Below are 57,671 nucleotides of genomic sequence, written 5' to 3'. Positions count from 1 at the left end.
TATTTTGGATAACAACATCATTACTCATTAGAATCTTGCTCCTTTAACATTGGAATATCGACACCTTTTTCATTTGCTGTATCAATCGCAATATCATAGCCAGCATCAGCATGTCTTACTACACCCATACCCGGATCTGTTGTTAATACTCGTTTCAAGCGTGCTTCTGCACGATCTGAACCGTCTGCAACAACAACCATACCGGCATGTAATGAATAACCCATACCTACACCGCCGCCGTGGTGGACTGAAATCCAAGAACCACCTGCTGCAGTATTGACTAATGCGTTTAAGATTGCCCAGTCACCTACAGCATCTGAACCGTCTTTCATTGATTCAGTTTCACGGTTTGGTGATGCTACTGAACCTGAGTCTAAGTGGTCACGTCCAATCACAACTGGTGCTGAGATTTCACCATTACGTACTAGTTCGTTTAATTTCAAGCCCATTTTGGCACGTTCGCCATAACCTAACCATGCAATTCTTGAAGGTAAACCTTGGAATGCAATTTTTTCTGTTGCCATATCTAACCAGCGCATTAACTTCTCATCTTCAGGGAAAAGTTCACGCATTGCTTGGTCCGCACGTTCGATGTCTTTTGGATCACCACTTAATGCCGCAAAACGGAAAGGTCCTTTACCTTCACAGAATAACGGTCTGATATATGCTGGTACGAATCCAGGGAAATCAAAAGCGTTTTCTAAACCTTGGTCATACGCTACTTGACGGATATTATTCCCATAGTCAAATGCTACTGCACCACGTTTTTGGAATTCTAACATTGCTGCTACATGATTTTTCATTGATTGTGAAGATAATTTTACATATTCTTCAGGATTTGCATCGCGTAACGCTGACGCTTCTTCTAAAGAATAACCTTCAGGTACATAGCCGTTTAACGGATCATGTGCAGACGTTTGGTCTGTAATGATATCAATCTTGAAGTCACGTTTTAAAATCTCATTATAAACTTCAGGTGCATTGCCGACTAAACCAACAGATAATGGTTTGCCTGCTTCTTTCGCTTCTTGTGCTTTTTCTAACGCTTCATCTAAAGAATCTGTGATAATATCACAATAACGTGTCTCAATACGTTTTTCGATACGAGATGGATCCACATCTACACCGATAACTACCCCTTCATTCATCGTTACAGCTAATGGCTGCGCACCACCCATGCCGCCTAAACCAGCTGTTAATGTGATTGTACCTTTTAATGAACCGTTATAATGTTGGTTTGCGAGTTCAGCAAACGTTTCATATGTTCCTTGAACAATCCCTTGAGAACCGATATAAATCCAGCTTCCTGCTGTCATTTGACCATACATCATTAAGCCTTTTTTATCTAATTCATGGAAGTGTTCCCAGTTTGCCCATTTCGGTACAAGTACAGAGTTCGATAATAATACTCGTGGTGCTTCTTCATGTGTTTTAAAGACAGCAACAGGTTTACCAGATTGAACTAACATCGTTTCATCACTTTCTAAGCGACGCAATGTATCTACAATAGCATCAAAAGCTTCCCAGTTACGTGCCGCTTTACCAATACCCCCGTAAACGACTAACTTTTCAGGATGCTCTGCTACTTCTGGATCTAAGTTATTGTATAACATTCGAAGGACTGCTTCTTGTTCCCATCCTTTACATTCAATTTCCAATCCTTTTTTCGCTTTAATTTGTCTGCCTTTCGCTGCTACTTCTTTAGTCATAATCAATCTCTCCTTTGTTTAGTTATGATATTAAATACACAGTTTTAGATTTCGATTTAGAAAATTAATAACGCAAATGGAATTGCGATTAGTAAAGTTAATGCCACACGAATGAACCAAATCAGAGTTAATTTCCAAATTGGAATTTTGATATCCGTTGCTAAAATACAAGGTACCAGCGCTGAGAAGAAGATAATCGCTGAAATACTTGTAATAGCTGTCACTAACTTAACTGCCATCGTTGACTTCACAACTAATAATGATGGTAAGAACATCTCAATCAGTGAAATCGCTGAAGCTTTCGCTAGCAATGGTTTATCCGCAATCGGGAAAATGTAGATAAACGGATAGAAAATATAACTTAACCAATCAATCACTGGTGTGAAATTCGCTAGCAACAATCCGAAGAATCCGATTGATAAGATAGATGGTAAAATCGCCATCGTCATTTCAAATCCATCTTTAACGTTCACCCAAATATTTTTGAGTAATGGTAAAGAACCATGTGATTGACGCTTTGCTTCATCATAAGCTGCGACAACACGATTGCCGTTAACTTCTACTTCTTTCTGACCTTCTTGGCCTTCGTAATATTCTTCTGATTCATTACGAATCGGCGGTAAATGTGCCGAAATAGCTGTCACTACAAATGTAATAATCAACGTACTCCAGAAGAATAAGTTCCAATGCGGCATTAAATCTAATGTATTTGCGACAATTACCATGAATGTTGCGGATACTGTTGAGAAACCTGTCGCGATAATGACCGCTTCTTTCTTGTTATACATTCCATCTTTATAGACACGGTTTGTAATCAAGAGACCTAATGAATAACTTCCGACGAAAGATGCTACGGCATCTACTGCAGATTTACCTGGCGTCTTAAAGACTGGACGCATAATCGGCTGCATTAATACCCCGATAAATTCAAGCAGCCCGTAACCAACAAGTAATGATAGTGCCACGGCACCGACTGGAATCAAGATACTTAGCGGCAACATCAACTTATCGAATAAGAACGGTCCGTAATTCGGATTAAATAACAATGCCGGACCTATTTTAAAGACATACATAATACCAATGACAGCACCGAGTACTTTAAATAAAGTCACCACAAAGTCTGTCGCTGATTTCATAAAGTCTTTACGAATAATCGGTAATGCTGCACCTACTAAAATCATCAGCAAGGCAACGTAAGGCATTGCTACTCCGAATGCTGCGCGAATCCATAAATGAACATGATCTACAATAATCGTGTTCGTTCCGTTAATTGTCACTGGTACGAAGAAACATAAAATTCCGATAATGCTGAATACGTAAAACCGCCACATGCCGACCCCCGTCTGCTTATCAGCGGGTTTACTCTCAGGCTGGAATTCCATATCGCCAGAAACCAAATCTGCTTCTGTTTTCATACTTGACACACCCCTTTGTTTTACAAGTACGACAAAGCTGTTTCAACTGACTGGCTCTCGATGACTTAAGCTTCGCATCATGTTATGAATTTGTGAATGATAGTGAAAGGTCGATCAACTTACGTAAAAATGATCCCCTTCATTTTATGTACGTCCCCTTGTTTACGGACCGACCTCACATTACCATTCTTACAAGTTACACTGACTATTCCATGTTATAATGAATGAATAGTTATAATTTTTAGATTATTAACTGTGGTAGTTTATTGAATATTCCGAAATTTTAACGTTAAAACTGTTGCGTTAGAATATTTTTGTATAACTTGTAATACAACTTAAGTATACGCGTAGATTATTATAAGCTTCAAATATCAATAAACTAATCATTTATAGCTTCAAACTATAACAAGGGGAAAACGCACGTGTTACAAAGATTTCGGCATGTCTAATCAGGGGGATAATTTCATGAAAATTATACAATTAGAGTACTTTTTAGCAGTTGTTAAATACAATTCTTTTACAAAAGCAGCACAGTTTCTACATATCAGTCAGCCATCTTTAACAACTGCGATAAAGAAAATAGAGGATGATTTGGGGTATCTTCTATTTATCCGTACAACAAAAGCTTTAAAGATTACAGAGAAAGGCATTCAATTCTATAAACATGCGACAGACTTAGTAGAGATGTATCATCGTACGCTAGATCAGATGTATGATTTAAATATCAGTGATGAACCACGCATTAAACTCTCAATATTAGAGTCTACAAGCGCATGGATGGCAATGGTCATCCAACAACATCATTATCAATTTCATAAACAGCGCTATCAAATTGTCGAACAACATAGTCTTGAACATATTATTTCCAGCTTGTTGAATTTTGATATTTCATTCGCAATTTTTAATGAAGCCATTCAACGTGAAGGGATTGTCTCTGTTCCTTTATACCAAGAGCCTTATGTATTGATTACACCGAAGAATACGTTTAATAATCAAAAGAGCATCAGTGCTGAAGCATTACAACAATTGCCTTTAATCTTGCCTAATCGACAATACCAAGTCCGTAAGCACGTTGATGAATATTTTAAACATATGAATATTCATCCGAATATTGTACTTGAGGTCGATCGTTTTGAAACTGCGACAACACTTGTTCATAGAGGTTTAGGACATACAATCATCCCAAGATTCTACTACCAATCTTCTTCAGCAAATCATTTAAATGCGGTCAAATTAGAACCAAATATTGAACGAACGATTTATTTAAACTATCTAGAGAAACGTAAGCTTTCAGAACCTGCCAATCAATTGATTGATGCCTGTATCAATTATTGGAAAATGAACTAAAATAAGACGGATACTTCCACAAATTGAAGTATCCGCCTTATTTATCTCTATTAATGAATGAAATTATGCAGTAATAATGCGACAAGTTTTGCTGTGCGATTATCGACGTCATGCAATGGATTAGTTTCCGCAACACTTACAGAAATTAACTTCTCATGTCCGATGACACGTCTTGTTAACTCTAAAATAATATGCGGTGTTAAGCCATTCACTGCCGGTGCACTGACACCTGGCGCAAATGCGCTATCTACCACGTCCATACATATCGTCAGCATAATCACGTCATGCTTATTAATGAAGTGGTCTACTTTATCTTTAATCGTTGGAGAAATCTCATGTAAGATTTCATCTACTGTGACATATTCAATGCCACGTTTTTCCGCGTAATCAAATAAATGTTTTGTGTTGCTCGCAGGTTGAATACCTAAAACAAAGTAATGCGCATTGTCATCTTCTTCTAAAATTTGTCTGAAACTTGTTCCTGAAGTGGATGATTCTGCTTCTCTAGTATCAAAATGTGCATCAATATTAATAACGCCAATAGATGCATCTGGATGCGATTTACGCATGGCTAAATACTGTGCATAAGCAATATCATGTCCGCCTCCGATTAATAATGAATAATTATGATTGTCAAACATTTTTGAAGCTAAGTCTGCATATTCTTCTTGTGTTTCAATCAATGCGTCATGATCATGATAGACATTGCCATAATCATAAACTGAGCAAGGTGTTAACACTGATAAGTTCGCAAATGCTTTACGTATCGCATCTGGTCCCTCTTGTGCACCTACGCGGCCATTGTTCAGTTCTACCCCTTTATCTACAGCGTAGCCTAAAATGCCAGTTCCTTGTTTTCGATCAAAATTTGTTTCATTGATATCTTTTAGTTCAATTGTTTGGAAGTGTCTGAATTGCGATGAATCTGTTTCACTATCCACTCTACCTGTCCATAAATCTTTGTTGGCTTGCTTATACATGTTCCACATCCTCCTTAAGTCATACCTTGTGAATCATTATATACATTTCTTAACAGTCTATTCTACTTTTTGCATACCCTTTTCTGAAAAAATTTAAAACGCTTACACTTAAGACTATTGTATTCAACCTTTACAACGAGATTTCATTTAGAAGTCATTTCAGGGGAAGTGATTTATTTATGTTTTATTGAGATGTATAATACTATTAGGTTATTATGTATATCCATACGCTTAAAAATACGGTTAAAACTCTCAATACATACTTAAGGGTTCACTCTGTTTGTAATGTATTATATGATAGAAGTTAATATAAAAATGTATGGATATCGCCGTAATTATTGGAGGTTTCATAATGGACACGAAACGCATATCAGGTTTCCAATGGGCTATGACGATCTTTGTCTTCTATGTACTTGCATACGCACTCCCATTGGTACTGAAAGATTTTCAAGGCCAAGTTCCATTCAAACGCTTTGTCTTTGATTTGAGTACACTTGCGCCATTTATCGCAGCTATTATCTGCTTAATTGTATTTCGAAATAAACGCGCTCAGCTCGCAAGTTTAAAATTCACAATCAGTTTTAAAGTGATTGAACGCATTATTTTAGCTTTAATCTTACCGCTTGTGATTTGTATTATTTGTATGTTTGCCTTTAATACTTACGCAGACAGTTTTATTATTTTACAATCTAAAAACTTATCTGTGTCTGTCACATCTATTTTAATCGGACATCTTTTAATGGCATTCTTTGTAGAATTCGGTTTCCGTTCATACTTGCAGAATGTCGTAGAAACAAAAACGAATACGTTATTCGCATCTATCCTGATCGGTATCCTATATGCCTTATGGAATGTGAATACGACTTATACATTAGAATTCACATTATATAACTTGTTGTATCACTTCGCATTCTCAATGATTATCGGCGAATTGATCAGAGGTACTAAAGGACGTACAATTTACATTGCTGTGGCATTCCATGCTTTAATGTCATTTGGATTAGTCTTCTTCTTCAGTGAAGAACTAGGAGACGTCTTCTCTATGAAAGTAATCGCATTAAGCACAGCACTTGTAGGCGCTGTTTTCATCTTACTCAGTCTGCTTATCAGAGCAGCTTTCTATTTCTTCACAAAAGATTCTTTAGAGGAAGTTGAACCGAACAATCCTTTAGACTATCCAAAAGATGAAGAAGACGAAGATGTTGCAGTATCAGAAACTGCACAAACAGAAGAAACTACACCAGTCACTGAAGATACAGAGCCTGAACATTCAACAGACGATTCTGAATCTATCAAAGACGATGAACCCGCACAAACTAAAGACACAGACGAACCTAAATAAGTGAATCGCTATATTATAAAAGCGCTGGCAGATATCATTCAGTTATCTGTCAGCGCTTCTTTTTAACCGATTCATTTAAATAAAATAAGTCTCTTTAGACCTTATCAATAATTTCGACACCTTCTTGTTTACCGACAATTACACGGTCAGCAAGATCTAAGAAGTATCCAGTTTCTAATACACCTGTTAAATGAATTAAATATTCATGCATGTCATATGGATCAGTGTTTGGTGGTAATTCAACATCTAAAATATAATTATCATTATCTGTGATAAAGGTAATGTCTTCCACGTTACGACGTGATACTTTTGCTTTAGTATCTTTCTCTATTTTTTTCGCTACTAGCATCCAGTTGAAGCGATCAACTTCTACTGGCAATTTAAAAGTTTGGCCTAAGTAGTCTACTTGTTTCGTTTCATCTGCGATGACCACAAAGCGTTCAGCCATTTCATCAATAACTTTTTCACGAAACAGTGCACCACCGCCGCCTTTGATTAAATTTAATTGCGGATCAAATTCATCTGCACCATCAATCGCCACATCAATATGATCGACATCATTGACGTTAACAATCGTAATCCCTAATTCTTTCGCAAGCAATGCGGTTTTATTAGACGTACAAACGCCTGTAATTGTAGCGCCATCATCTAATAATTTCGCGATATGCGGTAATAAGAGTTCAATCGTGCTGCCTGTACCAATACCGACAACCATACCATCTTTAATTTCTGAGACTGCGTCTTTCACAGTTTGTAATTTTAACGCTCTAACATCCATCACTGAATACTCCTTGTCATTATATTACTCAGATTTTTCTATAATTTGATACGTTGTTTTAGAAAAGAATGTGTCACCTTTACGTAAAATAGAAGGTGCTTCTTCTCCTAGTAAATTAATATCATTTGGTAAGCATTGCGCTTCTAAAGTAAAACCTGAGTGTGGTTTATAAATGTTCATATCACTTTCCCAATTGCTGGTTTCATTAAAAGTAAAGATAACCACATGTGGCATATCTGTTTTCATTTTCAATAAGAATTGGCTATTTTCAACAGTCAGTTCATCACCGATTGTAAATGGATGATCTAAGCCATGATAACGTTCAATTTGAGCATGTAATCGTTCATCTGCAGCTTTGCCGATATCTTCAAATCGCATTGATTGTTTACCTAATACCTGAATTAAATCTACAGTATCATTAAGCGTTGGTAAATTCTTGTCATTTAATAAATGCATTTTCAATGTTGAACTTGTTAAGATATGGTTGTTTACCTCTTTATTATCTCTGTTCAAGTTGAAATAAACGTGGTTAGTCGGATTAAATAACGTTGTTTCTGTTGCTTCTGCACTATATTCAATCGTCCATCGATTGTCGATATCATACGTATGTATAATCTTTAGTTTAATATCGCCCGGGTAATGATCATCTGCTGATTTAACAGTTGTAGTAAAGATAATTTGAATATAGCCGCCATTGTCATCTTTAATTTCATAATCAAAATAGTGTTTATTAATTCCGTGAAAACCGCCGTGTAAATGATGAGGCGGATCATTTTGTTCAAGTTGGTAAGTTTTACCTTCTAATTCAAAATGTCCGTCTTCAATACGTCCCCCAAAACGACCGACGCTTGCGCCGAAGTAATACGGATTTTCATGGTAATACTCATCCGCTTCAACGACATTTCCTAACACAATATTATTATCTTCATACTTCCAAGACACAATACGCGCCCCAAAATTTGAAAAGATAATTTTCGCTTGGTCGTTATCAACCTTGATTAAATCCAAACCGTTTCTTTGGTGCTCCACTTCTGTAAACATCATTTCAATACACCCTTTCCTTGCCCGATGAAAATCATCAGCCTCTATCAGGCAGCAACATAATCAAGACACCGATAATACATACAATGCCGCCGATGACATCATATTTATCTGGCATCTGTTTATCAAAAACATATCCCCATATAATACTCATGACAATGAACACACCGCCATATGCTGCATATACTCTGCTGAATGTTGGAAATACTTGGAATGTTGCGATGATACCGTATGTAATTAACAGGATACCTCCAAGCATCCCTAACAACGGTGATTGTGCATCTCTCAACCACAACCAAATTAAATAACCGCCGCCGATTTCACACAGCCCTGCTAAAATAAAAATTGCAATTGGATACATCATATACTGACTGCCACCTATTTTTTATAATACTTTCCTCACTTTATATTTTAACAATAAGGCGCATGGTTTACTAGATGAAATCCAGTAAACCATGCGCCATTTAGAAATCTTTTTATAGGATTGTCATTTTTATTTTTTAATTGCACGTTTCAACGCTTTAAAGATATTCTTGTCGAACGTTAAAACTGAATCACGATAACTTCTCACTGCTATCCATACGAGTAAAACAAGTACGATTACAGATAAACCCATGCTCACTATGATTTCCCATAGTTCCAAATTCGGTGTCGAAGCTCTAACAAATAATAAGAATGGTGATAACAATGGAATAAAGCTTGCTACTTTAGCTAACATCATATCTGGATTGTTCATACTGAATAATGCGATATAAAAAGCAATGAAACTAATAATTGTCATCGGCATCAACGACTGATTTAAATCTTCAATACGTGTCGCAAGTGCGCCTAAAATTGTTCCTAATACAGTATATGAAACCACGCCGATAATGATAGAAAGTACGCCGACAATAATCAATCGTGTTGTCGTAGGTGTCATAGTCATATCAAACTTTTTCATTAAGTCGCCTGCATCTGAAAAATACAGTGCTGCGGCACCAATCACAACTAAAATCAACACTTGTGTAAAAGCGACACAAATCATCGCTAGAATTTTAGCTAAGATATGCTTCACAGGTGAAATACTCGTAATGACCATTTCAATAACGCGTGATGTTTTTTCTGTCGCAACTTCCATCGCTACTTGGTTGGCATAGTTCATAATCACCAGGAACATCAACATGATGCCCGCATATAAAATAATCCAATTTAAAAATTTATTGCTTTGAGAAGTATCTGAGCCACCTTTACCGATTGCTTTTGAAGTGACTTCACTTTTTTGTTGTAAATCAGAAAGTTCTTTTGGACTTAAATTAATTTGTTGCGCTGCTGCTTGGGTTTGAATCGGTGTTAAAATACTTTCTAATTTTTGAACACTCTCATCAGAAGGTGCGTCTTTACTAACAACTTCGCCTTTAATTTTTTGTCCTTGTTGATCAATGATATAAGCTTTATCAATTTTATCTTTCTTTATTTCTTTTAACGCTTGTTCTTTAGATAAGATTTTAAATTCTGTACCTTTTTCTTCAATATGTTTGCTTTGTGCTTTGACCATTTGCGCAATTTTCGGTTCATTAGAAGCAATGCCGATTTTATCTGGCCCGTTATCAAACAAATCGATAATCTTATTGAAGTTAGCTGCCGCAATAATAATCACTGCTAAAATGACCGTCATAATGATAAATGCGCGTGATTTCACTTTATTCTTATACGTCAAATTGAACGTAGCTAAAAATTTATTCATGAATATCACCTACCTGTTGAATAAAAATATCTTGAATTGAAGGTTCAAGCACTTGGAATCGTTTCACAAACCCATGTTGAGCTACTACGTCAAAGACACGTTTTGCGGCTGCTTGATTTTCTACAGAAACAGTAATCATACGTTTTGAACGTTCTACACGTGTAACACCTTCAACTTCTTCTAAATTTTCTAAAGCATCTTCAGTTTCAATCACAATTTTCTTCAAATCAAATTGATCTTTAATCGATTGTATGTCGCCTTGTAAAACTAAATCACCATGATTCAAAATACAGATATCATCACACAGTTCTTCTATATGCTCCATACGATGTGAACTGAAAATAATAGTAGTCCCTTGTTCGTTCAGATCTTTAACTGCTGATTTTAATAATTCTACATTTACTGGATCTAAACCACTGAAAGGTTCATCTAAAATCAATAATTCAGGTTTATGAATCAAACTAGCTAACAATTGAATTTTTTGTTGGTTACCTTTAGATAATGATTCAATTTTCTTATCTCTGTTCTCGTTAATCTCAAAGCGATTTAACCAATAGTCTAACGCTTGATTAAAATCTTTTTTTGACATTCCTTTTAAAGTCGCAAGATAACGCAACTCATCTGCGACTTTCATTTTTGGATGCAAACCACGTTCTTCAGGCAGATAACCTACTTGGTTAAACATATGTTCACCCATCTTTTCACCATTATATGTAACGATCCCTTTTGTTAATGGTGTCAGTCCTAAAATCATACGGAATGTTGTCGTCTTCCCAGCACCATTTCGTCCTAAGAACCCTAACATCTTCCCTTTTTCAAGTGTTAATGAAATATCGTTGACCACTGTCTTATCGCCATATTGCTTTGTCACATCTTCTAAAACTAAAGCCATCGTACATCACTCCTTATCGTTGGTGTTGGAAAAGCAACTCTGTTAATCATATACCATAAGTATATGATAATAACATTATTAAATATCTAACTTTACAAACTGTTCACAAAGAATTTACACTTATTTGCTTTTATAATACTTGTAAATTTTTACGTAATAAAAACTAACATTAAAGACAAATAAGATAAATAGCAGTGTTAAAGCTAATGATTGTGTATGACCTGTAATTGCTGAATAGAATGCCAATACGAGAATCAAAATAGTTAATGCAAGTAAGTTATATTGAAATAACTTAAATATCGCTGAAAATGTAACATATCTCTCGCCTTCATCCATCGCTTTCATCATTTTATCTCCATATTGTTCATCATTAGGATTTGGTAATCTTGAATCTAATTTAGGCAAATAGATTTTATACATCACACTAAAAATTGATGAAATTAAAAAAGGGATGACTGAAACCTCCCAATGATTATTGGCAAATTTAAACGTAGTGACTAAAATAATATTCGCTAACGCAACAAATGTACTGAGATGGCTCAATACTGAAGCGTTGAAAAACTTACGATTGAACAAAGTATCATAATGATCTCCTAACACTTCATCTTCTTCTGAAAGATGCTTGTAATTTTTAGCTTGGGATAGCTGCAATTTCATTACAATACCAATACCTATAATTAAAAGTATAGTAAACAGTGTGGTAATAATGGTTGCTTGAAAATCGAACAGTTGTAACGATGAATGGTTACCTAGAAAACTGAAGTATAATCCTACACATCCGCCTGCTAGTCCACCTAATGCGATTTTCCCTGCATATTTCCAATTCTTTTTCGTGCTACTCATAGTCGTCCTCCTCGAAAATGAAAATATCTTCAATGCGTTCTCCGAATATCCGCGCAATTTTTGCGGCAGTCAGTACGGAAGGCATAAATTCATTTCGTTCAATTAATGAGACGGTTTGTCGTGAAATCCCTGCTTTTTTCGCAAGTTGTGTTTGATTATAGCCATCTCGTGCCCGCAATTCTTTTAATCGTGTTTTCATGCGCCTTACCTCCGTTAATACACATGCTATATGATAATAGTCAATTTGACAAGTATATTAGTCAAATTGACACATATAATAAACAAAAAGACGATACCTTCTATATAAAAGTATCGTCCATGTTGTTATTTTGTTATTCGATTTTAGGCGTGTCTGTAACGTTGCCCAACAGGCTCTGGACCATAAGCATTGTGCCCTTCTTGTGACTTTTGTACACCTACGACAATCACCCAAATTACAAATACTAGCTGTGCAATAGAGATAATGGCATCTACAATTGTAGCAAACATGCCATCTCCTAAATCCACAAATAAAAGAATACGTTCTATTACTAATAGCGCAGAAAAGATAATTGGGACCACCATTGTATTGCCTGTATCATGGAAACGTCTTGCAAGCAAAGCGACCCATGGAATGAAGCTTGCGATTTCAAAAAGTGTTGTTAAACCAAAAGAAGTATTATCAAAACTTTGATTCAAACCTAATAAAGCATCCAGACTATTCAATACAATGTTAATAATCATTGTCCATAGTACCATAAACCAGAACTCTGAACGTCGTGATCTCCCGTTGAAATCAATGTAACGTTTCCAGAATAAAACAAAAGCTTCTACGAATCCGACACTCTTTTTGTGTTGTTCATGCATCGTATATCTCCTCCATTTTTTAGATTCTATATGAACTACTTTCTAATAGATGCTTATCTCAATAAACGCTAGCAAAATTAAAAATCTGAACCTGAATCATGACTGGTCGTACTGCCTTTTGTCGATTGAACTGATTTAGCATGAGATGTATTAGAGGCTGGCGTATTACCTTGTTCAAAACGATGCACATAAGGACTGCGACCATACTTATTATCTTTATCTTGACTCGGTAGACAAAGCACTACAAGAACATAAATCCACAAACCTAAATAAACCAAGCTGATGATTAAAAATATAATTAACGCTGGTGTTAGTTCAGTTGATTCATCCATATTAAGTACAAAATTAAACACATTCATCACAATGCTCAATACGAACATAACAATCGGCGTCACCATAGTTCTGCCTGTATCATGAAAACGTCTGATCATAACAGCCCAAGTTGGAATAAATGTAGCTAAGGCAAACAATACATAAACCAACATGCAGATGAGGAATAAAATCATACCCATAACTGCTACTCCACTGGAATCAACTGCAGCCCCACCGACTAAAAATATGGTTCCTAAAATCATCACAAAAGTTAATGGCGCATATAAAATCAACATCCATAACGCCGCAAACCAATATTCTGAGCGTGTCGATCTGCCTGTAAAATTAACATAATTTTTCCAGAAAAGTTTAAACGCTTCTAAAAACCCAACACGTCTTATCATACTCATCCTCCTCTCTCTAACTTTTTGTTTTACGATACTTCTATGTATTACAACTTACTCTTTTATGTCTTTTAAAAGGTAATAGTTATTTAAAACTATTCTTTTTTATTTTAACAGACTTATTGTAAAATTAGCATAGTTTTTCTGAACTTTACAATATCTACAAACTTCTTCTTCAAACGAAATATTGTTATTCCTTATCATCTTTGCGTAAAATAGAAAGTACTGTATTAAATAGATGAGGAGGAAAGTCATGGATTTTATTCATCGCACAACCGAGGAAATCGCACGTGATCTATTAGGAGTTAAAGTCCAATTCGACGATGGTGAACAAACGTATGCAGGTTATATCGTTGAAACAGAAGCCTATTTAGGCGATGTTGATCAAGCTGCTCATACGTACAATGGACGAAATACACCTCGTGTACAATCCATGTATAAAGATGGCGGTACAATCTATGCACATGTCATGCATACACATCTATTAATCAACTTTGTGACACAACCAGCAGGTACTGCCCAAGGGGTACTAATCCGTGCACTAGAACCCGAAACGATTACTGAACAAATGAAAGAAAATCGTAACGGTAAAGATGGTATAGACTTAACAAACGGTCCAGGTAAATGGACACGTGCCTTTAATATGACAATGGCCTTAGATGGTTTTAAATTAAATGAAGGCCCTCTAAAAATCGATACAAAACAACGTCGTTATCCAGTTGACATTGTTGAAAGTCCACGTATCGGCATTCCTAATAAAGGCGAATGGACACATAAACCATTACGCTTTACTGTAGAGGGTAACCCTTACGTTTCACGTATGCGGAAATCTGAGATGAAACCCGCACAAGAAACTTGGAAATCTTAAATGGATACTAAATTTAATAGTTATTGATAAACGAAAAAAGTGGTCCTCCTTATGTTCAGGAGAGACCACTTTTTTCATATTTCTATAATGGTATTTGTTTGTAGAGATAAAGGTACATTGATGACACGTTGATTCAGCGAACCTTTGAATGCTAAGCCTGGTTGATAAAGTTGTTGGACAAAAGGTCCATCTACTAAGACATCAATTTGTTTTAGAAGTTCTTTACGTGCTTTTGTATTATGTTTTAAATTCTCAAACATAAAACCAGACCAAACCCAAATCGTTTTAGTATGACCAAAACGTGCTCTGAATGCTTCAATCAAGGGTTGGATAATGTCTATATTACAAAATGGTTCGCCGCCTAACAGGCTTAACCCAGCAATATAATCTGGTGCACAAGCATCAAGGATTTGAGTCAACATTTCATCTGTAAAAGGTGTGCCATATTTAAATTTTTGTGCTGCGACATTATAACAGCCGGCACATGCAAAAGGACAACCTGATACATACACACTGCATCTGACCCCTTCTCCATCCACAAACGATTCTTCTTCAATCTTTGCGAGATAACCTTGTCCCGTTTCAACTTGTGCATATAACATCGTTATTCGTTTCCTTTCATATGTTTCACACGTGCAGCAATTTCTTTATGACGCCCTTCAATCGTTGGTCTTTGAACAGGATTACCAAGATAACCGCAAGTTCTTTTAACCACATCTACTGTATCAGGATCATGATTACCGCAATGTGGACATTCATAGCCATGTGCTGTTGTTTTAAAGTCCCCTTCAAAACCACATTCATAGCATTTGTCTATCGGCGCATTCGTACCTAAATAACTGACTTTATCATATGAATAGTCCCATACCGCTTCTAGCGCCTTTGTATTATGTGTCAATTTAGGATATTCACAATAATGAATATAACCGCCACTCGCTAAGAAAGGATAATCTTTTTCAAAATCCAATTTTTCAAACGGTGACACTGCTTTACGTACATCGTAATGGAAAGAGTTTTGGTAATAGCCTTTATCTGTAATATTTGGGATTAATCCAAAACGTTCTGTATCCAAACGACAGAATCGATCTGTTAATGATTCACTTGGTGTACTGTATAAGCTGAAGAAAATATCGTAATCATCTGTCCATTGATATTGGAAATCTTTCATGCGTCTTAAAATGTCTAATGTGAATGTTTTCGCTTCTGGATTTGTTTCCCAGTTAGGTCCATAAAAAACAGTTGCTGCTTCATAAAGACCAATATAGCCCATTGAGATAGTTGCGCGTTTATGTTTGAATAATTCCATCACATTATCATCTTCTTTTAAGCGATTGTGGAATGCACCGCTTTTATAAAGGATTGGTGCGTTATTTGGAATCACAGATTGAATACGTTCAATGCGATAAACTAATGCATCATGAATCAATGTCATACGTTCATCAAGTAATCTCCAGAATGCAGCTGGATCGCCTTCTGTTTCAATCGCAATACGCGGTAAGTTCAAAGTAACAACACCTAAATTACAACGACCGCTGTTTTCATTTTCACCTTTTTCGTTTTGCCATGCTGGTAAGAATGAACGACAACCCATTGGCGCTTTAAAATCACCTAAAATTTCAACGGTTTTATCATAGTTCAAAATATCTGGATACATACGTTTAGTAGAACATTCTAAAGCTAACTGTTTTACATCATAGTTGATATCTTCAGGCGCAAAATTGACACCTTTTTTAATGGAGTAAACCAATTTAGGGAAAATGGCAGTCACATGATGATGCCCTAAACCTTGAATACGAGTTTTCAAGATTGCCTTTTGAATCATTCGGCTGTATGTATCTGTGCCTAAGCCGAAACCTAGTGTCACGAAAGGTGTTTGTCCATTAGACGTATAAAGTGTATTAATTTCATATTCTAAACTTTGCATCGCATCTTTAATATCTTTTTCAGTTTGCGTACGGACATAATCATCCAATTGTTCAGGATATACAAACTTTTCTCCGATTTCGCGATGTTTTCTGGCGTTACATTCTGCATATTGACTTAATACTTCATCAATACGATCAACTGTACAACCACCATATTGACTGCTTGATACGTTCGCAATAATTTGAACGATTTGAGCTGTCGCAGTTTGAATGGACTTTGGTGATTCTACTTGTGCATTACCAATTTCAAACCCTTTTTCCAACATCCCTTTAATATCAATCAAGCAACAGTTTGTTAGAGGTTGGAATGGGTGATAATCTAAATCATGGAAATGAATATCTCCATTTAAATGTGCTGCTGCCACATGTTTTGGTAATAAGTGTTCTAAGGCATATGATTTTGAAACGACACCTGCAGTTAAGTCACGCATTGTCGTAAATGTTTCACTGTCTTTATTCGCGTTTTCATTAACTACTGTCGGATCTTTATTAATTAAGCGACTTAAGCTCTCTTCTAGTTTCAACATAGAATTCCCCTTTTCTACTATATCTTGTGTTCTAAATACTAAATTACCACAATATATAGAATTTAGAAGAGGATAGCCATACTTTTAACAGATATGTCAAAATGTTGTGGCTTTATTTTGAATAGAGTATTTAGGACGACTCTATTTCCAACTTTTTCTAACTACGCAAAAATGCCCTCATCTATATATCATAGACAAGGACATCTCATCAATTCACAAAAACTATTACAATCTGTAAATAGTCTACCCTAAGTTTCTAAATCATTTTGCTTATTTAATCTGTCACATTGCTTATGTTGGAGTCACACACAAACAACTGTCAAGACTCATCCTTTATTACTTTGGATGTAATCATTCATGTATATATGTTAACATTCTTTGAAAAAAGTTAGTGTCCATATTTTAAAATTTAGAGTTGAAGCACTGTATGATAGTTTATTTAACAGTCCGACCACTCAAAATCACGTAGAAGTTTTTAAGATAAAGCATTCATTAAAAATACGTTCAATTTTGAAATTTTGTAAATTATGATGAGTCAGTTGACAGCTTAAATAAGCAGTATATATATAATTCTCGCCACTAATCAAATAGTTGGTTATGTCGTATATATATTTTGTCGATGAACGACTCAACTCTATACGCAAATCCTGATTGATGTCTATTATCATAGCGGTATTTGTCTCGGGTGTTATGACAACCAAATGATACTTCACATTATTTTCAGCACGATCAACTTTAAAAGTATGACTGGCTGTAATAATATTCGTGTTGATATTGTTTTCGAGAGAAACATTCCAATTATTTAACTCAACTTCTATACTGATGTGTAGCCCTGAGATGTGATGTTGGTTCTTATCATAATAGTATAAAAACGGTTCAACAACTGGTGATGTCGGTTCTATCAGCACGGTTTCTTTGAATTGTGAATAACTAGGTCTCACTCCCTGACCCCCTTCGACAGAGAATTAATATACTCCTATTATAAATTCAGCTCAGTTTCTAAAGATAGATATAAATCAATACACATTTATGTCAAAATGTTTCTTATAGGTACTAAATAATACTCATCTGTAATTTTGTTATTTACCAATCATTTTATTTTGTACAATCCATCATTTTTTATGAATCTAATTGCTTTGTGCAAATTAATGTTCTATAATAAGTGTAAGCGTTGCCAGAGCCTATGGACTCAAAGGTCCAGCTCTTCGTGATTGCCTATACCAAAACCAATTTGTTACTAAAAAAGCGGTTCAACCCTCTACCAGTTGAACCGCTCTCCTTATATTTCCACTTATTTTTGTATATTTTCATACAATGATTTTTGTGCTATTTTCTAATTTAATCCACGTTGTTCTATCCAATTTTTTAGATATTGATCAAAAATGACTGACGTTTGTTGTAAATCTTGAACATTTGATGCATCCAACATCGTCGCAATTCGTTTCATTTGTTCAAGAAACGCTTCTACATATTCTACAGTTTGTGTAATCCCATTATTTTCAACTTGTTCTAAGAAAGGTCGAGACATACCTACTGCATCTGCACCTAGCGCAATACATTTCACAGCATCCAGCGGGTTACGTACACCGCCGCTCGCAAATACAGTCATTTTATTTTGTAGTGATTGGCTTTCTAATAAAGATTCGACTGTTGATTGTCCCCAATTTTGAAGGTAAGACATATCTTTTAAATCACGGCGTTCATTTTCGATATTAACAAAGTTCGTACCGCCGCGGCCGCTGACATCTACATAACGTACACCGATTTCATATAGAGCTTCTATCGTTTCTTTGCTCATACCGAAACCGACCTCTTTCACAATCACAGGTACATCAACTGTTTGAACAATCAAGCTCAAGTTTTCCATCCAATTTGAAAATGTACGATTACCTTCTGGCATTACAAGTTCTTGTGGTGCATTGACATGTACTTGCAGTGCATTTGCATCCAACATCTCTACAGATTTCTTAGCTAAGTCTGCAGGCACATCTGCACCGACATTACTAAACAAGATACCTTCTGGATTCTTTTCTCTTACAATATTGAATGAATCTGCAGTTTTTGGATTACGTAATGCAGCATGTGTTGAACCTACCGCAATTGCAAGCCCTGTCTCTCTCGCAACTACCGCAAGCTTTTCGTTGATTTGTTTTGTCCATTCACTGCCGCCTGTCATGGCATTAATGTATAGGGGTGAACTTAAGTCAAAGTCTGGTAATTTGACTGATAAATCTACTTGTTCTACATCCACGCTTGGAATAGAATGATGTACAAATCTGACACGATCAAAATCAGTTAGTTTCGGATCAGTTTGTGCCATCGCAATTTTTACGTGATCATCTTTTCGTTGTTCCCTTTTAGAGTCGCTCATTGTCTTTCCTACTTTCTTTTCTTTCATGTATTAGTGATAGTGTATCAATCAACTGACATTCGTTCCAGTTTTTAATGCTCCCATTTCAAATCATGCTAAAGCATATTTTTACGTTTGAAGAACCAAAGGCACCATAACGTAATTAGTACCATCAATCCTAGGCATATAAAGTAACCATAATGCCATTTCAATTCTGGCATATATTCAAAGTTCATTCCGTATATCCCCGCAAGCAATGTTAATGGCATGAAAATCATTGAAACAATAGTTAATATCTGCATGACGTGGTTCATTCTATATGTAGTATATGATTCAAAATTGTCTCTGATTTCTTTCGTGATATCCTGTGCTGTTCTCAACATATTTTCTTCTTTGACGATATGATCTTTAATATGTTGAATATACATTCTATGCCTTTCATCTCTCACTAAAGCACTCGAATATTGCAACGTATCAATCAACTCTTTCATCGGCATAATGATTCGGTTCATCTTGATAATATCAGAACGTAAATCAAACAAATCATCCATCATATACTTGTTGGTACGTTCTCCTCCATGTTCATCTTCAAACATAAACACTTTATCTGATATCTTTTCCACGTGATTGAAATATTCATCCACAATATGGTCAAGGATATATAGAACAATATCATCACAATCTAAATCTTTATCGAAATGAGCAGTGACTTGCTTGTGAACTGCTTCAATTTCATCAATCGGCTGATGATGATATGTGATTAAGATATTGTTTTTAATGAAAATATTCAAGACTTCAACTTGATAGTTTTGTTCTGAAAGTCGATGAAACACGATATTTTGATAATCTCCATAATTCTTATACTTCGCCCTTGGATTAGCATGTATAGTATCATCAACTTCTAATGGGTTAAAATCAAAGTTATCTAATAAAAATTTATTTTCTTGTTCAGTCGGTTCATTCAAATCAAACCAAATCACCGTCGCATCTGACGGAATATCACGCTTGTCTTCTACTGTTTTGAAGCCATGTGAATGAGTTTGATAATATATGGACATACTCATGCGTTTCCCTCCCCTATGTCATAAAATTAGTTTATCATTTTTAGTATTAATTATGTTTGAAGTTATCCCTATTGATTTGTATATTATGGAGGGTTATAAAGTATAAAACAATACATGATAAATAAAAAAATAATAATCGGTAAAGGAGTTTTTTAATGAGCAACCTATTTACATTAACAGGTACAGTAGAAAAATCTATGATTGATCATAATCAGCATATGCATGATTCACAATATAACGAAGCGTTCAGCCAAGCAACGAATGAATTCAACTATAATAACGGTCTTTCATTAGACGAACGTAAGCAGTTAAACTACACGATTTTCACAATTGAAGAACACACAACATTCTTATCCCAGCTTAAGTTGGATGATAATTATCAAATTGATATTCATCTTTATAACTATGACTATAAGCGTCTGCATTTCTTTTTAATCATGCGCAACGAACAAGGCAACATTGTCGCAACGAATGAACAAATGATGATGGGTATCAATCGTGATAGTGAAAAATCAGCTCCTTTCCCAGAAACATTTATGCGCAATGTTGAACTTTACTACAACACACAACCTAAGGTTGATTGGCCAAAACAACTGGGGCATCGTATTGAAATACCTCAAAAAGGAGATTCTAAATGAGTTTATCCCTTCAAGAAGAACTTCAAGTAACTTTGTTGGATTTAACGGATGATGTCAAAGTCGAACTTAGCGAGCTCAATCAACGCAAAGACAATGTAACTAAGGGGCCTGACTATAAATTATTTGAACGTGGTATTATGCATGCGATTATTCAAGGTAAACGTCAAATGATAGATACGCTACAAAATCAATTACAAAGAACAGAAACCAATCAAGACATCACGACTTTAATTCAAAATACAAAACAAGGTTTAACAACACAATTATCACAACTTCATAGTGAAATCCCATCAAACAACACGATCAATCAAGCTTATTATGAAGAAGGGCTGACTGTAGCACAACTCTACGAAACACAAGGAAAGTACTATGTGATTCAAGTCATCAGTGATAAAATATATACAATACAGTCAGAAGATAAGTTATAAGAATATATAAATCATTCTGTTCTTCTTTCTTCAAAGGGAGGTATTTGGTCCATTATGGCTCAAAATAATTTACGACGGGCTGATAAAGCTCCTTTAGATCGAGTACCGCTTCAACGCGGCCAGTATTTCGCACCAAAAAAGAAGCGTTCTTACGTCAGTTTAATTATTCAAATCATCGTATTGATTCTGACAATTATCTCGATTTACAGTATGCTGAAAGAACCTATTTTCAATATTTTACTCGTGAATGAACCCATTCGTTTTTCACAAATCTTGAATTTCCAAGAGACACTGCAAAACATCTCGAGTCAAAATGTTGATTTAACACAAATCAGCCAACTGCAAGATAATATCAGCAAATTGAAACTGGCCTTTTACGCCTTTTTCTTCGCAGGTATTCTCAGTTTGATTTTGACGGTTTTAACATTGATTTTTAATCGTACTGCGATAAAAATTGTCAATATGGTCTTAATCGCCATTATGTTTGCGATTCCTTTCGGCCTGGCTTATATCGTTGAAGAAACAGCGAAACGTGTATCTGAAACATTACAACAATACTTTATTAACCTCTCACCTGATAAAATCTTAGTCACAGGTGAAGCAATAAGTAATGCGACCGTATTACTCGCGTGTTGTTTCGGTTTACTCTTTATCAGCTTATTCTTCAGAAACCGTCGTATTCGAATTAAATAGTTAATGACTACGCAACAGCTCACACCGAGTTGTTGCTTTTTTATATTCAATTTTCTCAAACATTTAACTTTACAATAAACTCAATTCTCTTTATCATAGATATAGTTAACACCTCTCAACTAAAAAGTATGAGGAAATTTTATAAAAAAGGAGTCAATATAGAAAATGAAAACAATATTGAAATTCAGATGGCTAATTTCAATTATTGTTGTGATAATGGTGGCTTGTACTTTAATTTTCGCACCTAATTTAACAAAATTAGCTGAAGATAAAGGTGATATAAAGCCTCCTGATAATATGACCTCACAACAATATACAAATAAATTAAAAGCAGTCGGTGCTGATTCCGAAAGTATCAGCGCTGTCGTCAAGTTAGATCGACCTCTAGATAAAACAAGTCGTCAACAGCTTAAAGACTATGTTAAAGACATCAAAAAAGTGAAACATGTTGAAAATGTCATTAATCCTGTCGAAAGTAAGGACATTGAAGACAAATTAGTGGCAGATAATAAAAAAACTGTGCTCATTCCTATAGAAACGACAGATGATAAAACTAAGACTTTAAATGCTGCGGATGATATCAATCATATTCATCAAGACTTTAAGTCTTCTTATTTAACTGGTAATGAAATCATCAATGATGACATCAATAAGAGTGTGAACGAAGGCCTGCAGAAGACTGAAATTATTACAGTCATTTTAATTCTTGGTATTTTATTCTTAGTCTTCCGTTCTGTAGTTACACCTTTTGTACCATTACTTTTAGTTGGTATTTCTTATTTATTCTCACAAGGTATTTTGGCACTGCTTGTTAAATATATCGATTTTCCAATTTCCATCTATATTCAACCGTTCTTAATCGCGTTGCTGTTTGGTATTGGAACGGATTACTGTATTTTATTACTTAACCGCTATAAAGAAGAGTTGAGTAAAAACCAATCCAATTATCAAGCTGTATTTAACACTTTCAAAAATGGCGGACGCACGATTTTAATCTGTGCCATTACAGTATTAGTCGGCTTTGCAGCATTATTCTTTGTAGAGTTTAGTCTCTTCCGTTCAGCGATGGGTATCGCAATCGGTGTGCTATGTCTGATGATTATCTTATTCACCTTGCTGCCTACACTATTAATGGTAACGGGTGAAAAAATATTCTGGCCAAGCAGAAATGCTGGTACACACAAAGATAGTAAATTATGGGGCACGTTGGGCCAATTTACAACGAAACGTTCTTTCTTAGGCCTTGTCATTGTGTTAGTAATTTTGGTACCAATTATTATTTTCGCACCTAATAAAATTTCATTCGACAATACTAATGAAATCAGTGATCAATATGATTCCATCAAAGCCATCAATATCATTAAAGATGACTTCACTATGGGACAAGCATTCCCAGTAAATATTGCAATCGCAGATGATCATAAACTGACAACTTCTAAAGGTGTGAATGATGCTGAAGTCTTGGCACAATCAATTGAAAAAGTAAAAGGTGTCGATAGTGTCAGCACGATTACACGCCCTACCGGAGAACCGATTAAATCTCTTTCAGCATCGCATCAACTAGATGTCATTCAAGGCAAGTTAAATGAAGCGAATCAAGGACTCGATCAAGTCAACAATGGTTTAGGTGAGATGCAGTCACAAGTTGAACCTCTAACAGAACAACAACGTGTACAACAAATGCTGCAACAAAGTTCTCAACTTCCACCACAACAAGCTGTTCAACAAGTTACTGGACAGTCTGGTCAATTAGCACAAGGGTTAGAACAATCACAAAATGGTATTTCACAAGTTCAAGATGGACAAACTCAGATTCAACAACGCTTAAAAGAAATGGCCGATGACAAAAACATCGACAAGTCTGGTATGCACATCACAGATGATATGTTGAAAAATACAGATTTAAAAGATTCGGTTAAACAGTATAGCGAAGGCAATGGTAAGGTACTCTTAATGACTGTTGAATTAAAAGGAGATCCTTTCTCTAAATCAGCTATGCAGACTGTAGATACGATACACGAAACTGTCGATCATCAAGTCAAAGGTACATCATTCGAAAACAGTGATATTGAGTTTGGTGGCACATCATCACAAAACAATGACTTAGAAAAAACAGTTAATAGTGATATGAGTAAAGCCATCGCATTGATTACAGTGTTCTTATTTATTGTACTGTTAATCTTTGAACGCTCAATTATTATGCCGATTTATATGATCGCATCTATTTTAATCACATATTATGCATCTATCGGTATTTCAAACTTAATCTTTACAAACTTATTTGATATGGGTGGCCTCTCATTAGTTGTTCCATTCTTCAGCTTTGTTGTACTCATGGCTTTAGGTATCGACTACGCAATCTTCTTAGTCAACCGCTTCACCGAAGAAGTCGAACAAGGTCATTCAGTCACTGACGCCATCATCACTTCAATGCGTAAGATGGGTACAGTTATCATGACCGCATGTGTCATTTTAGTCGGTACTGTCGCAGCACTTTATACTTCTGGTGCCTTAACACTTATGGAAATTGCGACTGTGATTATTATCGGACTTATCATTTATAACGTACTCTTATTACCACTCTTCATTCCTTCGGTTGCACAATCATTCAATCAAGGAAACTGGTGGCCATTTAAAGCACCTACGAAGAATTCTCAAACTAACACGTCAAATACAGACCCTACAAATTAAAAAATGAATCATAATTGAAGAAACGCCCCTGCGTAAAGGACGCAGAGGCGTTTTTATTAGAAAAAGCGACAGATACAGCACCTGTCGCTTTCTTTATATCTTCAATATTTTTTAATGATCATGTTCTTGCGCAAATGCATCTGCTTTTTTCTTACTTTGAATAAAGAAACTAAGGAATAATGCGATAGCGCTAAATAATGTCGCAATCCAGAAAGCATCATTGACACCTTCAACTGTCGCAAGTTTATTTAAGAAGGTCATAATCACTTTCATTGCGCCTTCTTGACCGCCATATTGCATGGCCATTTCTTTCATTTGATCTTGAATCGCCGGATTCGTTTTATCTAAATCTTGTGCGAACGTATTCATGTGTTCAGTTGTTTGTGTCGTCATCACTGTAACGAGAATAGCTGTACCGATAGAACCCGCTAATTGACGCAATGTGTTCACTAAGGCATTACCATGTGAAATTAAACGTGCTGGCAATGCATTCATACCTGCTGTCATAATCGGCATCATAATAAATGCCATACCAAATGAACGTAAAATATAAATCCCCATAATATGCGAATACGGTGTATCCATTGTTAAATGCGTTAACTCCCATGTTCCGTATGTCATAACCGCGATACCAAATATCGCAAGTGGTTTAATACCTATCATGTCATACAATTTACCAGCAATTGGACCTAATAGTCCCATAACTAAAGCACCTGGTAATAGTAATAAACCTGAATCAATCGCGGTAAAACCACGTAAATCTTGTAAATAAATCGGTAATAATAACATACCGCCATATAAACTCATCATGACAATAACGTTAATAAGTGTTGTTAATGCATAAGTCGGAAACTTCAAGACTTCAAAGTTCAACATCGGCATCTTCATACGTAACTCTCTTAAGATGAATAAGATAATAAAGATAACTCCGATAGTAAATGAAACGATAATTTCATTTGAACCCCAACCTGCATTACCTGCTTCACTAAAGCCATACAGTAATGCGCCGAAACCTAATGTACTGAAAATAATACCTGGGACATCTGCTTTAGGTTGAGACGTATGTTGATAAATTTTGAAACCGAAATAACCGACAACAATCGCCACAATACCGATAAAGAACATACCGTAAAACATAAGATTCCAGTGATAGTTTTGAACGATATAACCTGATAATGTCGGGCCGATGGCTGGCGCTAAAATCATCGCGACGCCCATCACACCCATAGCCATACCACGTTTAGCCGGTGGGAAAATCGTCATAATCACATTAGAACCTAGCGGCATTAATATCCCTGCACCCGCTGCTTGAAGCACACGGCCAGTCATCATAACTGGGAAGTTCATCGCAATCCCGCACACTAATGAGCCGAGTGTGAAAATAACAAGTGAGAACAAGTATAATTTACGGTAAGAAAAACGGTCGAATAAAAAGGCACTGACCGGAATTAAAATACCGTTTACCAACATAAAACCAGTCATCAACCATTGACCTGTTGACGCGGTAATATTGAAATCACTGTTGATTTTAGGCAATGCCACATTTAATAATGTTTGGTTTAAAATTGCAATAAACATCCCAAACAACATCGCCGCAAGGACTTTATTACGTGTTGCACCTTTACCAAAACGATACATGACCGAATCGCCTTGTGCAGGTTGTTTTGTCTCTTCTGTTTCTGAGTTTTGTGTTGTTTCTTGTTCATATGTGGACTCAGTTTCTGTTTCATCTGAGTGAGTCTGTTTTAAGTCTGTCTCCTCTGTTGATTCATCTGAAGTTTCTAAATCGCTCGCTTTAAATCTTGAAGGATCAGTATTTTGTTTGATGTGAGAGGGGTTAGGTTGACGTACTGATTGAGAAGTTTTACGTTTTCTTAAGAAAACATTGATCAGCAATACAATCAGTAATGCAACGACAATATATATAATTAAAGCAAGTGTCATAGATTGACCTCCTTACTTATGAATACTTACTTCAGCATTCATACCTGGAACCACTGATTTTGCCGGTGCATTTTCAAGTGAAATCTTCACAGGTACGACTTGTGATACTTTAGTATAGTTGCCGTCGCTATTAGATGAAGGCATTAAAGAGAAACTTGAAGCTGTCGCTTTACCGACTTGTTCTACTTTACCTTTCATTTTAGAATCTTGACCGTCAATTTTAACATCTACTTTTCTACCCTTTTCAACATCGCCAATGTCTGTCTCATCTACATTTGCGGTAATATATAATTCATCTAAATTATAAGCATATGCCATTGGAGAACCTGCTTGAACCATGCCGCCTTCTTGCGCATCTGTTTTCACAATAGTTCCGGCTTGAGGCATTTTAATATCCATTTTTTGTGGAGAACCGTCTTCTCCTTTACCTGCTACTTCTGCGATTTGTTCATCTTTTTTATAGTATTTGTTTTCTTTGCCATCAAATGATTCTACTTTACCTGAAACAGGGCTCGCAATTTTAATTTGTTGGCCATCTACTTTCGCGTTATCTGTTTTTATATAACTTGTTGCTTGGTTATAATAGTAAAATCCGCCGATGCCGATTAACACAAGCACTACGATTGTCACAATATTAATAATGATTAACTTCTTCATACATACTTTCCTCCTATTTGCTTTTCAAAGTCACTTTTAATAGTATAAAGACATGTAACTTAAAAAAACACCAACACTTTTAAAAAATGTGTCGGGCGATTCTAAAGTGTAACGAAGAGGTGCAGAGATGAAAAAGCGTGCTCGAATCAAAATATTTATAAATACAATTGGTCTGATGGAAAACTATGCGCCAGAAGAAATCACAATTAAAATGATTTGCGCATATAGTGGTATTAACCGTTCTACTTTTTATGACTACTTCCAAGATAAATACGATTTATTTGAACAGATTCAAAACTATCACATGTCGCGTTATCAAAAGTTAATGCACATTGTATATCAAGATTTTGAAACCATTAAAAAGGATAATCAAAAGCTGCTTCAGTTTTTCCGTATTATCTTCAGATACATTAATCGATTTCAACGATTTTTTCGTGCCATCTTTGTCACACATCCACAAAAAGATGTGATTATTAAATTCGTCACTTTTACACATGAATCTTACGAACGATTGTTGAATGATTATACACGTATTTCAGATAAGATTTACTTTGCACATTACTTAATCGGAGGCCAATTAGGTGTAATTCATACTTGGTTAAGACGTGATTGTACAGAAGCACCTGAAGCAATGGCACAAACAATGTTAGTCAATACTATTAAAATGAGACAACAAGCTTAAAATACTCAATAATAAGCAAAGAGGAAGCGTCTGACGAAGACACTTCCTCTTTTTATATGAATAAATAAAACACTGCTTTATATATTTTCACTACTCATTCTCTGATAGAGGCTGCGCAAAGACTCTGGCAGTAATCAAATGAAGTATTATTAATACAATTGATGCGATAAAAATGATAATTAAATAAGGGATATAACTGCTTTCACCCATTAAACCGACTAACGGTGTACTGATGCCTCCGATTAATGTTTGAACTAAACCGAGTAAACTAGAAGCACTGCCCCCGCCTCCTGTACGTTCATCCATCGCCACTGAAAATCCAAGTGTTGCGATACCTGTTACTGGGCTGACTAACACAAAGAAAGCTATGAATAAAAAGAAAATGGGCAAGTGGAAAATCAGCACAATTGAAATCAAGACAACTCCGACGAGTTGAACCCAAGTATAACCACGCATTATTGCTAAAGGTGAAAAGTAATCAACTAATTTACCAGATAATTGTGATGAAATAATCAAGCCGATACCATTCACTGCGAACATAATACTGAACGCTTGTGGTGAAAGTGTATAAATACGTTGTGTAATAAAAGGAGAGGCTGAGATATAACTGAATAAAATCACAAAAGTCATACCTTGAAGCAACATTGGTAAAACAAATCTCGGGCGCTTCAACAAACGTTTGAATTGAATTAAAATTGATTTGATATCAGCTGGCTCTCTCGCTTGCTTACTTAATGATTCTGGCACACGTATAGAGGTACTGAATACCATAAAAATCCCGAAAATCGTTAAGATAATAAAGACCATATGCCATGTTGAAAATAATAAGATAATGCCGCCCATTGCTGGCGCAATCACAGGTGCGACACCATTCACCAACATTAAAACAGCTAGGAATTTTGTTAAAGCTTTTCCATGATACATATCACTGGCAATCGCTCGTGAAATCACCGCAGCTGCCCCTGCACATAATCCTTGAATCAATCTTAAACTGATCATCATCGTGATATTCACTGAAAAAACAATACCTATACTTGCGATAGTATAGATGACCATCACTATAATTAAAGGTTGTTTTCTTCCATAAGCATCTGATAAAGGTCCCATAATCAAATTACCAAACGCTAATCCAACCATAAATAAAGTCAGTGTTAATTGTGCCGCAGATGCAGTTGTATTAAAATCCGATCTGATTTGCGGCAGCCCTGGTAAAAACATATCGATGGATAACGCACCGATGGCTGTCAGCGCCCCTAAGATAATAATCAAAAATATAGGCGGTCGCTTTTGATATGTATGTCCCTGACTCACAAACAATCCCCTTCTTTCTCTCTGTACAATTCAATTAATATCCTCATGTTATACCGATAGTCAAAATAATACAATGAAAATAAAACACGTATTTCAAATAAACAAAACTACAAGTGACGTATATTAAATAAACTCCTCTCTATCCAATGGATAAAAAGGAGTTTATTTATGATTGATAGCTGATAATTTTCAAGTCGTCAGTACTTGGTATCTGACCCGATTTATGATTATCATCTAAAAGTTTATAGGTTGATTTAACCCATACACCTTGGTTATTTAAAGTTAAGACTTCAGCGTAAACGTGCGCCCCTTCAGTCGTTACATCAACGACTTGGGGCGATTGGTAAAAAGACGCTGCACCTTGACCTGTTTGAATCAAATGTTGTGTCTGTTTATAATTATCCGTTCCTGATTTTAAAAACGGAGACACACTTGCGAAGTTATTATTCGTCGACGCTTCATTTAAAGCTGACGTATATTTATCAAAGAACCGAGACAATTTATTTTTTAAACTGTTTTCCTCTTTTTCTTTCTCTTCAACATACTTCTCAATTTTTTCTTTTTCGAAGTGTAACGTCACAGGGGTATTCTCTTTTAATTCATTCGGATAAATTTTTATGCTGTCAGATTCGAATGTTCTGCCTTTGACTTTACCTTCTGCTGATACTTCAACTTCATCAGTTACAGGGTAAGGTCCATATAAACGTGTGTGATCGTAATTGTAAGACTTACCATTAATTTTCACTTTCGTATGCTTACCTTCTAATTTATTGGCACCTTCTAACTTGATGTTTAAATTCGCCTCAGGGAATTTTTCATAAACATCGACTGTTTCGCTGTTACTGTTTTTAAATGAGAAAGTCAAATAACCACTGAATTTACCATTAGCTGTTTCTTTTGTTGCTGGAATTTTATAATCACCTGGAATAAAGTTACCTAACATAGTGGCTTCATTAGCTTCTGCGATAACTTTACGTTTTCGATCATCCGCTCTAAAAATATACGTTGTTTTCGTTTTAGGTTTAATAATCGGTTTCTTAGTAATCGTAGTGAAACTGATATTATCAAAGAAAATAAAACGGCGGCCATTTTTAGTAATGCGCAGTATTTTATTGCCATCAGGTGTTTTAATAAAGCTGGCATCTTTGTCGTTACGGTCTATGTTGCGTATCGTCTCTTGCAGTTCTTTATCAAACTTATTCTGGCCAATTTCGCTTTTTATATATTTAATGTACGTTTCCGCTTCATACGTACTTACTTTATTCTCACGTGTACTTAAAATCGTCGCAATACGTTGTGTATCATTATTCTTCACTGCATTCGCTAAGATTTTTGCTTGTGCTTCTGGTGTATTGAAATTTCTCAACAAGAAAAACAGAATAATCAATAAGATAACGATAAAAATACCGATACCCCACGGCACCATTTTACGTAGATTCTGATTTGTGCGCATACGTTGTTCACGCGTTTTGCGGCTTTCATTAGAATCCGGCTTTTCGGATTGCCCCATTGACAGTTCACCTCGTTTCAATACTTTCAAATTTTATTCACATTTCCCAGGAAATGTTGAAACTAACTCGATTTTCTATGTAAAGAATGTTTGTTTTTCTTAAATTTTATGTAACCCGCACAAATTTTACAGGTATTGCACAAAAAAGTAAAACTAAAACCGACATTTCTTCTGTAAAACTGTTGGATAGTTCTATTATAATAGACTACACAATAAAATTATATCAGTATTTAGCCTTATGTCCTTTTTTAACAGTAATTATGACAAAAATCGGTACACTTTGATAAGGTACCGATTTTTATCAATGCTATTTGATTTATCGAATTTTAGAAATATATTCTTTAATACGTTGATCGATAATTCTTAAGTTTTTAGCTGTTTCTTCTATTTGTGATTGTGATATATCTTGAAGCAAGTATGTAGAAACATCATTTACAATCACTTTAGTACGTTCTATATATTCGCGACCATTGTCAGTAAGTCTCACATACTTCAAACGTTGGTCTACGTTTTCATTTTGTTTTACAAGTTCAACTAATTCAAGATTAATTAACTTTTTAATTCGACGACTGATGGCAGCTTTATTGACACCTTGTTTTTCAGTAATTTCTGAAAGTGTCAAAGATTTATTATTGTCTAGTAAAAATAAAGCTTGAGATTGTTCAATCGAAATATGATATTCCTTACGTAAACCTTCTAGCAAACTTGCCATGAGGGTATTAATATCTTCGATAAACATTGCCATAAACTGCGTGTGTTGCTCAATGTTTTCCATGATTTTCTCCTTCATAACTATAAAAATTTCTTATTGCATCTCAGTATGAGAACCTTTTTATTCTACATATTAAACAATCCGTATATCTAATCATATCATATCTAAAGTAACATAAGGCGAAATAGGGTAAGATTAGAAGAAGGAAATTTATTATATAGAGGTTAATTATGCTATTACTTTCACTCATATTAAGCCTATTGATTTTATGTAGTTATATCTATTTATACTTTAATCACTATCGCTTTTTAAATATACAATCCTTTTTCATTACTCTGGTCTTAGGATTCATCATATTATTTATTCATTTAATCACGCGTACATTGCCTTATGATTTAGCCAGCGTATCAATAATAGGTGCCTTACTTTTATTATTCAAGCATCGGGCTATTTTAGTTTGGAAAAGTGCACGTATGTTCTTCACAAGAATTTTGGGTCTGACTTTAGCTGTTACTTTCTTAGCATTGGCTTTAAATTTATTAAGTCATATTCCAGTACCCGTGCTGAATGCACTTTTCTTATGGATCGGTTGGATTACTATCAGTACACTCTTTGCCCTAGTCCACTATTTAAGTTGGTCTTCAGCATTTAGTATGGTCGTACTGCCAGAACCGATTGATGTAATCATTGTACTAGGCGCAGGTTTATATCGCAATCAAGTGACACAAATGCTGGCTTGGCGCTTAGATCGCGCAGTTGCTTTATATCAAAATCATCATGGCAATCCTTACATTGTAGTCAGCGGCGGGACTGGTGAAGGAGATAAAGTGTCAGAGGCTGAAGCCATGCAAGCGTATTTAATTGAACAACACATTCCAGAAGATCGTATTATTTTAGAAGATCAATCACATAGCACTTTTGAAAACCTGAATAATACAAAAGCACTTATCAGCAATCAAGTTTTTGAACACATCGCTATTGTCACGAGTCAATTTCACATATTACGCGGCTTGCGTTTTGCACAAGTTCTTAAGATGAACGCAGTCGGTGCTGGCAGTCGCACACCTTATCCATTTTTTGATACAGCATTAATCAGAGACTTTTTTGCTTTGATGTATTGTTATAAACTGTTATTAACCATTTATTTCGGTGCTTTGTTCATTGGCAGTATGTTCATTAAACACCCTATATTACTTGAATTCTTTTTATCTATGTTCTAACTCATATAATACTATGTATATAAATAAAAAAGTTGAGGACTCACCTATTTTAGGTTTGACCTCAACTTTTTTTACATTATTTTCCCTTAATCATGTTTCCCCAATTAACGCGATTAATCATTGGCTACTATTATGAGCGTTAATTATATTTGACTGTGTTTATACTTCTTCACTGTCATCTTTTTTATTAATAATTTTACCATCGAACAAGTCAATGACACGGTCTGCATAATCAAAGAGTCTTGTGTCATGTGTGATAAGAATTCCGACCATATCTTCATTTGTGATACGTTCTCTGATCATTTCAGTTACTTCTGTAGCACGGTGGGCATCTAAGCTTGCTGTTGGTTCGTCAGCTAAGATGATTTTTGGATTATTCATGAATGCACGCATAATCGCAACACGTTGTTTTTCACCGCCAGATAACATAAACGGATAAGCATCTAAACGATGTTTCAAACCGATTTGGTCTAATAATTGCTCTGCACGTGCTTTCGCATCTTTTTTAGACATGCCCGCTTCTTGTCCTACTAATGTCAATTGGTCTCGAACTGACAAGTAAGGCACTAAATGCGAAGCTTGGAAGATAAAGCCGATTTCAGTTAAACGCATATCTGAGTTTGTTTTTTCTTTTGAGAACAATGGCGCACCATTGTAGATAATTTTACCTGTATCTGGATCTTGTAGACCACCTAAAATTGTTAATAACGTTGATTTACCTGAACCTGAAGCACCGCTCAAGATAACGAATTCTCCAGTTTTAACTTCAAAGTTAACACCTTTTAAAACATCTGTTTTAGCTTGGCCAGTACCGAATGATTTTGTAATATCTTTAACTTCTAAACCCATTATCCTTCACCTCCGATTGCTTCGATTGGATTTACTTTAACGAGTTTAATGAATGATAATGCTGCACCGATAATTGCAACGACTACGAAGACGCCTACTACAAGTAACATGTTGCCTGCAGTTAAGTGGAACGGCATACTTACTGGCATTATCATACCTAAGCCACTAATAATCAGTAATGAAACAACCACACTAATCATTGTAACAAGTAAGATTTGGAATACTAATGATGATAACAAGTGTCTTGTTTTGATACCGATAGCTTTTAAAATACCGATTTCAGAGATTTTTTGAATTGTCATAACGTAGAAGAATGCACTTAAGACAATTGCTGAAATCACGTATAAGCTGACAATCATCATTGTTAATGGTGCTTGCTCTGCGTTGTAACTTGGAATATTGTCAGTTAAGTCTTTTTCAGTTACTACTTTTGCACCGTTAATGTCATTAATTTTTTTCTCATCTGCTTTAGATACATCTTTTAATGGATAGAATGTTGCTGCTTTTGGCACTAATTTTTCAAACGTATCGCCTGTTGTCATCACTGCAGATGTGTGTGAATACATTGTGTCTTCTAATAGACCTACAACTTTATAATCTTTGTCACCATTCTTGAATGTTACAGTGTCACCTTTTTTCACACCATCAGCTGTTAATTTTTTATTAATAACAACTTCATTATCAGCTTTTGGATAATGACCTTCTGATAAAGCTGGTTTGAAGTCTTTACCAGGATTAATCAACATGATGTCTAGGTCATTTGAATTCTCGCTTTTCATTGATTGCATTCCGATTTGGAATGGCTCTGCGTTGACTACATTCTCGATGTCTTTTTTCTCGTCTGGTTTAAGCGCTGATTTTTCAATCACCGGCTCTTTCATATCTTGTACGACGTATTTTTCAGCATTCATATTATCTAACATAGAAATGTTTTCGCGTCCAAGCCCTTGTGCGAGTCCGCTAATGAATAATACCATGCTAGCCAGTAACAAGATAATCAGCATTATTAAAATATATTTGAACTTATAGAATACGATCTCTTTCCATGCTAACTTCATATTATTGACTCCTTTTTCTTTTATGATACTTATATTGTAAGCAGGCTTTATGAACTCAATATGAACAAACCGAAACTTTTGTTCATTTGATATATTTGTGTCACTCAGTTACTGAAAGGTATAATTAATCTAAATGATTACTAGGAGTGATAAGGATGACAACATGTCTCATTGTCGATGATGATTATCAAATCCTTCATTATGTATCTTCCTATTTAGAACGTGAAGGTTTTAAAACATCCACGCATTCCAATGCGCGTGATGCCTTAAACTATTTAGAAACACATCAAGCTGATATTGCGATTGTCGACATTATGATGGATGGCATGGATGGCTTTGAATTATGTAATGAAATAAAAGCTTCTTATGAAATGCCGGTCATTATGTTGACCGCACGTGATGCTTTAAGTGATAAAGAAGAAGCTTATTTAACGGGTACTGATGACTATGTAACCAAACCTTTTGAAGTACAAGAACTCATCTTCCGGATCAAAGCTGTTTTAAGACGCTATCAAATTAATGCGGAAAATGAATTAACCATTGGTAACTTAAAACTGAACCAATCTTATTTAGAAATTGCTTGCGATACAAAAACAATGACCTTACCGAATAAGGAATTTAACTTACTCTTCTTATTAGCAAGTCATGAGAAACAAGTTTTTTCACGAGAAGAATGTATTGAACGTGTATGGGGATTTGATTATGAAGGGGATGACCGTACGGTTGATGTGCATATCAGACGCTTACGTAACCGTTTAAAGAAAATCGGCAGTAATGTCACGATTGAAACGGTCAGAGGCTTAGGTTATAAGGTGGAAGTTCATGTTTAAATCACTTTATACACGGATTGCAGTCTACACGATTGTCATTTTATTACTCAGCGCTGTCGCAAGTTTTATTTTGACCAATGTTTTGTATCACGTTGCTTTGAAACCCTCAAATGACCATAAGATTATGACCACCTTACAAGAAGCTAAAAAGTACCAAAAAGAATCCCATACAACTAATATGAAAGCCTACTTCAAACATTTAAGCGAACTGAACTTCCAGCTTGTCACTGTCGATCAAAAAGGTCATAAAACTTTTTATGGCGCAAGTTTCAGACGCGATACACTGACTCAAGAGACCATTGATAGTGTATTGAAAGGACATAATTATCACGGAATTAAAAACCATCCCTACCAACTCTTTGTGACAGGTTTCTTTGATAATGAAACCAACAATACTGTCGGCACACGCTTTAAGACACCAGAAGGTAATGTAGCGGTGTTTATGCGTCCTGATATCGGTAAATCATTCAGTGAGTTCCGTGTGTTCTTAGCAGTATTAATTGTGTTATTACTCATTATTGCGATGGTACTGATTATCAGTTCAACTTACACGTTAATCAAACCAATTACACAACTTAAAAATGCAACTAATCGTTTGATGGAGGGTGACTTTAGCACACCGATAGAAACGACACGTCATGATGAGCTAGGTACGCTCCAATATCGTTTCGAACAAATGCGTGTGTCACTTAAACAACTTGATGACATGCGTCAGCACTTTGTTCAAAATGTTTCGCATGAAATCAAAACACCTTTAACGCATATCCATCAGCTATTAGATCGTCTCAGTCAAGCGAAAGACGACGAAACGAGACAGTATTATATAGATGAAATTCATACGACAACGAGTCGTCTTAGTAATTTAACGCGAGCATTGTTATTGCTTGCAGAGTTAGATAACAACGACCATTTAGATTATGACGATGACGTTGAAATTACTCAGATGCTGCGTTTAATGGTGCGTCACGAACAGTATGCGATTGACGCCAAAGACTTATTAATTATGACTGATCTTGAACCAATTACAGTCAAAGGTAACTATCGTCTGCTTTATCAGGCATTTCATAATATATTGACCAACGCAATTAAATATACTAAACAAGAAGGCAGTATTGATATAGATGTATTCTCTGAAAATAATACAACTATGATTTGTCGTATTACAGATGATGGTCCAGGTATGTCAGAGGATGTACAAGCTCATCTTTTCGAACGTTTCTATAAAGGAAATTCTTCTGCGACAAGCAATGGCTTAGGTCTAGCCATCGCACAAATGATTATGCGTTTGCACGGTGGAGATATTAAAGTGGAAAGTACTCTAGGTGAAGGCAGTACCTTTATTTTAAGTATGCCGTTATCACAAGCAGATAACACACCTACTTTGGAACCATTAAATCAATAAAAAACAAAAAGCGCTTCAGTATCAGAATTAAATCTGACTGAAGCGCTGTTTTTATGGCTTATTTTTGATTATTTAATTTCAAATAATGTTCAACATCCGCTTTAACTTCTTTATATAACTCTGGGTTTTCCGCAAGTTTTTGACCGAATGATGGAATCATTTCTTTAATTTTTGTTTCCCACTCTGGGAATTCATGTTTATAGCTGCGTTGTAAAATATCTAACATTACATCCACCGCTGTAGAAGCACCTGGTGATGCGCCAAGTAATGCGGCAAGTGAACCGTCTTCAGAACAAATAACTTCTGTACCGAATTGTAATGTACCTTTACCTTTGTCTGTATCTTTGATGACTTGAACACGTTGTCCTGCTACGACAATATCCCAATCTTCTTTCTTCGCATTCGGGATAAATTCACGTAACTCTTCAATACGTTCATCATCTGACAACATTAATTGTGAAATCAGATATTGTGTTAATTTCATTTCTTTCGCACCTGCAGATAACATCGTCAATAAGTTGTTGGGTTTAACTGACTTGAATAAGTCCATGTTTGAACCTGTTTTTAAGAACTTAGGTGAGAATCCTGCAAATGGACCGAATAATAATGATTGTTTACCGTCAATATAACGTGTATCTAAATGCGGTACTGACATCGGCGGTGCGCCTACTTTAGCTTTACCGTACACTTTCGCGTTATGTTGACTTACAATTTCAGGATCTTGGCAGACTAAGAATAAACCGCTGACTGGGAATCCGCCGATATGTTTCGATTCTGGCAGATGTGTTTTTTGAAGCAGTGGCAAGCTAGCGCCTCCAGCTCCGATAAATACAAAGTCAGTAATATAAGTTGTTGTTTCTTCTGTTTTTAAGTCTTTCACTTTAACTTTCCAAGTACCATCTTTACGTTGTTTTAAGTCTGTAACTTGATGCTCATACTCTACATCGACTTGGTTTTGTTGTAAGAAGTCAAATAGTTTTTGTGTTAAAGCACCAAAGTTAACATCTGTACCTGTCTCATCACGGCTGACTGCAACTGGAATATTGTTATTTCTGCCTTCCATCATTAAAGGCAACCATTTTTCAATTTGGTTTTTATCTTCTGTCATTGTCATTTCATTAAATAATGCATTTTCTTTCAATGCTTTGACACGACGTCTTAAGAAATCTACATTACGCACACCGATACAGAAACTCATATGCGGTACCGTATGAATAAATGCTTCTGGCTGTGTCAAATTACCGTGTTTTACTAAATAAGACCAGAATTCTTTAGAAACTTGGAACTGTTCATTAATTTTTAAGGCTTTAGAAATATCCAAAGAACCGTCAGGCATTTCTTTCGTATAGTTCATTTCGCATAGTGCAGAATGCCCTGTTCCCGCATTATTCCATGCATTTGAACTTTCTTGTGCAGATGCGTCCAACTTCTCAAATACTTTAATTTCTTTTTCTGGTGCAACTTTCTTTAGTAATGTACCCAATGTCGCACTCATGATTCCGCCACCAATTAAGATGACATCTGTTTTGCTATGTTGTGAACTCATAACAAATACAGCCCCCTTTTTCATAATGAAGATGACACCTTCTTAAGTATGTCGTTCTCTTCTCTCAACCCTCTCTTGAGAAAGCGCTTAATTAAACACTTAAAAAAATAACACACCTAAGTCATGCCTGGATATTGTTGCTAAATGATTTCGTTCTATTCCTTTATTATATACATAAACAGATTAAGACAAAAGGGGGAAGGTGCTTAAACACGAAAATACGATTCATTTTGTTTTAAGTGCAGGTTAAAAATATATTGCAAAGCATGTACCTTTGTATTGCATAGTTTGAATTATGCTATAATTAAACAGAAATATACAGGAGGGGTGACACCACGTGAAATCTATCACTTTTTTAATGCACAACATTTATTCAATGGGCGGTACTGTCAAGGCCGTAACACAACTCGCAAATGTGTTGGCAGTGAAAGGTCATAAAGTGGAAATTATATCAGTTTTCAAAGGAAGTAAAGCACCTTATTTCAAACTGCATCAAGATATAGAAGTCAAAGCATTGGTCGATTATAATTTAAAACCTCATAACTTAGTAGATATCTTGATGAATCGTCTACGTAAATGGACACCATTCCTCAAGCCGCAACTGATCACTCAAAATGAACCTGGCTTATCGCAATTTTCAAGTCATGTTGAAAAGAAAATCGTTCATGCGATTCAACATGTAGAAACAGATGTGTTAGTCGGTACACGTGCCAGCTATAATTTGCTGCTTGCAGATTATGCACCTGACCACGTCCTAACTGTCGGCATGGAACATATGAACTGGGAAGCTTACACTAAGAGTTATCAACAAGAAATTAAATCTGCTTATGAACGCTTAAATCGTATTACAGTCTTAACGGATGCTGATCGCAAAGCATTCAAATCAATCATTGACACCCCTGTCTATGTCGTTCCAAATATGATGAATGAACCTCGTATTGAAATTCCAAAGAAACCGCAAATTATTGCGGCCGGAAGATTAGAATATGAAAAAGGTTTCGATCTTTTATTACGCAGTGTAGAAATGATTCAAGACAGTTTACGTGAAATGAATTTCACTGTACATATCTATGGTGATGGTCAACAAAAACATGACCTCGAAGAATTCATTTCACAACATCAATTAAAAGATATTGTACAGTTGCATCCTGCTACATTGCATCTGCCATTACGTTTGGCTGAAAGTATGATTACAGTAGTACCATCTCGTAATGAAGGGTTTGGTTTAGTCATTTTAGAAGCCATGAATCAAGGCAGCATCGTAATCAGCTTTAAAGGTAATACAGGACCTGAAACTTTAATTCAATCTAACCAAAATGGATTCCTGGCTGAATATCAAAATATATCTTCCCTTTCAGAACACATTTTAAATGTAATGTCTGCACCACCTTCTGAACAAGGAAAGATTATCGAAAATGCTTTTGCGACTGTTGAAACTTATTCAGCAGATAGTGTCTATCAAGATTTTGCGAAAGCATTAGAAACATCTGAATAATTAGTTATTATGATAAATATAGAAGCGGAGCCGAAATAATTTCGACTCCGCTTCTTTTATTTTCATTGTTACCTATTACAAAATTAAAGATAAGATTAATGTCCAGATACAGATGAAGATTAACATGCCTACACTGTAACGTAATGACATTTTTAAGAGTTCAGACTCTTTACCTACTTGTTTAACGGCTGCTGTCGCAATCGCAATAGATTGTGGAGAAATAATTTTTGCTGCTACCCCACCTACTGTATTTGCTGCAACTAATAAGCCGCCGCTAACGCCAATTTGACTAGCAACTGAAGCTTGAATTGGTGTGAACAATGAGTTGTTGTTAACTACTGAACCTGTCATGAATACACCGATCCAACCTAATACTGGTGAGAATAATGGGAAGATACCGCCTGCTTTAGAAATACCTTGTCCCATTGCAGCACTTAAACCGCCATAAGTTGTTAATTTTGAAACAGCTAAGATAAAACAGATTGTGACAACTGAAATCCATAATTCTTTAAATGTTTCACCTAATAAACTAAATGCATCTTTAAAACCAGTTGTTTTAGATAACAATACAGTAATAATAATTGTTAATAAAATTGCTGTACCTGTATAACCTAAGATATTCAAGTTCAACACAATAGCTTTTTTAGTCACTTCACTATAAGTACCTGGTACTGTAAATTTAGCTGCTAAAAAGCTTAATGGTTTGCCCGGTAAGAATAAGCCTTTAAAGAATGGCATACTCCAAAACATAATTAAGATTGTCAAAATGTAGAATGGACTCCATGCATACATAATTTGTTTAAAGTTTAATTTTTGTGTAACCGGTGGTTTCACGTTTTCGTCAATACGGAAGATATGTTTCGGCTGCATTTTACGACTCATAATAGCTAAAGCACCCATTGCTGCTAAAGGTGGTAACACGTCTGCTAACTCTGGACCTTGAAAGAATGTTAACACACCTTGGAAACCAGCATATACCACTGAAACCGTTAAGATAAATGGTAGTGTTTCTTTAATACCTTTGAAACCATCAATGATAAAGACAATTAAAAACGGAACAAAGAAGTTGATGAATACTAAAGTTAATGTTGAATAAGTTGAAACTTCATGTGCAGTAATACCGCCATGTAAATTCAAAGTATCAATAACGGCAACAGGTAAACCAATAGCCCCGAATGCTCCTGCTGCTGAGTTAGCGACCAAACATAACATCGCTGCTTGTAATGGTTTAAAACCAAGATAAATTAATAAAATCGCACAGATTGCAATCGGTACACCGAAACCTGCAACCCCTTCTAAGAACGCGTTAAAACAAAAACCGATTAACAATAATTGCACACGTTGGTCTTGAGAGATTGTAGCGATACTATCTTGAATCATACTGAACTGACCAGTTTTTGTTGAGAGTTTATAAAGCCAAACTGCCATAATAACGATATAACCAATTGGGAACCAACCTTGGAAGAATCCCTCGATAACCGCCCCAGTGGCCATCGCTCCAGGAAGTTTAAAGATAAATACTGCAACAACCATTGTGATGATTAATGTTGTTAATGCAGCATAAATTCCTTTCATTTTGAAGATTGTCAAACATAGCAAGAATAAGATAATTGGCACACCTGCTACGAGACTTGAAATAAGTAAATTGTGGAATGGATCAAATGAAGATACTAACATTTCTGTCGCTTCTTTCTGTAGTTTATTTTGTGTTTATATTTATTTGCAAAATCAAATTTAGTCTTGTGATTTATTTCACATATAATATAACACTATTTATGGAGCTGTTCAATTAGTTTTTCATAATTTTTTCAAACTGTTTTTCGATTGGAAACCCTTACATATCAATGTATTCGCTTACATCATAAAATGTTATGAATCATCTGTATTAGTCAAAATTTAAATTATAATAGTACAGTTTAATTAATAACGTATACGTCTTGTCATTCACAGTTTGCAGTCAAAATGTTAAAATATAGTTTAATATAATCAAACTGAGGTCATAATATGAAAATATTAACAACAGAATATCAATCAAATGAAAAAATGCGCATTAACCTTCAAGAAGCCTTAGCTAAAGGTTACACGCATTTTATTCCTTCTGATTTAAATATAGATATTTATCCTGATCAATTAGAAGCATTGAAACACCATGAAACACAAAACTCAATCGTTGTTGACTACACCATCGATCAGTACTATCAAAATGACTGTCGCTATTTTGGAGATCAGACAATCAACTTTAATACTTGGATGAATAATATTAATCACTTTCCTAATCTTATTTTCAGTATTCAGCAAGTATTAGACGTTATAGATGAAGTATACTGTGAAACGGCTTTTGATTTAGCAATTGGCCTGTTATTAAATCAAAACGTAGAAACAAATGGTCACGTAATCTTTGATTTTAAACATACAATCCGTACTTCCCAAACATTCTATCAAAGTATTAAACAACATGAATATAACGCAATTACACAATTTAATTTAAATAAATTAGCTTACTTACATCATCAAAAACCACCGTTTAAGTTCCGCAATTTAGCTTTACCTGAGCCTGAACGATTTGTCGATTCACTACTTTGGAAGACACATTTTATGTTGCCGCACTTTATAACACGTTCAGTACTCAGTCGCAGTATTGAAAAGCATCAAAGCATGAGCAATATTTATGAAAAACAAGCAGTGGAATTAAACGGTGCTGTCGTTTTCTTAGGATTTGATTATGGCTTTAGAGGCAACTCTCGCTATTTATTTAATTATTTTGCTAAGCATTACTCTAAATATCCTGCTTTCTTTATCACAAATGATGCCACAGGCCCGCACTTTGTATCACCAGAACATGAAGAAGCACAAGAACTAATTGAAAATGCGGAAGTTGTCGTCGCTGAAAGTTATATACCCGATCACATCAAACCGAACGGTACAATCATTCAATTGTGGCATGGCACGCCTTTAAAACAGTTATTCTTAGACAGCTCAGAACCTTATCAAAATAAAGAAATTTATAATTATCGTGCACGAAAATACAACAAGTGGCTACATCAAAATTACTTTATATGCGATAGTTCTCATGCAGCTGATTTGTTTAAATCAGCCTTCCCTATGCAATATACAGAAGTTGTCGCATGCGGTTACCCACGTGTCCGATACTTATTAGATAAATATAAAGAACAAACTTATGTTCAATATATGAAACAACAACTTAAATTAGACCCTAACAAACCGACGTTACTTTACTTGCCGACATGGAAAACAGATCCACAACCAAACGATATGTTACCACTTTCTGAGTCATTGCTTGATCATTATAATGTGATTTATCGTGGCCATATCGAAAGTAAAGAAGCTGAAACACAATTACCGCAAGCAGTCATTCAACCTGCTGCTCAAATTGAGACACAAGATTTATTACTTGCTTGTGATGTATTAGTCAGTGACTATTCGTCAGTTGTCTTTGATGCATTAACTATTGATAAAACCGTTGCGCTTTATACTCCAAACCTTGAACACTATCAAACAGAACGCGGTTTATACCTAGAAGTTTGGCAAGACTTTGATAAAGTCACGTATCAAGATGCTGAATCATTAACCAAAGCACTCATAAACCAAGAAATTCCTTATATTGCAAGTGCATATATTAATCGAGATAATCATTCATTTGAAACTATCGCAAGCTTGATTGTGCAACATTTACCTAAACGTCAAAAAAGACGTAAAAACTAAAAAATAATATTAAAAAGGCTCAGCATATTTTGTGCTGAGCCTTTTGCATGATTATCTTATGCTCCAATTATTTGAACTTAAAACTAAATACTATATTATTGACCTGCTTGATATGCTGGATCTAAAATTGCTGCTTTACCTTGTTGGTCGACTCTAACTAATGCATATGTGCCAGGTTGTGCTTGATTTGCGAAACTGAATACATAAGAATAGCTGCCGTCACCATTATCTTGTACGCCAAAGTCATTGTAAGGGTTAGATTGACCATTTAAGTTGTTGATTTCATTTTGTGCAGTTTGTAGTGATTGCGGGAAGTTCGGCAATACTTTTAAAGTAGATTGATCTACTGGTGCTTTACCAATTGTACGTGCTGCAGGTGCTGTATTTTGACCTTGATAAGGTGCTACATAACCTGTTTGATTTGTACCTTGGTTTGATGCTTGGTTAGCATTTGTTTGATTTGATGTTTGCTGTGTTGCTTGTTGGTTATTGTTGCTATTTTGACCATCATTGGCACCTGATGTTTGAGAAGCTTGTTGATTATTATTTGATTGTTCAGAAGTCGCATTTTGATTGCTGTCATTGTTTTGCGCATCTGTTGATTGTGACTCGTCTTGTTGCGCTTTATCATTGCTTTGTTCATCATTTGCTTGTTCATTGTTTTCTTTTTCTTTATTGCTGTCTTTATCTTTGCTGCTTTCGTTGTCTTTGTTCTTTTCTTTGTCTTGATTAGATTTGCTTTCTTGTGTTGTTTGATCTTTGTCTTTGTTGTCTTCCTCTTTCTTGCTGTCATCATTTCCACAAGCTGCTAGCACTAAAGATAGCGTTAAAACGCTGGCAAATAACTTTTTCATTCTGTTCTCCTCCTTGAATGGCTTTCAATCTTTTAAATGTATTATCCCTTAACTTATACACTTCCATTATATTCTATAAACATCAAAATTGTAAAAATTCTTTTAAGAAAATATTATTATGACAGATATTTATCATTTAGCTACAGCAACCTGTTTGTTGTTCTGGCTACTTCGTGATACTATCGCTTTAGTTTATTTATTTGAAAGGGTTGATAAAGATGCCTGAGACATTTAAAGCATATTATGCAGAAAAAGAAGGCAAAGAAATCCATACTGAACTTAAAGATTTACCCATGGATACAATAGATGAAGGAAATGTATTAATCAAAGTTGCTTACTCCAGCATCAACTATAAAGATGCGCTAGCAGCTAAAAAAGGTGCGGGAGTCGTTAAAAACTATCCGATTATTCCAGGTATAGATTTAGCAGGTACAGTTGTAGAGTCTGAGACTTCTACTTATAAAGAAGGCGATCAAGTTATTGTGACAAGCTATGATCTAGGTGTATCTCATCATGGAGGACTTAGTGAATACGCACGTGTCAAAGAAGAATGGATTGTACCGCTTCCTAAAGACTTAACATTAGAAGAAGCCATGATTTACGGTACTGCGGGCTATACTGCAGCATTAGCCATCCAAAAATTAGAAGACAATGGCTTAACAGTAGAAGGTTCACCTGTACTTGTACGTGGCGCCAGTGGCGGTGTCGGCAGTTTAGCTGTCATGATGCTAAGTAATATCGGTTACAAAGTCATCGCAAGCACAGGCAATAAACAAAATGCAGATTACTTAAAATCTATCGGCGCAACAGATGTGGTCCCACGTGTCGAAGATACCTCAGACAAACCATTAGACAAAAGAGAATGGCAAGCAGTGATTGATCCTGTCGGCGGCAAACATGTCGGTGACATTGTGAAACGACTGCAAAATAGAGGCAGTATTGCGTTAATCGGCAATACAGCAGGTCTGGCATTTGAGACGACAGTCTTACCATTCATTTTACGTGGTAACAGTATTTTAGGTGTGGATTCAGCAGAAACACCTATGAAAGTCCGCAAACAAATTTGGCGCAGATTAGCTACTGACTTAAAACCAGAAGCACTGCACTCTATTAAACAAGTCATTGATTTCAATGACGTGCCAGAAGCAATGGATAATTTATTAAATAATCATAGTGCTGGTCGTTATCTCGTGAAGATTAACGAAAAATAATTTAAATACTCAATCAGACAACTCTAATTTTGGAGTTGTCTTTTTTTACTAAAATGGTAATTACATTTAATTCTATTTTGCTTTATTGTACTAATGGAAATATATTGATATTTACTTTAATTTTATGAAAGCGTATACTGAATTTACGATAAAAATAACCAGGAGGACTCATAATGAGTAAAACGTTTAACAAAAACCTCATCTTTTTCATTGGTGCACTAGGCGGATTACTATATGGCTATGATATGGGTATTATTTCAGGTGCCCTGCTTTATATTCCAGATGAAATCCCGCTAAACGGTACCACACAAGGACTTGTCGTTTCATCAATGTTGATTGGTGCAATCTTCGGTTCAGGTTTAAGTGGACCTTCATCAGATAAATTAGGTCGACGTCGCGTCGTCTTTATTATCGCAATTATTTACATAGTAGGTGCATTAGCTCTAGCACTTGCGCCTAACTTAACTATGTTAGTCATCGGTCGTTTAGTAATTGGTTTAGCAGTCGGCGGTTCAACAGCTATTGTGCCAGTTTATCTATCCGAAATGGCACCGACAGAATCACGTGGTTCTTTAAGTTCATTAAACCAATTAATGATTACAATCGGTATTTTAGCATCATACTTAACAAGTTACGCTTTCGCAGGTGTCGAAGGCTGGAGATGGATGTTAGGACTTGCGGTTGTCCCTTCTGTCATCTTATTAGTCGGTGTTATCTTTATGCCAGAAAGTCCAAGATGGCTGCTTGAACATCGCGGTGAAAATGCGGCACGTAAAGTAATGGCTTTAACGTTCCCTAAAAATGAGATTGATCATGAAATCTCAGAAATGAAAGAAATCAATGCGATTTCAGAAAGTACATGGAAAGTATTAAACTCACCATGGTTACGTCCAACGATTATCATCGGTTGTGTCTTCGCATTGTTCCAACAAATCATCGGTATTAACGCAATTATTTACTACGCACCGACTATTTTTGTTAAAGCAGGTTTAGGTGACTCTGCTTCTATTTTAGGTTCAGTCGGTATCGGTACAGTCAACGTACTTGTGACAATTGTAGCGATTATGATTATTGATAAAGTAGACCGTAAGAAATTATTAATTATCGGTAATATCGGTATGGTCGCATCATTAGTCATTATGGCGTTACTAATTTGGATCATGGGTATCCAATCAGCAGCTTGGATCAGCATTGTTTGTCTTACAATCTTTATTATTTTCTTCGGCTTCTCTTGGGGCCCTGTACTTTGGGTCATGTTGCCGGAATTATTCCCAATGCGTGCACGTGGTGCCGCAACAGGAATCGCTGCTTTAACACTTTCAATCGGAAGTTTAGCAGTCGCACAATTCTTCCCAATGTTAACTGATGTCTTACCAACACATGGTGTCTTCTTAATCTTCGCAGTAATTGGGGTGTTTGCTTTATTCTTCGTAGCAAAATACTTACCAGAAACTCGCGGACGCAGCTTAGAAGAAATTGAAGCAGAATTACGTGAACGTACTTCAGCTACAACACCAGATTTAAATAAATAGATATAAACATTTAAAGGGATGTCCTCTCACGTTCGAGAAGACATCCCTTTTCTACTGTTATGATTCATTATATTGTTTGATAATTTCTTTGTTTTCTTCTTTAAATGCCTCGTTATGACTTGAGACATAACCCTCTTTCGCTGCCTCTGGTTCAATATATTGTTTTGCGAGGTTTGCGGCATTCCCTGCATCACTGAAGGCACTCGCAATCAAGTGTGCTTTGGCATCATGATGAATAATATCACCACAAGCAAAAATACCCGCTTCACTCGTTTGTGCGTTACCTTGTCCTTTAATTTGATAATCATTCATCATTTCTAGTTTAGTTGAAGCATCTTCTAACAATGGATTTTCAATATCAAAGCCATGACTGATAATGACATCATCGACTTCTAAAGTTTCCGCTTCTCCTGTCGCACTATTTTCAATGACTACTGATGCAATATTCTCTTGTGCTTCATCCCCGATTAACGCAGTGATTTGACTATTTGGATGTTGAATCACCCCAAATGTTGCGAGTTTATCTTGCATTGCTTCAAAGCCTTTTAACTGATTCTTACGATATATCAAATGCACACTTTCTGCATAAGGCGCTATTTCACACGCCCAATCTATCGCAGAATTGCCAGAGCCGGAAATTAATACACGTTTATTTCTAAAGCGTGATAATTTTTGTACGACATAATGCAAGTTTGAGATTTGATAACGACTCGCATCTTTAATATCTAAGGGTTTCGGATGGATAATTCCTCCACCAATAGCAATAATGACTGCTTTAGATTCATATACATTGCCTTGATCTGTTGTCACTTCAAAATGACGTTCTGCAACTTTATGAATATCCATCACACGCTCTTGTAAGCGTACTTCTGGATTGAAATGCAGGCCTTGATCAATAATATCTTTCGTAATTTCAAAACAAGGTTTCGGTGCGACACCACCGATATCCCAAATGATTTTTTCAGGATATAAACACATCTTGCCACCTAACTCTTGTTGTACATCTATTAAACGCACACTCATGCCGCGCATACCTGCATAAAAGCTTGCATATAAACCGGCAGGTCCTCCACCGATAATAGTTAAATCTTTCATAGTTATGCTTGCCTCCTAGTTTTTCTCTGTGCTGCATAATCATTAATTGAAAATTGTTCTCACTTATATTTTACATGATTTAGTTGTATGAGGAAAACTTTAGCTATTAAAAAAAGAGACACAACACAAATAGTCGTATCTCTTTTAAAAATAAAGATTAAAGTTTTTTATTTTGGTTGGTTTGTCCTTCAATCGGATGTGTTAAAATTGCTTTTTTCAATAGGAAGAACAAGATAATAAAGCCGGCTGATAATGTCATGTGACCTAGTCCTGCAATTCCAGCAATACCTGGTGAAACACTTGCGCCAGTCACTTGCATTGTCCCTTTAATGCCTTGTAGTGCGACTGTCACAATCAAGCCGATATTATAAACATAATAGAACCAGTTAAATAAGTAGTATTTACTGATTGAGAACAGTTTTTCAAAGACTAATAAGATTAGGAACATAAACATACCAAGCATTAGTATGTGTGTATGCACAATCGCAAGTTGTGTTTTGCCTGTAAACTCAAAGGCTTTTGTCAATTCACGATAATAAACACCTGATAATAAGCCTATAATTGTATAAGTTAAAAATGTATACAGAATTCTACGCATACCTAAAAACCCTCCTTTTTGCATCACTCATTATTATAACTGACAGCAACGCTTTCAGAAAGTATCGCGTTATTATTCACGAATTATACACAACTAGAATTCTTTATCTTCTTCATTTAAGGTATTTAGATTATCTTTCATTTTAAATAATATCTCTTTTAATGCCGCTTGGTCAGCTTTTGGAATGTCTAAAAATAAAGTAGATTCCACTTCATCTAAGATTTCAATAATTTCTCTGACATCTTTTTTTGCGACTGCAGTTAAGACGACATCTTTTTTACGTGTATCATTTTTGTCACTGATACGTTCTATTAAGTTTTTATTTTCTAAACTTCTCAATGCGCTGCTCACTGTTGGGCCTTTACGATTAAAAATATGAATTAAATCATTTTGCGGAATGACGCCTGTGTCACTTTCAAAAATATAACGTAACGTTTGCGCTTGTTCTAACGTAATATCGTATACACCTAACAATTGGTCAGCTTTTACTTTCATTTCATTTGTAATCATACGTAATAAGTATTGGATTGTCGTTGCCATGTGTCGCATCTCTCCTTATTTAGACTACACAAATCATTAAATTATGGTACTATAATTAAGCACATATCAAATAAATCGAGCAAAGCGTTCTCTATAGTTTTAACTTAAACGATAGATGTTAAACCTTGCATGTTTGATTTACACACAGAAAGGAAGCTTCAGAATGATTACAGCTTATAAACATAATGTTCATCAAGATATTCATACCACTTCCTTAGAGGAAGCTTTATGGATTAATATTACCGAGCCCTCGAGAGAAGAAGTAGAATCTTTGATTGAGCGCTTTAATATTCCAGAAGACTTCTTAAAAGACCCCTTGGATGCGGATGAAAGCGCACGTGTCGAATTTGATGACGAAACAGGTTATTCTTTAATCATCATCGACTTTCCAATCGTCAATAATACGAACAATAAAATTATTTCGTTTATGACAATTCCACTGGGTATTATTATCGGACACAGACGCATTATGACGATTTGCGATCATGAAGTTGATTTCTTAGATCACTTTGCGAAATCTAGTCAAAATCTGCATTATCGCAGTCAATTTGCGTTGAATATCTTATTAACCATTTCAAACCACTACAACCGTAATTTGCGTTTATTGAATAAATCAAGATTACGCATCGAACGTGAATTGAAGAAAAAAGTAACGAACAAACAACTTTATAACTTGATGGAAGTTGAAAAGAGTTTGGTTTATTTCTTAGCTGCATTGAAAGGTAATGAAGATGTCTTCAATAAACTTTTCAAACTGCCGCCGATTAAACGTTTCGAAGAAGATGAAGATTTGATTGAAGACTTATTTGTCGAAACAAACCAAGCCATTGAAACAACAGAGTTGCATACACGTATCTTAGAAAGTATCACGACTTCATATGAATCTCTGCTTTCAAATGATATGAACAATATCATGAAGACTTTAACACTCTTTACAGTCTTCTTGACGTTACCGACTTTAGTATTCAGTTTCTTCGGTATGAACGTACCGCTTCCGCTTAACGATCATAGCCCGACTTCTTGGATTGCGACACTCGGTATCTCTATGATTATCGTTGCGATTGTCTTTTTACTTTTATGGCGCAAAGGCAAAATCTGACCTAGTTTCAAACTAAAAGATAGACATCATGTATCAAAGTAATCATTATTTTGATACATGATGTCTATTTTATTTATATTGACGTATATGCGGTGGCTGATAGTCTCTCAAAAAGGCTGCTAATGTTTCAAAATCATTTGTGAATAAAATCAAATCTCTGTCTGCCTGACTTAAAAAACCTTCCTCAACCATTTGGTCATAAAACGCTTCGATTTTGTCATAATAACCATTCACGTTCCAAAAGATACATGGATTAGCATTTTGACCGATTCTTGCCCAAGAAACCATTTCCGTAATTTCTTCTAACGTTCCTGGTCCCCCAGGTAAAGCTAAACAAGCATCCCCTTTATCTAACATAGCTGCTTTACGCTCAGCCATGGTATCAACAATTATCAATTCATCTAAACCTTGATGTGCAATTTCTTTTTCCTCTAAGAATTTCGGCATGACACCTACCACATGGCCTTGATGTTGTTTAACCGTATCTGCGAGATGTCCCATCAAACCGACATTGCCGCCGCCATAGACTAAGCCATAATTGTGTTGTGCCATCCATGTACCTAACGCTTCTGCTGCCTTTAAATACACTGGATTTTGTCCTGTGCTTGCACCGCAATAAACAATAATATGCATCGTGCTCTCTCCTTTTGACTAAGTTACATTTCATTATAACAAATATAACCATGTTGTTATTCATTGCTTTTTTTATCATTTTTCGGTATATCTATTAACAGATAAAGAAAGGAGTTTCACACATATGAAAAAGAATGGCAAAACATTAGGTATATCACTGATTGCGCTTTTAACAATCGCATGTATCGTATTAGTTATTATGATCTTTGCTTCTGGTGAAAAAGAAACATATTACGGGATTATGAAAGATAATCAAACGGTTGAAAAAATGATCAGTGAAAAAGATAATCACATTGAGAAGAATGTTAAAGTTGATTCTGACGATCAATTTAAGCCTAAAAAAGGCGACTTTGTGGTACTTGTTAAAAAAGTAGGTACTGATGAGTTCAGTAAGAAAAAAGTGGTAGAACATGATGATATTCCACATGGTTTAATGATGAAGATTCATGATATGCATCATTAAGCATACGAAAACACCGACGTTTTTACGCCGGTGTTTTTTTTAATAGTTTTACAAATATTATGTCAGAAAATTTAAATTTAGAGTCAGGTTTTAACAACCTCTCTATATGTGTGTATTGCTTAAATAGATTTTAAGTAGTCTTCAGATTTTTGTTTATCGAAGACATTTTCCCATTTCGCAATAACGACTGTTGATAATGCGTTACCGACTACGTTAACGCATGTACGAACCATATCTAGAATACGGTCCACACCGATGATTAATGCAAGACCGGCTGCTGGTAAGCCCATAGAACCTAATGTTGTTAAAAGTACAACGATTGAAGTTCCCGGCACCGCTGCCATACCTTTTGATGTAATCATCAATGTAAAGATTAATACAAGTTGTTCACCTAAACTTAAGTGAATACCATACATTTGTGCAACGAACAATGCGGCGATTGATTGATACAGTGCTGAACCATCTAAGTTGAATGTGTAGCCGATTGGAATTACAAATGATGTCACGTCTCTCGGAGAACCGAAGTTTTCCATTTTTTTCATCATAACTGGCAATACTGCTTCTGAACTTGAAGTTGAGAATGCCAATAAAATTTCACTTTTCAATACTTTTATAATATCAAATACACTGATGCCGCATAATTTAGCTACAATGCCCAATACTACTACTACAAAGAAGACCATTGCGCCGATAACAACAGCCACTAATTTCAATAGTGGAACCAATGCTGAAGCACCAAATGTCATAATTGTTACACAAATAAATGCGAATACGCCTAGAGGCGCGAGTTTCAAGATTTTATTGATCATCCAGAATGTCGCTTCTAACACTCCGCTTAAGAAAGCTTTAACAGGCTCTCCTTTTTCTCCGATAGCTGCAATTCCTAATCCAAAGAATACAGCGAAGAAGATAATCGGAAGCAATTCGCCTTTAGCTAATGCTTCGAAAAAGTTCGTCGGAATGATATTAACAATGGTATCAATAAAATGATTGCCATATGTAGAATGTTCAGCTGCATGTGCTGATGATTCATATTTAGTAATATCACCTTTTGGTAATTTGTTCGGATCTAGTCCCGTCCCCGGTTTAAAGATATTCGCGAACAAAACACCTAATGCAATTGCGATAGTTGTAATCACTTCAAAGTAAATAATTGTTTTAAGTCCATAACGTCCAACTGTTTTAGATTCACCTACACCTGAAATAGATAAGGCAAGCGAACAGAAAACGACTGGAATAACAATCATTTTAATTAAGTTTAAAAATATATCACCAAGCGGTTGTATATAATTCGCGATGTCTTTTTGTCCATAAAGCAATAGTCCTACAACAACACCAAGAACAAGCGCGATCATAACCTGCACTGGTAAACTTATTTTTCTCTTAAATATAGCCATTGATGCATCTCCCCTTTTTCTGACATTGTTTAATTATATCAGAAAATAAATAATTAGGATAGAAAAATTTAAAACTTCAAGATGATTTTACACTAAATGTTTAAAATTATATTAAATAACAGTGTAAAATAACATATTTTGAAGCAATTATCTTTCTATCCTAATTATACCGCTAGTCTTTGACGACTGCTAAGAAGATTACCATTAATACGATTAATGCGACACCCATAACTTGCCAAGCACCGAATGATACGCCTAACCATACAACAGATAATAAAATCGCTGTTAACGGTTCGATCGTACCAAGTACACTGGCTTCTTGCGGGAATAAGAATTTCAAGCTTGAAATAAATAGCCAGAATGCAAACATCGTACCAATAATCACTGAAATGAATAAATACACAATGACTTTTACATCCCAATTTGATGTATCAACTTTCCAAATCGGATGTAAGAAGTTTAAGAATATACCTGCGATTAACATCGCCCAACCTACAACATTGACTGTTCCCCACTTAGCAAGCAATTGTACGGGGAAGATGGTATAGAATGCCATCGCAAAAGCTGACATTACACCCCAAATAATTGCTGGCATCGGAACAGATAATGTTGCAAGCGAACCATTCGTTAATAGGAAGAATGTACCACTCAGTGCCAATGTGACTGCGATACCTTCTTTCCATCTGAAACGGATGACTTTAGCTGCAACTAAATACAAGATAATAATGACAGGACCTAAATATTGGAGCAACGTCGCTACTGCTGCGTTACCATAATGAATGGTCGCCATAAAGCAGTATTGCACACCTAACATACCAATGAGTGAGTAAATAAATAATTTGAGCGTATCTTTTTTATCTGCCCAAATGGTGATTGTCTTCTTACCTTCTAAAAAGAATGACATTATAACTAAAAGTAATCCAGATACTAATAAACGAACACCCACGAACCACGTGACCGGTAATTGTTTATTTTCAAACAACCATTGTGATACTGTACCGCCGACGCCCCAGAAGATAGAGCCAATAATCACGAGTACAAAGCCCGGCCAACGTTTTTGATTTCTGTGTGTCATGCCGTCCCTCCTATCATGTTTTTTCTCTATGCTGATACTAAAGGTGTTATATCCATTTTTGATGATAATAATCAATTTTTGATAAGTTGTGATAGAGTTTTCATACTCACACAACTATCCTTGTAACGCAAATAAGACACTAAACACTATTCATTGTGTTTAATGTCTTAATCACATTTATTCTAACATACTTAATCGGTTATTTAAGCTTATAATTGTCATCAAAGAAATTATGTTTAGCTTTTTTGATATGCTTTCTTGTTTGCGTATCAAATGCTTGTGCGAATAATCCCTTTGAAGTCCCCATCGGTTGAATCACATACGTTAATTGCGGTTCATCTTTAAAGACAACCTCTTTATAATAAACGCCGTCTTTCGCATTGAATTTTTTCTTTTCTGATTTGATATCATCTTGTAATTGATGTTCAGCAATATACTGATCCACCAATTTTAAATTTTGCTTACCTTGATAGGTTTTCAAACCAAAGAAGAATACTGTTGCGATAATTAAGGAACCGATAATAATTAAAATCAAATGAAAAACTTTTTTACTCATAGCCAGACTCCTTTAGCCTTTAAACTTCATCCATATAAAAATATATTATCTATATAATTATGAACGAAGTTTCCCTTACTTGTCACACGTTTAATTACATTGTAACAAATTTGTCGATGATTACATTAGAAATAACGTCTGAAAGCATCTACATCTAAACGATACGTATGATGTGCTGCTTGATCTGCCTTACCTACAGCAACCACCATTACTGGAACATAGCGTTCAGGATCTAAACCTAAAATAGAAGCAATATTTTCTCTATCGAAACCGCCGATTGGATTAGTATCATAGCCATGTGCTTTAGCGACAAGCATGAACTGCATCGCAAACAAGCTGCAGTCGATATTTACGATAGATGTCATTTGCGGCAAGCTTAACCCTTTATAAAATGGTAGAAACTTAGATAATAAGTCATCTTTAGTTTCTTGAGGCATATAGCCTTTATCAACGTTACCTTGATAGATTTGTTCACCATACTCGTAGTTGCGTAAATCACCGAAAATAACAACCATCGCTGCAGATGTATCGTTTTGTCTTGTATTGAATTGCATAGCAGGACGGACTTTTTCTTTTCCTTCTTCACTATCTACTACAACAACTCTCCATGGCTGCATATTAATTGAAGAAGGTGCTAGTGCTGCTTTCCCTAACATTTCATCCATTTCTTCATGTGAAATCTTCACATTCGGGTCATAAACCTTTACTGATTTACGTGCTCTCAGCACATCATCAAACCATTGTTTTTCCATTATATTTTTTGCTCCTTTATCTATTATGTTTATTTTTCGAACAAAACGGAATCTATTTGAATATTTTCATACTACAAAGTTTAAACATAGTAAATTATAGGCACGAAATTTATTCTTGACAAGTGATTGCGTTCATAATATCGTTATTTTAAATAAGGAGTGATTTAATTGCATGAACCTAACAACTTTTTAGATAAACAATTATGTTTTTTATTCTATGTGTCGTCTAAAGAGATAATTAAACGTTACACCCCGCATCTTAAGGAATATGGGCTGACATATACTGGCTATATTGTTCTACTCGCTATAGAAGACGATGAATCTATCAATATCAAATCTTTAGGGGAAAGATTATATTTAGATTCTGGAACATTAACACCTATGATTAAAAAGTTAGAAAAACAAGGGCTTGTTAAACGTCTTAGACAGCCATCAGACGAAAGAAATCTCCTTGTCTCTTTAACTGAAGAAGGTGTTAACACTCGCCACGAAATCTCACATATTGCGATGGAAGTTTTCAATGATTTAGACATTTCAATGGAAGATGCGAAAACAATTAAATCTATCCTATCGAAATTTATCGTTAATAACTTTTCTGAAGCCTAACACTACAATCCTCTGATTATCTATCAGCTCCTGGACGTGATATAATTAAAGTCAGAACTCGCTGAATACTCAGTAAGATTGCCTTACAAGAATTCGGGTATGAATGACTAAAGCGAGCTTTAATTAAACAATGAAAAGGAGCGATTTTATATGCCTTTCGAAAGTAAACCCACTGACATTTTCAAAGAATTCGGACGCCAATTTATAGATCAAATCCCAACAGTAAATGCTGTAAAAACAGATATTAAAGAAAAAGATAACCAATATATTGTTGAAGCAGATTTACCAGGATTTGATAAAAAGAATATCAACCTTTCTTATAATGAAGGTACACTGAAAATCAGCGCAAAACGCTCAATTGAAAGTCGTACTGAAAATGAAGAAGGTCGCGTAATCCAAAGAGAACGTAGCACTGACAGTGTCAGCCGTGAATTCTCTTTCAGTAATATCGACAGCGACAAGATTTCAGCTTCTTACAAAGATGGTGTCTTAACTGTTGTATTGCCTAAGAAAGATGAACAAGACTTAGCGGGTTCTAATATCACAATCGATTAATAATTATTTTTCGCAGCATTCCTTTAAGGGATGCTGTTTTTTTACGTCAAAAAAGCGAGTCCTCTTTAAGAACCCGCTTCTCTTATCAAAATGACATCTCATATTGATTTATACCATTTATTTTTAGTTACTACGTAATTCAGCTAACAATTTTTCCGCTTCAGCCATATTCGCAGTGTCTGCTTGTTTTAAAGCATCGGCTACCTGTTCAATTTCTGCACCTTTCGCACCTGCGACAATCGCCAATGATTTATACTGCAGACTCATATGACCTTCTTGAATACCTTCAGATACTAAAGCACGACACGCAGAGAAGTTTTGAGCCAAGCCGACTGCGGCTGCAACTTCACCTAATTCTTGTGCAGAATCCACATGCAAGATTTCTTGTGCTAAACGTGCAATCGGAACCAATTTTGTACCGCCGCCGACAGTTGCGAGTGTCATTGGAATTTCAATCGTTCCTCTTAAACGACCTTTATCTTCTAAGTACTCCCATTTTGTCATACTGCGATATTGTCCTTCTTTACATGCATATGCATGTGCGCTGGCTTCAGCACTGCGTGTGTCATTGCCTGTTGCTAATACTACTGCATGAATACCATTCATAACACCTTTATTATGTGTCACTGCACGGTATGGATCGACATAAGCTAAAACTGAAGCAGCTTCCAAACGTTTCGCAACTGTTTCACCGCTCATCTCACCACGTGCTAATGCTGAAACATCAATTTCTCCTGAGACGCGCACAAGTGACGCTGTAGCGTGATTAGACAAAATACTCATCAGGACATTGATTTCTGGCCATTCGCCTTTCAGGAAGCCAGAAATGCCTTCTAAGATGGTATTCATCATATTAGCGCCCATCGCATCTTTCGTATCAACATAAACTTTTAAAGAAACTAGTTTTTCTTTTTCAAACGTATCGACATCAATTTTACGATAACCGCCGC

Annotated in this window: 56 protein-coding genes (2 of these 56 running past the window's edge); 19 read left to right on the top strand and 37 right to left on the bottom strand. The window is 35.6% G+C overall.

What is annotated here, in order from left to right; genetic code table 11:
* The 3 genes in view from hutI to MUA87_RS03055 are tightly spaced (at most 56 nt apart) and all read right to left on the bottom strand, a layout consistent with a single transcriptional unit that may run on beyond the window.
* Nucleotides 1-28 carry the 5' portion of an imidazolonepropionase gene (gene hutI / locus MUA87_RS03065; protein ID WP_156666512.1) on the bottom strand. The gene continues 1,214 nt to the left of window position 1, outside the view, so the window shows 28 of its 1,242 coding nt (coding positions 1-28); its start codon is at nt 26-28; the stop codon falls past the left edge of the window.
* The gene (hutU, locus tag MUA87_RS03060; RefSeq protein ID WP_057509931.1) at nt 21-1,709 is read right to left on the bottom strand and encodes a urocanate hydratase; all 1,689 of its coding nucleotides are present in this window, start codon (nt 1,707-1,709) and stop codon (nt 21-23) included. The genes hutI and hutU overlap by 8 nt, the downstream gene beginning before the upstream one ends.
* 56 nt (nt 1,710-1,765) lie before the next feature.
* Complete coding sequence (locus MUA87_RS03055; protein ID WP_173020225.1) at nt 1,766-3,091, bottom strand: YjiH family protein; 1,326 nt, start codon at nt 3,089-3,091, stop codon at nt 1,766-1,768.
* A 498-nt stretch (nt 3,092-3,589) separates the two neighbouring features.
* Between MUA87_RS03055 and MUA87_RS03050 the strand changes: the two genes are divergently transcribed.
* A complete protein-coding gene (locus tag MUA87_RS03050) occupies nt 3,590-4,471 on the top strand; it encodes a LysR family transcriptional regulator (RefSeq protein ID WP_002479669.1) in 882 nt (293 codons plus the stop codon).
* A gap of 50 nt (nt 4,472-4,521) precedes the next feature.
* Here the strand turns inward: MUA87_RS03050 and hutG are convergent, their stop codons facing one another.
* A complete protein-coding gene (hutG, locus tag MUA87_RS03045; protein WP_002479670.1) occupies nt 4,522-5,451 on the bottom strand; it encodes a formimidoylglutamase in 930 nt (309 codons plus the stop codon).
* A gap of 352 nt (nt 5,452-5,803) precedes the next feature.
* Between hutG and MUA87_RS03040 the strand changes: the two genes are divergently transcribed.
* Nucleotides 5,804-6,793, top strand: coding sequence for a peptidoglycan release complex CPBP-like subunit SdpC (locus tag MUA87_RS03040; RefSeq protein ID WP_002479671.1), 990 nt, complete (start codon nt 5,804-5,806; stop codon nt 6,791-6,793).
* Between the two features lie 94 nt (nt 6,794-6,887).
* Here the strand turns inward: MUA87_RS03040 and MUA87_RS03035 are convergent, their stop codons facing one another.
* The 9 genes from MUA87_RS03035 to MUA87_RS02995 form a co-directional block, all read right to left on the bottom strand.
* Complete coding sequence (locus tag MUA87_RS03035; RefSeq protein ID WP_031262441.1) at nt 6,888-7,574, bottom strand: ribose 5-phosphate isomerase A; 687 nt, start codon at nt 7,572-7,574, stop codon at nt 6,888-6,890.
* Between the two features lie 21 nt (nt 7,575-7,595).
* Nucleotides 7,596-8,612: an aldose epimerase family protein gene (locus MUA87_RS03030; protein WP_391540732.1), complete on the bottom strand. Its 1,017-nt coding sequence runs from the start codon at nt 8,610-8,612 to the stop codon at nt 7,596-7,598.
* Nucleotides 8,613-8,649: 37 nt separating this feature from the next.
* Nucleotides 8,650-8,976 (bottom strand): YnfA family protein, encoded by a 327-nt coding sequence (locus MUA87_RS03025; RefSeq protein ID WP_002479674.1) that lies wholly within the window; start codon nt 8,974-8,976, stop codon nt 8,650-8,652.
* A 129-nt stretch (nt 8,977-9,105) separates the two neighbouring features.
* Nucleotides 9,106-10,335 carry an ABC transporter permease gene (locus tag MUA87_RS03020; protein WP_057509936.1) on the bottom strand — a complete coding sequence of 410 codons (1,230 nt, stop codon included), beginning with the start codon at nt 10,333-10,335 and terminating at the stop codon, nt 9,106-9,108.
* Nucleotides 10,328-11,227 (bottom strand): ABC transporter ATP-binding protein, encoded by a 900-nt coding sequence (locus MUA87_RS03015; RefSeq protein WP_023015039.1) that lies wholly within the window; start codon nt 11,225-11,227, stop codon nt 10,328-10,330. The genes MUA87_RS03020 and MUA87_RS03015 overlap by 8 nt, the downstream gene beginning before the upstream one ends.
* A gap of 120 nt (nt 11,228-11,347) precedes the next feature.
* Nucleotides 11,348-12,070, bottom strand: a complete 723-nt coding sequence (locus MUA87_RS03010; RefSeq protein ID WP_262551284.1) for a DUF3169 family protein — start codon at nt 12,068-12,070, stop codon at nt 11,348-11,350.
* Complete coding sequence (locus MUA87_RS03005; protein ID WP_002479678.1) at nt 12,063-12,269, bottom strand: helix-turn-helix transcriptional regulator; 207 nt, start codon at nt 12,267-12,269, stop codon at nt 12,063-12,065. The genes MUA87_RS03010 and MUA87_RS03005 overlap by 8 nt, the downstream gene beginning before the upstream one ends.
* A 143-nt stretch (nt 12,270-12,412) precedes the next feature.
* Nucleotides 12,413-12,916, bottom strand: coding sequence for a DUF805 domain-containing protein (locus MUA87_RS03000; protein WP_262551283.1), 504 nt, complete (start codon nt 12,914-12,916; stop codon nt 12,413-12,415).
* Between the two features lie 77 nt (nt 12,917-12,993).
* Nucleotides 12,994-13,632, bottom strand: a complete 639-nt coding sequence (locus MUA87_RS02995; RefSeq protein WP_070468814.1) for a DUF805 domain-containing protein — start codon at nt 13,630-13,632, stop codon at nt 12,994-12,996.
* A 253-nt stretch (nt 13,633-13,885) separates the two neighbouring features.
* Here MUA87_RS02995 and MUA87_RS02990 point away from each other — a divergent pair, with 253 nt between their 5' ends.
* The gene (locus MUA87_RS02990; protein ID WP_002479681.1) at nt 13,886-14,500 is read left to right on the top strand and encodes a DNA-3-methyladenine glycosylase; all 615 of its coding nucleotides are present in this window, start codon (nt 13,886-13,888) and stop codon (nt 14,498-14,500) included.
* 74 nt (nt 14,501-14,574) lie between these two features.
* On the opposite strand, the gene nrdG is transcribed toward MUA87_RS02990, so the two are convergent.
* From nrdG to corA, 5 genes are all read right to left on the bottom strand, one after another.
* Entirely contained in the window at nt 14,575-15,102 is a 528-nt protein-coding gene (gene nrdG, locus MUA87_RS02985) for an anaerobic ribonucleoside-triphosphate reductase activating protein (protein ID WP_105966526.1), read from the bottom strand.
* Nucleotides 15,103-15,104: 2 nt separating this feature from the next.
* The gene (nrdD, locus tag MUA87_RS02980) at nt 15,105-16,952 is read right to left on the bottom strand and encodes an anaerobic ribonucleoside-triphosphate reductase (RefSeq protein WP_002479683.1); all 1,848 of its coding nucleotides are present in this window, start codon (nt 16,950-16,952) and stop codon (nt 15,105-15,107) included.
* Between the two features lie 461 nt (nt 16,953-17,413).
* Nucleotides 17,414-17,893 (bottom strand): hypothetical protein, encoded by a 480-nt coding sequence (locus MUA87_RS02975; protein ID WP_002479684.1) that lies wholly within the window; start codon nt 17,891-17,893, stop codon nt 17,414-17,416.
* A 392-nt stretch (nt 17,894-18,285) separates the two neighbouring features.
* The gene (fni, locus tag MUA87_RS02970; RefSeq protein WP_262551282.1) at nt 18,286-19,323 is read right to left on the bottom strand and encodes a type 2 isopentenyl-diphosphate Delta-isomerase; all 1,038 of its coding nucleotides are present in this window, start codon (nt 19,321-19,323) and stop codon (nt 18,286-18,288) included.
* Nucleotides 19,324-19,418: 95 nt separating this feature from the next.
* The gene (gene corA / locus MUA87_RS02965; RefSeq protein ID WP_002479686.1) at nt 19,419-20,366 is read right to left on the bottom strand and encodes a magnesium/cobalt transporter CorA; all 948 of its coding nucleotides are present in this window, start codon (nt 20,364-20,366) and stop codon (nt 19,419-19,421) included.
* A gap of 155 nt (nt 20,367-20,521) precedes the next feature.
* Between corA and MUA87_RS02960 the strand changes: the two genes are divergently transcribed.
* The 4 genes from MUA87_RS02960 to MUA87_RS02945 all read left to right on the top strand — a co-directional run bounded on the left by MUA87_RS02960 (nt 20,522) and on the right by MUA87_RS02945 (nt 24,816).
* Nucleotides 20,522-21,004 carry a thioesterase family protein gene (locus MUA87_RS02960; RefSeq protein ID WP_105978756.1) on the top strand — a complete coding sequence of 161 codons (483 nt, stop codon included), beginning with the start codon at nt 20,522-20,524 and terminating at the stop codon, nt 21,002-21,004.
* Entirely contained in the window at nt 21,001-21,432 is a 432-nt protein-coding gene (locus tag MUA87_RS02955) for a hypothetical protein (protein ID WP_105978757.1), read from the top strand. Before MUA87_RS02960 ends, MUA87_RS02955 begins: the two co-directional genes overlap by 4 nt.
* A gap of 54 nt (nt 21,433-21,486) precedes the next feature.
* The gene (locus tag MUA87_RS02950) at nt 21,487-22,125 is read left to right on the top strand and encodes a hypothetical protein (protein ID WP_002479689.1); all 639 of its coding nucleotides are present in this window, start codon (nt 21,487-21,489) and stop codon (nt 22,123-22,125) included.
* Between the two features lie 165 nt (nt 22,126-22,290).
* Nucleotides 22,291-24,816 carry an MMPL family transporter gene (locus MUA87_RS02945; protein ID WP_262551281.1) on the top strand — a complete coding sequence of 842 codons (2,526 nt, stop codon included), beginning with the start codon at nt 22,291-22,293 and terminating at the stop codon, nt 24,814-24,816.
* A gap of 111 nt (nt 24,817-24,927) precedes the next feature.
* On the opposite strand, the gene MUA87_RS02940 is transcribed toward MUA87_RS02945, so the two are convergent.
* Together MUA87_RS02940 and MUA87_RS02935 are read right to left on the bottom strand one after the other, a co-directional pair.
* Nucleotides 24,928-26,760, bottom strand: coding sequence for a DHA2 family efflux MFS transporter permease subunit (locus MUA87_RS02940; RefSeq protein ID WP_057509949.1), 1,833 nt, complete (start codon nt 26,758-26,760; stop codon nt 24,928-24,930).
* 12 nt (nt 26,761-26,772) lie between these two features.
* Complete coding sequence (locus MUA87_RS02935) at nt 26,773-27,417, bottom strand: HlyD family secretion protein (RefSeq protein WP_002479692.1); 645 nt, start codon at nt 27,415-27,417, stop codon at nt 26,773-26,775.
* 127 nt (nt 27,418-27,544) lie between these two features.
* Between MUA87_RS02935 and MUA87_RS02930 the strand changes: the two genes are divergently transcribed.
* A complete protein-coding gene (locus MUA87_RS02930; RefSeq protein WP_002479693.1) occupies nt 27,545-28,099 on the top strand; it encodes a TetR/AcrR family transcriptional regulator in 555 nt (184 codons plus the stop codon).
* A gap of 90 nt (nt 28,100-28,189) precedes the next feature.
* On the opposite strand, the gene MUA87_RS02925 is transcribed toward MUA87_RS02930, so the two are convergent.
* The 3 genes from MUA87_RS02925 to MUA87_RS02915 form a co-directional block, all read right to left on the bottom strand.
* On the bottom strand, nt 28,190-29,410 hold the full coding sequence (locus MUA87_RS02925; RefSeq protein ID WP_262551280.1) for a putative multidrug effflux MFS transporter TcaB: 1,221 nt from the start codon (nt 29,408-29,410) through the stop codon (nt 28,190-28,192).
* Between the two features lie 166 nt (nt 29,411-29,576).
* A complete protein-coding gene (locus tag MUA87_RS02920; RefSeq protein ID WP_262551279.1) occupies nt 29,577-30,920 on the bottom strand; it encodes a TcaA second domain-containing protein in 1,344 nt (447 codons plus the stop codon).
* A gap of 316 nt (nt 30,921-31,236) precedes the next feature.
* Nucleotides 31,237-31,695 (bottom strand): MarR family transcriptional regulator TcaR, encoded by a 459-nt coding sequence (locus MUA87_RS02915; protein WP_002479696.1) that lies wholly within the window; start codon nt 31,693-31,695, stop codon nt 31,237-31,239.
* Between the two features lie 410 nt (nt 31,696-32,105).
* Here MUA87_RS02915 and MUA87_RS02910 point away from each other — a divergent pair, with 410 nt between their 5' ends.
* Nucleotides 32,106-32,852: a YdcF family protein gene (locus MUA87_RS02910; RefSeq protein WP_234016479.1), complete on the top strand. Its 747-nt coding sequence runs from the start codon at nt 32,106-32,108 to the stop codon at nt 32,850-32,852.
* A gap of 159 nt (nt 32,853-33,011) precedes the next feature.
* Here the strand turns inward: MUA87_RS02910 and MUA87_RS02905 are convergent, their stop codons facing one another.
* Both MUA87_RS02905 and MUA87_RS02900 read right to left on the bottom strand, forming a co-directional pair.
* Entirely contained in the window at nt 33,012-33,701 is a 690-nt protein-coding gene (locus MUA87_RS02905) for an ABC transporter ATP-binding protein (protein WP_002479698.1), read from the bottom strand.
* Complete coding sequence (locus MUA87_RS02900; RefSeq protein WP_023015052.1) at nt 33,701-34,759, bottom strand: ABC transporter permease; 1,059 nt, start codon at nt 34,757-34,759, stop codon at nt 33,701-33,703. Before MUA87_RS02900 ends, MUA87_RS02905 begins: the two co-directional genes overlap by 1 nt.
* Before the next feature lie 155 nt (nt 34,760-34,914).
* On the opposite strand from MUA87_RS02900, the gene MUA87_RS02895 reads away from it, so the two are divergent.
* Together MUA87_RS02895 and MUA87_RS02890 are read left to right on the top strand one after the other, a co-directional pair.
* Nucleotides 34,915-35,589 (top strand): response regulator transcription factor, encoded by a 675-nt coding sequence (locus MUA87_RS02895; protein WP_002479700.1) that lies wholly within the window; start codon nt 34,915-34,917, stop codon nt 35,587-35,589.
* A complete protein-coding gene (locus tag MUA87_RS02890) occupies nt 35,582-36,991 on the top strand; it encodes a sensor histidine kinase (protein WP_262551278.1) in 1,410 nt (469 codons plus the stop codon). The genes MUA87_RS02895 and MUA87_RS02890 overlap by 8 nt, the downstream gene beginning before the upstream one ends.
* A gap of 58 nt (nt 36,992-37,049) precedes the next feature.
* On the opposite strand, the gene mqo is transcribed toward MUA87_RS02890, so the two are convergent.
* Nucleotides 37,050-38,537, bottom strand: coding sequence for a malate dehydrogenase (quinone) (mqo, locus tag MUA87_RS02885; RefSeq protein WP_023015054.1), 1,488 nt, complete (start codon nt 38,535-38,537; stop codon nt 37,050-37,052).
* Between the two features lie 337 nt (nt 38,538-38,874).
* Here mqo and MUA87_RS02880 point away from each other — a divergent pair, with 337 nt between their 5' ends.
* On the top strand, nt 38,875-40,032 hold the full coding sequence (locus tag MUA87_RS02880; protein WP_002479703.1) for a glycosyltransferase: 1,158 nt from the start codon (nt 38,875-38,877) through the stop codon (nt 40,030-40,032).
* Between the two features lie 75 nt (nt 40,033-40,107).
* Here the strand turns inward: MUA87_RS02880 and MUA87_RS02875 are convergent, their stop codons facing one another.
* On the bottom strand, nt 40,108-41,709 hold the full coding sequence (locus MUA87_RS02875; RefSeq protein WP_002479704.1) for an L-lactate permease: 1,602 nt from the start codon (nt 41,707-41,709) through the stop codon (nt 40,108-40,110).
* A gap of 327 nt (nt 41,710-42,036) precedes the next feature.
* Here MUA87_RS02875 and MUA87_RS02870 point away from each other — a divergent pair, with 327 nt between their 5' ends.
* Nucleotides 42,037-43,755, top strand: coding sequence for a CDP-glycerol glycerophosphotransferase family protein (locus tag MUA87_RS02870; protein WP_262551277.1), 1,719 nt, complete (start codon nt 42,037-42,039; stop codon nt 43,753-43,755).
* 95 nt (nt 43,756-43,850) lie between these two features.
* On the opposite strand, the gene MUA87_RS02865 is transcribed toward MUA87_RS02870, so the two are convergent.
* On the bottom strand, nt 43,851-44,609 hold the full coding sequence (locus MUA87_RS02865) for a hypothetical protein (RefSeq protein WP_060803616.1): 759 nt from the start codon (nt 44,607-44,609) through the stop codon (nt 43,851-43,853).
* Nucleotides 44,610-44,827: 218 nt separating this feature from the next.
* On the opposite strand from MUA87_RS02865, the gene MUA87_RS02860 reads away from it, so the two are divergent.
* Both MUA87_RS02860 and glcP read left to right on the top strand, forming a co-directional pair.
* Nucleotides 44,828-45,820, top strand: coding sequence for an acrylyl-CoA reductase family protein (locus MUA87_RS02860; RefSeq protein ID WP_002479707.1), 993 nt, complete (start codon nt 44,828-44,830; stop codon nt 45,818-45,820).
* 173 nt (nt 45,821-45,993) lie between these two features.
* Nucleotides 45,994-47,352, top strand: coding sequence for a glucose transporter GlcP (glcP, locus tag MUA87_RS02855; protein WP_002479708.1), 1,359 nt, complete (start codon nt 45,994-45,996; stop codon nt 47,350-47,352).
* 57 nt (nt 47,353-47,409) lie between these two features.
* On the opposite strand, the gene MUA87_RS02850 is transcribed toward glcP, so the two are convergent.
* From MUA87_RS02850 to MUA87_RS02840, 3 genes are all read right to left on the bottom strand, one after another.
* The gene (locus tag MUA87_RS02850; RefSeq protein ID WP_262551276.1) at nt 47,410-48,447 is read right to left on the bottom strand and encodes an NAD(P)/FAD-dependent oxidoreductase; all 1,038 of its coding nucleotides are present in this window, start codon (nt 48,445-48,447) and stop codon (nt 47,410-47,412) included.
* A 157-nt stretch (nt 48,448-48,604) separates the two neighbouring features.
* Nucleotides 48,605-49,045: a DUF2871 domain-containing protein gene (locus MUA87_RS02845; protein ID WP_002479710.1), complete on the bottom strand. Its 441-nt coding sequence runs from the start codon at nt 49,043-49,045 to the stop codon at nt 48,605-48,607.
* A gap of 93 nt (nt 49,046-49,138) precedes the next feature.
* A complete protein-coding gene (locus tag MUA87_RS02840; RefSeq protein WP_002479711.1) occupies nt 49,139-49,585 on the bottom strand; it encodes a MarR family winged helix-turn-helix transcriptional regulator in 447 nt (148 codons plus the stop codon).
* 163 nt (nt 49,586-49,748) lie between these two features.
* On the opposite strand from MUA87_RS02840, the gene MUA87_RS02835 reads away from it, so the two are divergent.
* Nucleotides 49,749-50,684 carry a magnesium transporter CorA family protein gene (locus tag MUA87_RS02835; protein ID WP_002479712.1) on the top strand — a complete coding sequence of 312 codons (936 nt, stop codon included), beginning with the start codon at nt 49,749-49,751 and terminating at the stop codon, nt 50,682-50,684.
* A gap of 69 nt (nt 50,685-50,753) precedes the next feature.
* On the opposite strand, the gene MUA87_RS02830 is transcribed toward MUA87_RS02835, so the two are convergent.
* Entirely contained in the window at nt 50,754-51,317 is a 564-nt protein-coding gene (locus MUA87_RS02830) for an LOG family protein (protein ID WP_002479713.1), read from the bottom strand.
* A gap of 124 nt (nt 51,318-51,441) precedes the next feature.
* Between MUA87_RS02830 and MUA87_RS02825 the strand changes: the two genes are divergently transcribed.
* Nucleotides 51,442-51,780, top strand: coding sequence for a DUF4889 domain-containing protein (locus MUA87_RS02825; RefSeq protein WP_002479714.1), 339 nt, complete (start codon nt 51,442-51,444; stop codon nt 51,778-51,780).
* Nucleotides 51,781-51,899: 119 nt separating this feature from the next.
* Here MUA87_RS02825 and MUA87_RS02820 read toward each other — a convergent pair whose 3' ends face one another.
* The 4 genes from MUA87_RS02820 to MUA87_RS02805 all read right to left on the bottom strand — a co-directional run bounded on the left by MUA87_RS02820 (nt 51,900) and on the right by MUA87_RS02805 (nt 55,560).
* On the bottom strand, nt 51,900-53,177 hold the full coding sequence (locus MUA87_RS02820) for a cation:dicarboxylate symporter family transporter (RefSeq protein WP_023015060.1): 1,278 nt from the start codon (nt 53,175-53,177) through the stop codon (nt 51,900-51,902).
* Between the two features lie 172 nt (nt 53,178-53,349).
* Nucleotides 53,350-54,252, bottom strand: coding sequence for an EamA family transporter (locus MUA87_RS02815; RefSeq protein WP_002479716.1), 903 nt, complete (start codon nt 54,250-54,252; stop codon nt 53,350-53,352).
* 199 nt (nt 54,253-54,451) lie between these two features.
* Complete coding sequence (locus MUA87_RS02810) at nt 54,452-54,808, bottom strand: DUF3139 domain-containing protein (RefSeq protein WP_002479717.1); 357 nt, start codon at nt 54,806-54,808, stop codon at nt 54,452-54,454.
* Between the two features lie 125 nt (nt 54,809-54,933).
* Nucleotides 54,934-55,560, bottom strand: a complete 627-nt coding sequence (locus MUA87_RS02805; RefSeq protein ID WP_023015062.1) for a nitroreductase family protein — start codon at nt 55,558-55,560, stop codon at nt 54,934-54,936.
* Between the two features lie 168 nt (nt 55,561-55,728).
* Here MUA87_RS02805 and MUA87_RS02800 point away from each other — a divergent pair, with 168 nt between their 5' ends.
* Together MUA87_RS02800 and MUA87_RS02795 are read left to right on the top strand one after the other, a co-directional pair.
* The gene (locus tag MUA87_RS02800; RefSeq protein WP_105978503.1) at nt 55,729-56,166 is read left to right on the top strand and encodes a MarR family winged helix-turn-helix transcriptional regulator; all 438 of its coding nucleotides are present in this window, start codon (nt 55,729-55,731) and stop codon (nt 56,164-56,166) included.
* A gap of 150 nt (nt 56,167-56,316) precedes the next feature.
* Entirely contained in the window at nt 56,317-56,721 is a 405-nt protein-coding gene (locus tag MUA87_RS02795) for an Hsp20/alpha crystallin family protein (RefSeq protein WP_002479720.1), read from the top strand.
* A gap of 123 nt (nt 56,722-56,844) precedes the next feature.
* On the opposite strand, the gene MUA87_RS02790 is transcribed toward MUA87_RS02795, so the two are convergent.
* Nucleotides 56,845-57,671 carry the 3' portion of a hydroxymethylglutaryl-CoA reductase, degradative gene (locus tag MUA87_RS02790; RefSeq protein WP_262551275.1) on the bottom strand. 451 nt of this gene lie beyond the right edge of the window, so the window shows 827 of its 1,278 coding nt (coding positions 452-1,278); its start codon lies off the right edge, out of view; the stop codon is at nt 56,845-56,847.

It is taken from the genome of Staphylococcus simulans, from assembly GCF_025561465.1.
In the GTDB taxonomy this organism is placed as follows: Bacteria; Bacillota; Bacilli; order Staphylococcales; family Staphylococcaceae; genus Staphylococcus; species Staphylococcus simulans.
This window is presented reverse-complemented; position numbering and strand designations above follow the sequence as displayed.

Bases quoted from the DNA above. Each gene is read 5' to 3' on its own strand.
- MUA87_RS02960 (WP_105978756.1), top strand. From the start codon at position 20,522: ATGAGCAACCTATTTACATTAACAGGTACAGTAGAAAAATCTATGATT.
- hutG (WP_002479670.1), bottom strand. From the start codon at position 5,451: ATGTATAAGCAAGCCAACAAAGATTTATGGACAGGTAGAGTGGATAGT.
- MUA87_RS02895 (WP_002479700.1), top strand. From the start codon at position 34,915: ATGACAACATGTCTCATTGTCGATGATGATTATCAAATCCTTCATTAT.
- MUA87_RS02850 (WP_262551276.1), bottom strand. From the start codon at position 48,447: ATGAAAGATTTAACTATTATCGGTGGAGGACCTGCCGGTTTATATGCA.
- MUA87_RS02865 (WP_060803616.1), bottom strand. From the start codon at position 44,609: ATGAAAAAGTTATTTGCCAGCGTTTTAACGCTATCTTTAGTGCTAGCA.
- MUA87_RS02900 (WP_023015052.1), bottom strand. From the start codon at position 34,759: ATGAAGTTAGCATGGAAAGAGATCGTATTCTATAAGTTCAAATATATT.
- MUA87_RS02805 (WP_023015062.1), bottom strand. From the start codon at position 55,560: ATGGAAAAACAATGGTTTGATGATGTGCTGAGAGCACGTAAATCAGTA.
- MUA87_RS02810 (WP_002479717.1), bottom strand. From the start codon at position 54,808: ATGAGTAAAAAAGTTTTTCATTTGATTTTAATTATTATCGGTTCCTTA.
- fni (WP_262551282.1), bottom strand. From the start codon at position 19,323: ATGAGCGACTCTAAAAGGGAACAACGAAAAGATGATCACGTAAAAATT.
- MUA87_RS03015 (WP_023015039.1), bottom strand. From the start codon at position 11,227: ATGGCTTTAGTTTTAGAAGATGTGACAAAGCAATATGGCGATAAGACA.
- MUA87_RS03025 (WP_002479674.1), bottom strand. From the start codon at position 8,976: ATGATGTATCCAATTGCAATTTTTATTTTAGCAGGGCTGTGTGAAATC.
- MUA87_RS02995 (WP_070468814.1), bottom strand. From the start codon at position 13,632: ATGATAAGACGTGTTGGGTTTTTAGAAGCGTTTAAACTTTTCTGGAAA.
- MUA87_RS03000 (WP_262551283.1), bottom strand. From the start codon at position 12,916: ATGCATGAACAACACAAAAAGAGTGTCGGATTCGTAGAAGCTTTTGTT.
- MUA87_RS03010 (WP_262551284.1), bottom strand. From the start codon at position 12,070: ATGAGTAGCACGAAAAAGAATTGGAAATATGCAGGGAAAATCGCATTA.
- MUA87_RS02915 (WP_002479696.1), bottom strand. From the start codon at position 31,695: ATGGAAAACATTGAGCAACACACGCAGTTTATGGCAATGTTTATCGAA.
- MUA87_RS02830 (WP_002479713.1), bottom strand. From the start codon at position 51,317: ATGCATATTATTGTTTATTGCGGTGCAAGCACAGGACAAAATCCAGTG.
- MUA87_RS02935 (WP_002479692.1), bottom strand. From the start codon at position 27,417: ATGAAGAAGTTAATCATTATTAATATTGTGACAATCGTAGTGCTTGTG.
- MUA87_RS02795 (WP_002479720.1), top strand. From the start codon at position 56,317: ATGCCTTTCGAAAGTAAACCCACTGACATTTTCAAAGAATTCGGACGC.
- MUA87_RS02910 (WP_234016479.1), top strand. From the start codon at position 32,106: ATGTTCTTCACAAGAATTTTGGGTCTGACTTTAGCTGTTACTTTCTTA.
- corA (WP_002479686.1), bottom strand. From the start codon at position 20,366: ATGAGTATGTCCATATATTATCAAACTCATTCACATGGCTTCAAAACA.
- glcP (WP_002479708.1), top strand. From the start codon at position 45,994: ATGAGTAAAACGTTTAACAAAAACCTCATCTTTTTCATTGGTGCACTA.
- mqo (WP_023015054.1), bottom strand. From the start codon at position 38,537: ATGAGTTCACAACATAGCAAAACAGATGTCATCTTAATTGGTGGCGGA.
- nrdD (WP_002479683.1), bottom strand. From the start codon at position 16,952: ATGTTGAAACTAGAAGAGAGCTTAAGTCGCTTAATTAATAAAGATCCG.
- MUA87_RS02840 (WP_002479711.1), bottom strand. From the start codon at position 49,585: ATGGCAACGACAATCCAATACTTATTACGTATGATTACAAATGAAATG.
- MUA87_RS03005 (WP_002479678.1), bottom strand. From the start codon at position 12,269: ATGAAAACACGATTAAAAGAATTGCGGGCACGAGATGGCTATAATCAA.
- MUA87_RS03030 (WP_391540732.1), bottom strand. From the start codon at position 8,612: ATGTTTACAGAAGTGGAGCACCAAAGAAACGGTTTGGATTTAATCAAG.
- MUA87_RS02950 (WP_002479689.1), top strand. From the start codon at position 21,487: ATGGCTCAAAATAATTTACGACGGGCTGATAAAGCTCCTTTAGATCGA.
- MUA87_RS02940 (WP_057509949.1), bottom strand. From the start codon at position 26,760: ATGACACTTGCTTTAATTATATATATTGTCGTTGCATTACTGATTGTA.
- MUA87_RS02815 (WP_002479716.1), bottom strand. From the start codon at position 54,252: ATGACACACAGAAATCAAAAACGTTGGCCGGGCTTTGTACTCGTGATT.
- MUA87_RS02920 (WP_262551279.1), bottom strand. From the start codon at position 30,920: ATGGGGCAATCCGAAAAGCCGGATTCTAATGAAAGCCGCAAAACGCGT.
- MUA87_RS03040 (WP_002479671.1), top strand. From the start codon at position 5,804: ATGGACACGAAACGCATATCAGGTTTCCAATGGGCTATGACGATCTTT.
- MUA87_RS02890 (WP_262551278.1), top strand. From the start codon at position 35,582: ATGTTTAAATCACTTTATACACGGATTGCAGTCTACACGATTGTCATT.
- MUA87_RS03050 (WP_002479669.1), top strand. From the start codon at position 3,590: ATGAAAATTATACAATTAGAGTACTTTTTAGCAGTTGTTAAATACAAT.
- MUA87_RS02860 (WP_002479707.1), top strand. From the start codon at position 44,828: ATGCCTGAGACATTTAAAGCATATTATGCAGAAAAAGAAGGCAAAGAA.
- MUA87_RS03020 (WP_057509936.1), bottom strand. From the start codon at position 10,335: ATGAATAAATTTTTAGCTACGTTCAATTTGACGTATAAGAATAAAGTG.
- MUA87_RS02930 (WP_002479693.1), top strand. From the start codon at position 27,545: ATGAAAAAGCGTGCTCGAATCAAAATATTTATAAATACAATTGGTCTG.
- MUA87_RS02825 (WP_002479714.1), top strand. From the start codon at position 51,442: ATGAAAAAGAATGGCAAAACATTAGGTATATCACTGATTGCGCTTTTA.
- MUA87_RS02820 (WP_023015060.1), bottom strand. From the start codon at position 53,177: ATGGCTATATTTAAGAGAAAAATAAGTTTACCAGTGCAGGTTATGATC.
- MUA87_RS02990 (WP_002479681.1), top strand. From the start codon at position 13,886: ATGGATTTTATTCATCGCACAACCGAGGAAATCGCACGTGATCTATTA.
- MUA87_RS02905 (WP_002479698.1), bottom strand. From the start codon at position 33,701: ATGGGTTTAGAAGTTAAAGATATTACAAAATCATTCGGTACTGGCCAA.
- MUA87_RS02875 (WP_002479704.1), bottom strand. From the start codon at position 41,709: ATGTTAGTATCTTCATTTGATCCATTCCACAATTTACTTATTTCAAGT.
- MUA87_RS02870 (WP_262551277.1), top strand. From the start codon at position 42,037: ATGAAAATATTAACAACAGAATATCAATCAAATGAAAAAATGCGCATT.
- MUA87_RS02835 (WP_002479712.1), top strand. From the start codon at position 49,749: ATGATTACAGCTTATAAACATAATGTTCATCAAGATATTCATACCACT.
- hutU (WP_057509931.1), bottom strand. From the start codon at position 1,709: ATGACTAAAGAAGTAGCAGCGAAAGGCAGACAAATTAAAGCGAAAAAA.
- MUA87_RS02955 (WP_105978757.1), top strand. From the start codon at position 21,001: ATGAGTTTATCCCTTCAAGAAGAACTTCAAGTAACTTTGTTGGATTTA.
- MUA87_RS02945 (WP_262551281.1), top strand. From the start codon at position 22,291: ATGAAAACAATATTGAAATTCAGATGGCTAATTTCAATTATTGTTGTG.
- nrdG (WP_105966526.1), bottom strand. From the start codon at position 15,102: ATGTTATATGCACAAGTTGAAACGGGACAAGGTTATCTCGCAAAGATT.
- MUA87_RS02845 (WP_002479710.1), bottom strand. From the start codon at position 49,045: ATGCGTAGAATTCTGTATACATTTTTAACTTATACAATTATAGGCTTA.
- MUA87_RS03055 (WP_173020225.1), bottom strand. From the start codon at position 3,091: ATGGAATTCCAGCCTGAGAGTAAACCCGCTGATAAGCAGACGGGGGTC.